Genomic DNA, 55,141 nt, shown 5'->3' with positions numbered 1-55,141 from the left:
TGAACGTTTTATATCTCGCCTCGTATGCGACAGTATGGCCACAAATACGGATACAAACACCGTCGTCGCGTTCGTCCGCGGACGACCGGTCGTCGTCGCTTTCGGGCTCTTCGTCGCGCTCCTCTTTGCGGATTTGCTCCGCAAACTCGGGACGGGCGCGCTCACGACGGCGAGCCTCGCGGGATTCCTCAAGGACGGGACGGTGCTCGGACTGTCGCTCGGCCTCGCAGGCATCGGGCTGGCGATGACCTACAGCATCCTCAATTTCGCCAATTTCGCGCACGGCGACTACATCACCGTCGGCGGGGTGGTCGGGTGGATCACCGCGTTCCTCGTCACCGGGCTGGGGTCGACCGAACTGGAATCGCTCGCGCTGTTGACGGCGTCGTCCCGGACGCTCGGAATCAGCGTCACGACCGCACCGGTCGCCATCACCCTCGGATTGCTCGTCTCGGTGGTGGTGACGGCCGGGCTCGCGCTCCTGATCGACCGGATCGTCTTCCGACCGATGCGCGGCCAGCGCGGGATCGCCCTGCTGATCGCGAGCGTCGGGGTCGCGCTCGCGGTCCGCTACCTGCTGGTGTTCACGCTCCGGACCGGCCCCCGCGGGCTGACCGCGGGGCAGGCCACGCCCTCGTGGACGCTCGCGGTCGGGAGCGGGACGGTGACGGTCACCGCACACGAGGCCACGCTGGCCGTGCTGGCGGTCGCGCTGATGCTCGGGACGCACGTCCTCCTGCGGTACACCACGTTCGGCACCGCCATGCGCGCCATGGCTGACAACGAGGACCTCGCGCAGGTCAGTGGTATCCCGACCGAGCGTGTGATCCGAACCACCTGGTTGCTCGGTGCCGGGCTGACTGGCGCGGCCGGGTTCCTGATCGCGCTCGAACGAGGGGCGCTCACGATGAGCTTCGGCTGGCAACTGCTCTTGCTCGTGTTCGCGGCGGTCATCCTCGGTGGAATCGGTTCCGTCTACGGCGCGATGGTCGGCGGGCTCGTCATCGGGCTCGCGAGTCGGCTCTCGCTCGTGTGGCTCCCCGAGAGCTTCATCATCGCGGCGGCGTTCGTCGTGATGATCGTCATGTTGCTGGTGCGGCCGAAGGGCCTGCTCGGGGGGGTGACGACCGTATGAGCGCGCTCGGCGACCGCGCAGCCGCCGTCTCCGAGTGGTTCGACGGCCGGAGCGACGCCGCACTCCTGCTGGCACTCGCCGCCGGGCTGTACGCGCTCTTTACCGGCGTCTCGCTCGTGCTGGGATACGATCTCGGTGGGATCGTCAACACGCTCCGCCGCATCACGTTCCTCTCGGCGATCTACGCGATGCTCGTGCTGGCGCTGAACCTCCAGTGGGGGTACACCGGGCTGTTCAACCTCGGCGTCGCCGGGTTCATGGCCGTCGGTGTCTACACGATGGGGATGCTCAGCACCGCACCGACCACCAACCCGCCGGGGCTGGGTCTTCCCCTCCCCATCGGGATCGCCGGGGGCGTCGTCGCTGCCGCACTGGTCGGGGCCGTCGCGTCGCTGCCGGCCCTGCGCCTGCGCGGTGACTATCTGGCGATCGTCACGCTCGCCTTCTCCGAGATCGTCCGACTGACCTATCGCTCGCCGGTGTTCGAGACGTTCTCGGTCGGCGGTGTGGCGCTCGGGACCGGCGGCTCGACGGGGATGTCACTCCCCACCAACCCGATCCGGATCCTGTTCTACGAGAACCCTCAGGAGGTCACGTCGCCGCCGTCGGCCTTCGGCGAGGCGGTGTTCGGGGCCTTCGAGGGGCTGGGTGTTCGCGCCCCGGTCGTCGAAGGGACGGCGTACGCTCTCGTCCTCCTGCTGTTCGTCGCGGGCGTGTACGTCCTGTTGCGCCGGGTCGGCAACTCGCCGTTCGGGCGCGTGCTGAAAGCCATCCGCGAGGACGAGACCGTCGCCGGCGCACTCGGGAAGGACACCCGCCTGTTCAAGGTGAAGGTGTTCGCACTCGGCTGTGCGCTGATGGGGCTGGCGGCCATCCTCTGGCGGATCGGCGGGATCGCCTCGACGGAAGACTTCCGCCCGATCACGACCTTCTACGTGTTCGTCGCGCTCATCATCGGCGGCGCCGGCTCCAACACGGGGAGCGTGGTGGGCGGTGCGGTGTTCGCGAGCCTGCTGTTCGAGGGGCCGAACTTCGTCCGCCGGGTCGTCACGCAGTACTTCGAAGTGGGCATCGGTCAGACGCCCAACACCATCTTCGAGGCCGTCGGGCCGCTGGCGTCGCTGGACGTGACGCCGCTGCTCGCGTACACGCTCTCGGACGTGAACGTCTCGGCGTTGCGCCTCGTCTTGCTCGGCATCGTCCTGATATATCTCATCCAGAACCGGCCGGAGGGCCTGCTGGGCCACCGGACGGAGACGGCCGCGAGTGTCGATCTCGGCGAGCGCCCGGGAGGTGAGAACCGATGACGACCACGTCCCCCGACACCGACGGCGCGGCCGCCGACGGGTCGGCCGCGGCCACCGACGAGAGTACCGGCGACCCGCTCTTGCAGGTCCGGGACCTGCAGAAGTCCTTCGGCGGGATCACGGCCGTCGACGGCGCGACCTTCGACGTCGAACGCGGGACGATCACCGGCCTGATCGGCCCCAACGGCGCGGGCAAATCCACCACCTTCGACCTCGTCACGGGCGTGCAGACGCCCGACAGCGGACAGGTGGTGTTCGACGGCACCGACATCACGGGCTGGCGACCACACCGGGCGGCCAACCGCGGCCTGGTCCGGACCTTCCAGATCGCCCGCGAACTCGACGAGATGACGGTCCTGGAGAACGCGATGCTCGCGCCGCGCGGCCAGGTCGGCGAGAAACTCTGGCGGGCGGTCCTCCCCGGCGCACGGAGCGAGGTCGTCCGGCAGGAGGAGCAACTGCGCGAGCAGGCCTGGGAGACCCTGGAGTTCCTCGAACTCGATCACCTCGCCGAGGAGTACGCCGGCGGCCTCTCGGGCGGCCAGCGCAAACTCCTGGAGCTGGCCCGGGTCCTGATGATCGAACCGGAGATGATCCTGCTCGACGAGCCACTGGCCGGGGTCAACCCGACGCTCGAAGAGAAACTCCTCGACCGGCTCCGCGCCCTGCGCGAGGACGGGTACACCTTCCTGCTCGTCGAACACGACATGGACGTCATCATGAACCACTGCGAGCCGGTGATCGTCCTCCACCAGGGCGAGGTGCTGATCGAGGGCTCGCCCGAGGAGGTCAAAAACGACGACCGCGTGCTTGAGGCGTACCTCGGAGGTGAGGTCTGATGGCGCTGCTGGAGATCCGGGATCTGGACGCCGGGTACGGCGACCTGCAGATCCTCGACGGCGTCGACATGGACGTGGGCGGCGAGGAGTACGTCTCCATCGTCGGCCCGAACGGGGCCGGCAAATCGACCGTTATGAAGTCCGTCTTCGGGCTGACCACCTACATGGGGGGCTCGATCGAGTTCGGCGGCGAGGAGATCAGCGGGCTGGGTCCCTCCGAGATCATCACCCGCGGGCTGAGTTACGTCCCCCAGACCGACAACGTGTTCGCGGGGCTCACAGTCAAAGAGAACCTCGAGATGGGGGCGTACACGCTGGACGGCGTCCCCGAACCACGGGTCGAGGCGGTGTTCGAGCGCTTCCCTATCCTCGAAGAGCGCCAGGGCCAGCGGGCCGGGTCGCTCTCGGGTGGCCAGCAACAGATGCTCGCCATGGGGCGGGCGCTGATGCTCGACCCCGACCTGCTCTTGCTCGACGAACCCAGCGCGGGACTGGCTCCGGATCTGGTCGAGGAGATGTTCGACCGGATCGACGAGATCAACGAGGCGGGCACTGCCGTGCTGATCGTCGAGCAGAACGCGAAGGAGGCCCTCCGTCGGTGTGATCGCGGGTACGTCCTGGTGCAGGGACAGAATCGCCACGAGGACACCGGCAGGGCCCTGCTCGACGACGAGCAGGTCCGTGCTGACTTCCTCGGCGGGTAGTCAGGGCGTGATCGTCTCGACCGTCTCCACGCCGGAGTCGGTGAACTCGAAGTACTCGTAGGTGGCCGCCGCCAGGTCACCGTTGTCGTCGAACGCCACCGGCCCGGAGACGCCCTGGTAGTTGATGGCGTCGCCGCTGGCGGCCATCTCGATCCCGTCGACGAGGTTGCTCGGCGTGATCTCCTCCCCGTCGCCCTGTGCGACCGTGCGCACGTTGTCCCGGACCGCAGCGCCCGAGTTCTCGCCGGCGGCGGCGTTGGCCAGCACCAGCACGGCCGCGGCGTCGTAGGACTGCCGCGTGAACGGCTGTCCCGCCGGGTCCGAGTCGTAGGTGTTCTGGAACTGCTCGGAGAAGAAGTCGACACCGGGGCCCTCGCCGAGCGGCGCGGTCCCGGTGACGTTGCGCATGCTCCGCCCGACGTTGCCCGGGAGATCGGCCGACTGGAGCCCGTCCGAGACGAGGATGTCCCGGTCGGCGCCGTAGTCGTTGTAGTAGTCCCGGAAGATCGTGACGCCGCTCCCGGGATAGCCGACGACCACCAGCACGTCGGGATCGTCGCCCAGCGCCTGGCTCAACTGCGAACTGTAGGAGTTCTGCCCCTCCGAGAACGACACCGACGCGGTGACGCTTCCGCCGTACTCGTTCTCGAAGGCGTCGGCGAACCCGGCCGAGAGGCCGTTCCCGTACGCGTTGTTGAGATACAGCGTCGCCGCGCTGCTGTGGCCCTGCCGCTCCGAGGCGATCTGGGCCAGCACCTGCCCCTGGAGGGCGTCGGTCGGCGGCGTCCGGAAGAAGTAGTCGTTGTCGTCCAGTGTGGTGAAGTCCGGCGCAGTGCTCGCCGGCGAACACATCGTCACGCCGTTGGGGATCGCGACCTGGTTCGCCACCTGCAGGCTGACCTCGGAGCTGAGCGCCCCGCAGATCATCGGGTAGCCGCCGTTGACGAGCGCGTTCCCACCGCTGACGCCCTGACTCGCCGCCGTGGCAGTGTCCTCGAACTGCACGTCGACCTCGAAGTCCGAGTCGGCGTCGTTGACCTGCTGGGGCACCAGCTGGGCCGCGTTGCGGATCGGCGGCCCCAGGTCGCTCAGCCCGCCGGTGACGCCCATCAACAGGCCCATCTTGATCGTGCGGCCGCTCCCACCGCCGTTGCCGCCTGTACACCCAGCCAGGCCGGCGGCACCGGCCCCTGCGATTCCTCCGAGTACCTCACGTCTCCGTAGCCGTCTCGTCATGCGTGGGTGTGGTTATCTCTCATAATATATATACTGTTGTGTTATCGGACGTATCTCACACCAATTGGGGCCGCCGTTCAGCCTGTCACCGGGACCGGAGTCGCGTCGGCCAGGTCGGCCAGTCGGCCGGGATCGACGGGGAACACCGTCTGTGGTGTCCCGGCGGCCGCCCACACCTCGTCGTGGTCGAGCAGTGTCTCGTCGATGTAGGTCCGAACGTCCGAGTCGTGACAGAACGGCGGGACACCCCCGATGCCGTAGCCCGTCGCCGCCCGGACGCGGTCGGGGTCGGCCATCGCTACCTCCTCGGCACCGACCTCGTCGGCCAGGTGGGCCTCGTCCACGCGGTTGGCCCCGCTAGTGACGACCATGATCGGCTCGTCGTCGGCGGTGAACACCAACCCGCTGGCGATCTGTGCCACGTCACACCCGACCACTTCGGCCGCGTCCGCGGCCGTCTTGGTCCCCTCGTCGAACTCGTGCACGTCGATCTCGATACCGTAGCGGTCGGCGGCCGTCTCGGCGAACTCCTCGGCTCGGGGATGCATACGCCCGCTGAGGTGTGGGTGGAACAAAAGTATCCGGGACTGTGCGACTGCAGACGCCGACTCTCACCCGCCGGAGACGTCCTTCGCAACGGAGTACACCACAGCGGAATACAAACAGTAGATTTAGACTGTGGGTGAATAAACCAGGCATCTGATGGCTCTCTCGCTGGTAACGGGGCTTCGCCTGTTCGGTGGCGTCGCGCCCTTGCTGGGCAACGGCTTTTTCGTCACGACCGAGTTCGCGATGACCCGCGTCCGGCAGTTCGATGAGTCGGAATTTCAGGGCAACGGGCGGGGTCTCGAACGCGCCTGGAACATGACCGAGCGACTGGAAATTTTCCTCACGGGCTGTCAGGTCGGGATCACCATCTGCAGTGTCGGACTCGGGGTCGTCGCGGAACCCGCCGTCACAGCGGTGATGGGCCCGCTGCTGAGTGCCGTCGGCGTCACCGGTGGGCACACGACGCTGTCGGTGATCCTCGCACTGGCGGTGGTCAACCTCATGCACGTCATCATCGGCGAGCAGGCACCGACGTATCTCGGTATCGAGCGTGCCAAGTTCGTCGCCGGCTACGGCTCGGGGCCGCTGTACGCCTGGACGAAGCTGATGTACCCGGTTATCGTCGCGGCCGACTGGGTGGCCAAAGCGTTGCTCGGCCTGTTCGGCGTCGACATCTCCCGGTCGTGGACCGAAGCGGACGCCGACGACGGTGTCGCGACCACTCGGGCCGAACTGCGAAGCACGATGGGCGAGTCGCTCAATCAGCTCGGAGTCCCCGAGGAACGCCGGACCGAAGTGATCAACGCGCTCGACATCGGTCAACTGTCGGTCGGCGAGATCGTGGTAGATCGCAGTGACATCGTCGCGCTCTCGACGACCGACGACTTCCAGACCAACCTGGACCGGATCGACGGGACGCCACACGTCCGCTTCCCGCTCCTGAACGGCTCGCTGGACTCGTTCGTGGGCGTCGTCTATGCCCCGACGGTGTTGCACAACTACGAGGCGCTGAACGCCGGGACCACCTCGCTCGAAGACCTGGCGACCCCGCCGCTGACCGTCCCCGCCGAGACGACCGTCAGCGACTTCATCGACCGATGCCAGGCCGAAAATCAGGAACTCGCACTGGTGACCGAGGACGACGACATCGTCGGTCTCCTCACCGCGACGGACGCCTTCGAGCAGATCACCGGCGAACTCGAAGATCCGATGGATCTCGCCGTCGAGTGACTGCCGACGCTGTCTGTCCGGACGTGCCGCGCGCAGCACGGATCGAACGCGCGGTCGTCGAACGGTCCCGCGGAGTAATCGGTGTCGACGACGGTTCGATGTTCGACGTCGGGACGACGAGGACACCGTGATCCTGCTGTCCGGGTTTCCCAAAGTCACTGGTCGAAAGACCTGGTGAGTGGACAGCTGCCGGTGGTTCGCCGTCCGCTTCGTACCGTAACGACCGGGAGATCGAACTGTATTCTGCCTGCATCAAATGTGTAATCATGGCTGGGGGTGACCAAACTGGCAACTACAGGAAGACTGACGACCGATACTGTACGAATTGCCAGCAGGTCGTGTCCCCGAAACGACGGCTCAGCTACTTCGGGCTGTTCGGGACGGTGATCGTGTCGATGATGTTTTTCACGTTCGTGAGTGCCAGCCTGCTTTTCGGATTTATGCTGGGGGGTCTGTGTGGATACCTGGGATACAATGGATATCCCCGCTCGATGGATGAGCCCACCTGCCCGCTCTGTAATGCCCAGGACCTCGAACACCCCGAAACCCAAAATAGCGTTACCGGACGCCGGCAACAGCACAGCGACGAGGAGTGGAACTGGACGGAGTGACGCAACTGCGACACGTGGCCGTGTCGCTCGGCGCGGTGTACGCCTCGCGGGTCGTCCCTCCCCGCTCGGACGTGCCGAGATGCTCACTACGTTCGCATCTCGCGCCTCGCAGAAGCGGGCACGGTGGGATTTGAACCCACGACCGTCGGATGGCCTCCGTCGGCACCAGTCGGTACCGTCGATAGAAGTCCGACGCTCTAGTCCGGACTGAGCTACGTGCCCTCGCTTTCGACTGTACCGTGAGAGACAAAAAGAACCTCGGTTTCGGGGATCCGTTTCGACCGCCACGGCCAGTCACAGCCCTTAAGCGCGCCTCGGGACTACCGACTGGCAATGACCGTTATCGGGACAGTCGGCCTCCCGGGCAGTGGGAAAGGCGAGGCGGCGGAAGTCGCCCGCGAGCTGGGCGTGCCGGTCGTGACGATGGGCGACGTGATCCGCCGGGAGTGCCGGGACCGCGGGCTGGACCCGGCCAGTCACCACGGCGAGATCGCACAGGCGCTCCGCGAGGAGGACGGGCCCGCGGCCATCGCCGAGCGGTCCCTGCCGTTGATCGAGGAGCGACTGGCCGACGAAGGCACCGACACCGTCCTCGTGGACGGCCTCCGGTCGGACGTGGAGCTCGACGCCTTCCGCGACCGGTTCGGGGACGACTTCCATCTCCTCAGCATCGAAGCCCCCTTCGAGGTGCGCCGCGAGCGGATCACCGACCGTGGCCGGGACGACACCGAGGACGGCGAGAGTCTCCGGGAACGCGACGAGCGGGAACTCGGGTTCGGGATGGGCGAGGCCATGGAGCGGGCCGACGTGACCATCGAGAACACCGACACGCTCGAACGGTTCCGCAGGCGGATTCGGACGGTCTTCGACGAGGGTCCGGAGGCGGTGCGATGATCTACAGCGTCGACGTCCAGATCACCGCGCCGGTCAACGACACGGAGGTGACCGACCGGGTGGCCGACGCGATCCACAACGTCTTCCCGGACGCCGAGATCGAGGCGCGACCGGGCGAGTTGCTGGCCGAGACCCACAGTCTGGAGGCACTCTCGGAGGCGCTACACCGCCAGGAGATCCTCGACGCGGCCCGGAAGGTCTTCTTCGAGAACCGCCAGGGCGACACCTTCAGCTTCGACCTGAAGAAACAGCCGGCCTTCGAGGGTGTGGTCACCTTCGCGGTCGGGAACCCGAGCGAACTCGGCGATCTCCACGTCCGGGTGCGGGTCGAGGAGCCGTCCGTCGAGGAGTACGTCGACCACGTCGCGCCGCCGACCGAGGAGGGGCGACCGGTCCAGCCCGACGACCGATGACGGCGGCCATCTTCTTCGCGGTCGAGGGCACGCTCCTCGAACGGACCGAGAGCCCCGAGACCGTCGCCGAGCGCGGGCTCGAAACGGTCCTGGGGGAGGCCGGCCCGGCGCTGGTCGAGACCTACCTCGACACGGTCGACCAGCGACCCGCGACCGATCCCGCGGCCGAGCGGGCGGGCGCGGCGGCGGTCGCGGACGCGGTCGACGGTGACCCCGATCCGGACGCGCTGGTCGAAGCCGTCCGCGAGGCCGAAATCGAGGCGACGACGGTGCCCGAGGCCGCGCGGTCGGGGCTGTCGGCGCTCGCCGAGTCCGACCACCTCGGCGTCCTCACCAATCGGAGCCGAGACTGGCAGGCCGCCGTGCTGGCGGCCCACGACCTCGATGGACTCTTCGAGACGGTCGTGACCGCGCCGGAGGCCGGCGCGGCGAAACCCGACCCGGCGATCTACGAGCACGCCTGCGAGCAGGTCGACGCCGACGAGTACGTGATGGTCGGCGACGACTACGAGGCTGACGTGGAGGCCGCACGCGAGGCGGGGTTCGTCCCGATCCACTACGAGGACGACGGCCCCAGTCTCTGGGGGGCGCTGGACGCGTTAGTCTAGGCCGCTGACGAAGATGGCGACCCACTGGCCCAGATCCTGGCGATGGGTGACCTCGACGGCGTCGACCCACTTGACCCACTGGAAGCCGCGGCGTCCGGGGGCGACCAGCCGGAGCGGGAAGCCGTGGCCGTGTGCGAGCGGGTCGCCGTCGACGCGGGTCGCCAGCAGGGCGTCGCGAGCCTCCTCGATGGGCAGACTCCAGTAGTAGCCCGTGACGGAGCGAAAGCGGACCCACGCGGCGTCGTCGGCCGGGCCGACTCGATCCAGCAGGTCGCCGACGCGGACGCCCGCCCAGTCGTGTTCGGAGTACCAGCCGCTGGTGCAGTCCAGGACGGCCCGCTCGCTGGTTTCGCCGACGGGTTCATCTGCCGCCGATCCGTCGTGTCGCCGCGGTGCCGACCCGGACCCGGGCGGGAGGGCGTCGAAATCGAGTTCGAGGGGGGTGTCCACCGCACCGGCGACGGTCAGGGTCCAGGCGTCGGGGTCGACGGGATCGGGGTCGTCGGCCACCCAGCTGGTGACCGGGAAGGCGTTGCCGTCGTCGCTCCCGTCCTCCTTGGAGCCGGTGAACCGCCGGTCCCGGCCGGGGAGCGAGAGGGCGTCGCCGGCGACCTGCTGGGCCTTCCAGGAGAGCGCGCCGAAGCCGAGCAGGGCCCCGTACTGGAGCGTGGTGCGGCGGCGGTCCATCCCCGCAGTGGAGGGGCGCCGGAAGCGGTGGCGCAGGTGCCACAGCAGGACGGGGGCGACGAGCGTGCCCAGAACCATGTGGAGAAAGAGGAGCGGCCAGCCGGCGAGCCGGACGGGACCCGACAGCGCCCAGTAGATTCCGGTCCCCAGGGTTGCGAGTGCGATGGTTCCGAGCAGGATCGAGACGGGGGTGCCGCCGTCCCACAGGTCCCGATCGGTGACGCGGTGGCGAACGCGGCGGAACTTCCAGCCCAGCAGGGCGACCAGCGTGAAGCCGGCCAGCGCGTGGAGGGTGAACAGCCACGCACCCGAGGGCTGGCCGACGGTGAGACTCACCAGTCCGGAGCCGACCTCGAACGCGACGAGCGCGAGAATCGACCAGTCGACCAGGCTCGGCGGCGGTGCCAGGCGGGCGAGGACACCCATACCCCTTCTCGGGGCTGGACGGGCTTGGATGCTCGGGCGGCTAATAGCCTCGGCGGGCCATCACCGTCCCGTTCTCGGCCCGCACGGTCACCGTGTCGCCGTCGTTGTTCCAGACCGGCGTACCCTGCCCCCAGTACAGCGTGGTCGCCGAGTCCGTCCCGCTCCCGGTCCGGAGGGTGAGGGCAGCGCCGGGGTCGAGCGTCGTCCCCTCGGGGAACCGATAACTGTGGTCGGCCTCGTCGGAGACCGTCCACTCCGAGAGATCGAGTGCCGTCTCGCCGCGGTTCTCGACGATCACGTACTCGTCGTTCAGGTTCTCGCGGTCGTCGCCGGCGGCGTCTTCGTGGATGTCGGCGATCGCGAGCGGGCCCGTGACCGTGCCGCCGTCCGCGGCGACGGGTTCGTCGCCGGCTTCGGTCCCTGTCGGCGGGTTCTCGGTCGCGCAGGCCCAGAGTCCGGTGCCGTTTGCCCGGGCCCGCTGTTCGGCGGCGTCGAACGCCTCCCGTTCGGTGAACTGGCTGTCGTAGACGCGGGCGTGGCCCGCCGTGAGCAGCCAGTAGTTGACGTTCTCGCCGTCCTGGTAGACGTAGCCCAGCAGGCGGCCGTAGTAGCCCCGGCGGTCGCTCTCGGCGTCGACGCCGATGGTGACGGTCTCGCCGAGTAGACGCTGAGTCATCGCGCGGGTCGCGTCGTGGCCGGCCTCACCGAGACAGTCGCGACCGGCCGCGGTCTCGGGGACGCCCTCGAACTCCGTGGGGTCGTTCTCGCCGCTGGTTTCGGGTGTGTCGACGCCGAGCAGGCGGAGGGTGTCCTGTGTGCCGTTGCGATAGCGGAACTTCACGGTGTCGCCGTCGACGACCGCCGTGACGGTCACGGCGTAGCTGTTCGCGAGGTCGGCGTCCGCGGGCGGTTGGGGGGTCCCCGGTGCGGACGATCCGCCCGGTGAGAGCCCGAGACAACCGCTGGCGGCGACGAGGACGACCAGAGCGACGACGGCACGGTCCATACGCCGCCTGTGGGGGCCAGCCACTTGAGCGGCGAGGCCGACCGGTCACTGCGCTGACCCAAAGGCATAGGGAGAGTGGCACCGGAGTGCCGACAGATGCTCGTCCCCGTCACCATCCGCGAAGTGATGAACCCGACAGTCGAGACGATCGGTCCCGACCTCGACGCCGCCGCAGTCGCCGAGTTACTCCACGGGAGGGATATCGGCTCCGTCGTCGTCGTCGAGAGCGGCGATCCCGTCGGCATCGTCACCGAGTCGGACGTGGTCGGCCTCGTCGCCGAGGGGTACGACGCCGACGCGGTGACCGCCGCCGACTGCATGTCCGCCCCAGTCGTCACCGTCGACGCCGACGACCCCATCGAGACGGCCGTCGAACTCTTTCGCGAGCACACCATCAAGAAACTCCCGGTGACCGACGACAGCGAGGCGCGAAGCGCCTCTGACAGCCGGACGCAGTCCGGCGACGGCGACCTCGTCGGCATCGTCACCACGACCGACCTCTCCCACTACCTCCCCCATCTCACTCGGGAGACGGCTGCCAGCGGTGGCTCGACCGCCGATCACCACCACCGCGAGCGCGTCGACACCGCCTACGAGCGCGACGAGTGGGACTTCGAGAGCCTCGGCCCCCACGACGACCGCATCGAGACCGGCGACGTGGTGAAGTTCACCAAGACGCTCTCCCAGGAGGACATCGAATCGTTCGCCGAGGCCAGCGGCGACACCAACCGCCTCCACCTCGACGCCGACTACGCAGAGGGCACCCGCTTCGGCCGCCCCATCGCCCACGGGACGCTCGTCGTCGGCGTCGTCAGCGCCGCGCTGGCCCGCCTGCCCGGCCTCATCGTCTACCTCTCACAGGACACCTCCTTCCTGGGCCCCGTCGACATTGGGAGCGAGGTCACCGCCGAGTGCGAGGTGGTCGAGGACCTCGGCAACGGCCGCTATCGGCTGACGACCCGCGCCCACACCGACGGCGACGAGGTCGTCGACGGCGAAGCCGTCGTCATCGCCGACCCCATCCCCGACACGGCCTGACCGTCCCTGGCCGAGGGTCCCTCTCGCAACTCTTCGGCCGATCCGGCTCCGGGCGGCCGGAAACACTTCTTGCGTTTCTTTAGATTTGCCAGTCGATGGCGTGGGACAGTTCACCACACCTATCAGATGCAAAGAATTAAGGTCACCAGTAGCCCTTATACAATCATAATGTATTGCCCACAGTGCGGGACGCGGATGGCTCTGAACGACGAGACGACGAAGTTGAACGAGTACACCTGCAACACCTGCTACAACACCGAGATCGAGGCCAAGCAGCCGGTCGCCGGGCACTGCCTCTGAGGGCGACGTTTCTACCGATTTCTCCGCTTCCGAGCGGCCGCGCCGCGCGTGGCCGTCAGATCGCCGTGGGTGCGAGCAAGACCACCAGCGCCACGGCGATGAACACGACCTTGAGGACCGTGTTGACGACGATCACCTTCGAGCCGAACTCGCGGCCCCAGATGCCGTACTGGAAGGGGATCGACCGCTTGAACGTCGAGACGGCGAAGGAGACGATCCCGCCCACGAGCATCGTCGCGACGGCCGCCCGCGCGGTGAACGTCCCGTTCTCGATCAGCGGCGCGATGAAGATCGCGCCGTTGGTCGTGTCGACCGCGAACACCGCGATGGTCGGGATCGCTGCGCTCGGCAGGCCGAGCGCGCCCGTGATGGGTGCGACCGCGCCGGCGATACCGACCGCGTCCGGACTGCCGAAGAGAACGGTGACGATCTCCTCGTAGTAGGCCACCAGCGTCGCGACGAGCAGGTAGACGACCAGCAGGCGCGGCACGATGTCCCGGATCTTCTCGACGGTACTCTCGGCGGCGGCGCGGAGTTTGGCGCGGCGGTCACGCGCCCCGCCGCTTCCGTCGGCTTCGACGGCCGCATTCTCGTCCACGTCGGTCTCCACTGTCGTGTCGACGTTCCGCTCCGAGAGCAGGAGGGCCCCCGCGAGTACGCCGGTCGCGGTGATCGCGAGCGAGATCAGCGCCCGCGCGCCGACGTACATGAGGCCGACTTTCAGGCCGAGGATGGGGATCAACACGGGGCCGTAGAACGTGAAGATGTGCTGGGCGAAGCCGAAGAACGTGTTCATCGTCACCGCGACGAGCGTCGCGCGGTCGTCGAGGAGGCCGGCCTCTCGGTACTCGGCGAGCATGCCGTACCCGGCGGTGGGGGAAGCCGTCGTCGCCAGAATCGCCGTGCCCACTTCCGGCGGGAGGTTCGCCGGCTCCGTCAGCGGTCGCGCCAGGCCCGCGACGTACTCGACCGCGCCGAACTCGACGGCGACGCTGGCCAGGCCGACCCCCAGGGCGATGAACACCGTGATCGACGCCACGCGGACCAGCACCTCCACCAGCAACGCCGTCGGCTCCGGTGCCATTGACCGGCCATTGGAATCTGTCGGTCAAAGCCCTGACTATCCCGTCCGCCCTCCTCACACCACCAGCCGGACCACCAGAAAGAGGACCACCACGCCCAGCACGTCACAGACGTTCGTGACGACGGGGATCACCACGTCGTCGGGGTCCAGCCCGAACCGGTAGGCCGCGTAGGTCGTCACCAGCGTCACGACGACCGCAAGCACCGCCAGCACCGCGCCGCTCCCGAACGCCACCAGCACGACGGTCCCGACGCCCAGCCGAGAGCCACTCACGAGCGTCTGACAGACCCACGCGCCGGCCCCGACCAGCGGGAACAGCGTCAGCGCCAGCCCGACCGTCGCGACGGCGTTGCCCAGCAGGTACTCGTCGTCGGGGTCGAAAGAGAGCAGGCCCAGATGGACCACCGTCGAGAGCCGCGCAGCGAGGATACTCCCGAGGTTGCCCGCCATCCCGATGGTGACGGGGACGAGGACGAGCAGGGAGGGGTACCGGAGCAAGGTACCTTCGAAGGTATCGAGCACGAAACCACTGGCGAGTTCGATGCCCGTCAGGACGACGAGGATCGGGAGCATCGTCCGCATGATCGCTGCGGGGGACCAGCGGGTCTCCATCAGAGGCCCCCTGCGGCGAGGACGATTCGCGTGGCGAGCAAGAGCGTGGCGACGCCGACCACGTCGCCCGTGGTCGTGACGACCGGCCCCGCGAGCGTGTCGGGGTTGTAGCCGCGCCGATACCCGAGGAAGACGACGCCGACGACCGCCGCCGTGAGCAGGAGACCGGAGATCAGGCCGGCGATGGCGGCGATGCCGAAGAGCGTGGTGACGGGCGCGACCCGCCGCCCCAGCACTGCGAGGACGACGAACGCGAGGACGGCCGCGAAACAGCTGACGAGAACGCCGTTTGCCAGCGCCGCCGCGACCGCACCCCGCAACCGCTCGTCGTCCAGATTCAGGGTCGGCTCGATCAGCCCTTGGTGGAGCGCGGAGGCGAGCCGCGCACCCAGCGATCCGTAGACGTTCCCGCGGGTCGCCAGCAGGGCGGGGACGAGCATCAGGAGGCCCGGGACCGCTTCGAGTTCCGCGTCCATCCCGCCGAGGACGACGCCGGCGAACAGGCCACCCACCGCGCTCACGGCGAGCACCGGGAGCGCCTCGCGGTAGGCCTCGGCGGCGACCTCGCGGACGGTCATTGGCCGGCCCAACGAACCCCCGAAATAAAAACCCCGGTAGCCCGGCCGACCGCCGTGGTGCGTGTGTGCAGGGGTCACGACAGGCCCGAAAGACTGACGCGTCGGGGCCCCAACCACCGACCGTGACTGCCCCCCACGTGCTGTTGACGAACGACGACGGCATCGACGCCCCCGGGCTGGCGGCGCTGTACGAGGAACTGACGGGGGTGGCCGAGGTGACCGTCGTCGCCCCGACGGACAACCAGAGCGGGACGGGACGGACCCGGACCCACCGCACCACCCGCGAGGACCACCCCTGGGGCTACGCTATCGACGGCACACCCGCCGACTGTGTGGCCTACGGCGTCGGCGGCCTCGACGCCGACTTCGACCTCGTCGTCGCCGGTTGTAACCACGGCCCCAACGCGGGCAACTACGTCGTCGGCCGCTCCGGAACCGTCGGTGCCTGCATCGAAGCCGCCTTCCTCGACACCCCTGGTATCGCCATCTCCGCCTACCACGCACAGGACTTCTTCGTCCATCCCCCCGAGGAGTACGACTTCGGTCGCCCCGCGAAGGTCGCCCGGGAACTGCTCGTCCGCAGCCGGAGTACGGTAGTGTTCGAGGACGCCGACGTGCTGAACGTCAACGCGCCGGTCGACGTGCCCGAGTCCCCGATGCGCCTGACCGAACCCCACCACGACTACGCGGTCGACGTGGAACACGAGGCCACCGAGCGCGACGAGGTCGACATCGGCAAACCGCGCGAGGGCGACATCGCGCTCCGGGACGTGGTCTGGCCCGGCACCGTCGGCTGGGAGAGCCCCTTCCCCGCCGACGAGGCCCTCCGTGAGCGGTATCCGGAAGGGTCGGACCGCCGCGCCCTCGTCGAGGGGGAAGTCAGCGTCTCACCCCTGACCGCGCCCGCCCTGTCCGTCGAGACCGGCTCGCTCCAGCAGGTCGTCGACGGGTACAACGGCAGCGAGCGCGCCCGGGAACGCGCCCACGAAGAACAGCGCCGCGACGACGAGACCTGAGTCGCGCGTTCCAGTTCCTCTTATACTGCCCGCCTCACGAGGGGGTTCCTTTACCGGACCGGAGCCGTTCCTGTCCGATAGCATGAGACGACGGGTCGCAGGGGCTAGTACAGAGTCACGACCGACCGCCACGGAGGGGCGCTGACCGTGCGCGCCGCGCGCTTCCACGGCCCCGACGAGGGGCTGGTCGTCGAGGAAGTCCCCCGGCCGGAACCGGGACCCGGCGAGGTTCTGATCGACGTCTCGGCCTGCGGGCTCTGTCACTCCGACCTCCACCTGATGCACGGCGACCTGCCGATCCCGACGCCGCGGACGCTGGGCCACGAGGCCGCCGGCGAGGTCGCGGCCACCGGCCCCGGCGTCGACCACCTCGATCCCGGGACGAGCGTCGTCGTCTTCGGCGGCTGGGGCTGTGGCCACTGCGAGGTCTGCACCCGCGGCGACGACCAGCTCTGTAACGTGCTGGAGTGGGCCGGTATCGGCCAGGACGGTGCGCTGGCGGACTTCGTCGTCGTCCCGGACGCCAAGTACGTCCTCCCGACGGAGATCGACCCCGTCGAGGCCGCGCCGCTGACCGACGCCGCGCTGACCCCCTACCGCGCGGTCCAGCGCGCCCGCGAACACCTCTCGCCGACCGATACCCTCCTGACCGTCGGGGTCGGTGGCCTCGGCCAGTTCGGCGTCCAGTTCGCCGCCATGACCGGCGCGCAGGTCGTCGCCGCCGACCAGGACGCCGAGAAACTCGCGCTCGCCGAGGACCTCGGCGCGGACGTGACCATCGACGTAACGCAGGAGTCCATCCAGAGCGCGATCCGACGCGTCACCGACGACGGGGCCGACGCCGCCATCGACTTCGTCGGCAAGGACGAGACCCTGCAGGCCTGCGGGAACGCGCTCGGCACACAGGGCCGGCTCTACATCGTCGGCATCGGCGGCGGCTCCTTCGAGCTCTCCTTCAACCCCCTCGTTGGCAGTGAACTCGTCTGTACGAACGTGTTCTGGGGCAGTGTCGACCAGCTCCGGGACGTGCTGGACCTGGCCGAGGCCGGCCGACTCGACGTGGGCGTCGAGCCGGTCGGCTTCGAGGATCTGGGCGCGACCTACGACCGGCTCGAGGACGGCGACGTGGACCGGCGGGCTGTCCTCGTTCCAGAGTGACTGAAATTAAGTCCCCGGCGGCCGAAGGGTGAATATGGTCGACACGAACGTCGGCGGCATCGACCGGACGGGCCGCGCAGTGCTGGCGGTCGTCCTGACGGTCGTCGCCGTCGCCACGCTTCGAGAGGGGAACCGGACGACTGGATTGCTCGCGGGAATCGGCGCGCTCGCGTTCGGATTCAACGCCACGACCTGTTTCTGTGGCCTGAACGCGGCACTCGGCATCGACACCACCGAGGAGTAGGGAAGAGGAGAGGTCGGTACATTCTTCCCCGTCGGTCCCGCACGTCCCGAACATGACCGAGTTTACCGTGAGTGGTCGATGGCAGGCCCGAGATGGGTGGCAATCGTTCGAGAAGACGATCGAAGCCGAAAACGAGGACGTCGCGGTCGAACACACCTACGCCGAGTTCGGCTCCAAGCACGGCCTGAAGCGCACGCAGGTCGAAGTCGGTGAGGTGGCCCAATGAGCCTCGGTGGTGGCGGTGGCGGCGGCCAGCTCCAGCAGCTCGCCGAAGAGATCCAGGCCCTCGAAGAGGAGAAGGAAGCCCTCGAAGGCGAGATCGAGGACTTGCAGGCCGAACAGACCGAGATCGACGAGGCCATCGAGGCCATCGAGACGCTCGACACGGGCGAGACGGTGCAGGTGCCCCTGGGCGGCGACGCGTACGTCCGCGCGGAGATTCAGGACATCGACGAGATCATCGTCTCGCTGGGCGGTGGGTACGCGGCCGAGCGCGATCAGGGCGACGCCGTCGACACCCTGGAGAACAAGCAGGACACCCTCGACGACCGGATCGAGGACATCCGCGACGAGATCAGCGAGATCGAGTCCGAGAGCGACGAACTCGAGGAGAAGGCCCAGCAGATGCAACAGCAGCAGATGCAACAGCAGATGGCCCAGATGCAACAGCAGGAACAGGGCGACGACGAGTAAGGGGCCATGTTCGACGGACTGAAAGACAAGCTCAACAGCTTCAAAGAGAACGTCGAGGAGGAGGCCGAACCGGTCGAGGCGGCAGAAGACGCCGACGCCGAGACCGAACCCGTGGACGCCGAGGCAGTGTCCGGGGACGCCGAATCGGCCGAGTCCGAGGCGGAGCCTGAACCCGAACCCGAACCCGAATCCGACGAAGACGACGGGGGCAGCGACCGCGGGCTGATGGAGCGGGCGAAACTCGCAGCCACGGGCAAAGAGGTCATCGAGGAGGACGACCTCGAAGGGCCGCTCGAAGAGCTGGAGCTGGCCCTGCTCTCCTCCGACGTGGAGATGAGCGTCGCCCAGGAGATTCTCCGGGGCATCCGCGAGAACCTGATCGGCGAGACGCGCTCGAAAGTCAAGACCACGGGTCTGGTCGTCGAGGAGGCACTGCGTGACGCTCTGATCGACGTGATCAGCGTCGGGCAGTTCGACTTCGAACAGCGGATCGCCGAGGCCGACAAGCCCGTCTCGATCATCTTCACGGGCGTCAACGGCGTCGGGAAGACGACGACCATCGCCAAGCTCTCCCAGTGGCTCGACGATCGGGGCTACTCGACGGTGCTGGCCAACGGCGACACCTACCGTGCGGGCGCGAACGAACAGCTCCAGCAACACGCCGACACGCTGGACGAGCGCCTGATCTCACACGAACAGGGGTCGGACCCGGCGGCGGTCATCTACGACGCCGTCGAGTACGCCGAGGCCAACGACGTGGACGTCGTGCTGGGCGACACGGCCGGCCGGCTCCACACCAGCAACGACCTGATGGACCAGCTGGAGAAGATCGACCGCGTGATCGAGCCAGACATGACGATCTTCGTCGACGAGGCAGTGGCGGGCCAGGACGCGGTCAACCGCGCCCGGGAGTTCGACGACGCCGCGGCCATCGACGGCGCCGTCCTCACCAAGGCCGACGCCGACCCGCAGGGCGGTGCGGCCATCTCCATCGCCCAGGTCACGGGCAAACCGATCCTCTTTCTGGGGACCGGCCAGGACTACGACGACCTCGAACCGTTCGACCCCGAGGTCATCGTCGACCGCCTGCTGGGCTACGACGACGAGGACGCGGACGCCGGCGAAGCCGCGGCCTGATTGCCGATCTTTTCACCCGCCGACAGCGGACGCCGATCCGGAGCCATCCCGCCAGTACGACAGGAGCGCGTACGCGCCGGCCGAGAGCAAGAGGAGGCCGCCGAGACCGAGGACCGCTAGCCCGGGCTCCAGTTCGACGGTCACGGCGTCACTCCCCACTTCGCCCGTCTCGGCGACGCGCTGCTGGATTCGGCTTTGCGTGGCCCGGAACTCGCGGTAGTCGACGATCGCGACGACGGTGACGAGCGTCCCGGTGAGCGCGGTGAGGGCGGCCGTCTTCGGCCCGGGTCGGGACCCGACGACGGCCGCGGCCAGGACCGCGAGCGTCACCGCGGCGAGAACGAGCGTGATCGTCCCGTCGCCGTCGAGGCCGCTGACCGTCTGTGTCTCCGGAACGGTCGCCAGCTCAGCGAGCGTCGCGTCGAAGCGAACCGTCGCCCACGGGAGGAGGGAGCCGACCGCCGCGACGACGGCTCCGACGCCAGCCAGCAGTGCCCACCCCGGTAGCGATACGTCGGGATTCATACGCGGTCATCGTGTCGCCGCTGGGTAAAACCGGTTCCGGAACGGCGGGTCACGGTCAGATCAACGTCCGTCGACGCCGGTGACCGGTCGTCCGGCGCCGGGCCGGTCGTGGGTGTGTCCGGGTTCGGTTCAGTGTCCCCGGCACCCCGGCGGTCACGGGAGGACGGCGGCCAGCGCGCCGACGAACGCACGGTGGTTCACGCTCTCTCCGAGCAGTGGTGTAAAAACCCGTGTCGGTGGCTCGAACAGTCCTTCGCCTCTCTCGCGGTCGACGAGCCCGTTACGGCCACGCGGCGTCGCCGGTCCCCGACAGAAAAAGCCTTTACCGCTTGGATAGCGTACCTCGGGTAACTAACCATGGTACTCGATGATCTGGGGAGTTCGCTTCGGGGGACACTGGACGACCTCCGGGGGAAATCCCGCATCGACGAGGACGACGTGGCGGACGTCGTCAAGGAGATCCAGCGCTCGCTGTTGCAGGCCGACGTGGACACGAGCCTGGTGATGGAGCTGTCGGACAACATCGAACAGCGGGCGCTCGAAGAGGAACCGCCGAGCAGCACCTCCGCCCGCGACTGGGTGCTCCGGGTCGTCTACGAGGAGATGGTCGACCTCGTGGGCGAGTCGACCGACCTGCCCCTGGAGAACCAGACCATCCTGCTCGCCGGTCTCTACGGGTCCGGGAAGACGACCACCGCCGCCAAGATGGCGTGGTGGTTCTCGAAGAAGGGCCTGCGTCCCGCGGTCATCCAGACCGACACCGACCGCCCCGGCGCGTACGACCAGGCCAAGCAGATGGCCGGCAACGCCGAGGTCGACTTCTACGGCGACCCCGACGCGGACGATCCCGTCGCAATCGCCCAGGACGGCCTGGAGGAAACCCAGGAGGCCGACGTGCGCATCGTCGACACCGCGGGTCGTGACGGTCTGAACCAGGAACTCATCGATCAGATCGAGCGCATCGACGACGCGGTGAACCCGGACCGGAACCTGCTCGTCATCGACGCCGCGATGGGCCAGTCCGCCAAGGACCAGGCCCGCGAGTTCGAGGAGGCCATCGGCATCGACGGCGTCGCCATCACGAAACTCGACGGGACGGCGAAAGGTGGGGGCGCGCTGGCGGCGGTCAACGAGACCGGCTCCTCGATCGCCTTCCTGGGGACCGGCGAGACCGTGCAGGACATCGAGCGGTTCGAGCCCTCGGGGTTCATCTCCCGCCTGCTCGGGATGGGCGACCTGAAGCAGTTGACCGAGCGCGTCGAGCGCGCGATGGAGGAGACCCAGGACGAGGAGGACTGGGACCCCGAGGACCTGATGGAGGGGGAGTTCACCCTCCGGGACATGCGCCACCAGATGAAGGCCATGGACAACATGGGGCCGCTCGATCAGGTCATGGACATGATCCCCGGCCTCGGCGGCGGGCTGATGGACCAGTTGCCCGACAACGCCATGGACGTGACCAAGGATCGGATGCGCTCTTTCGAGGTCATCATGGACTCGATGACCGACGACGAACTCGAATACCCCCGCGCCATCGGGCAGAGTCAGATCAAACGTATCGCCAAGGGCTCGGGGACCAGCGAGGACCGCGTCCGGGAACTGCTCGAACAGCACAAGATGATGGCCAAGACCTTGAACCAGTTCCAGGGCATGGGCGACGCCGACATGGAGCGGATGATGAAACAGATGCAACAGGGCGGCGGCGGCCCCGGCGGCCCCGGCGGCGGCATGGGCGGTATGGGCGGTGGTGGCGGCCCGTTCGGCGACTAAATTTTTACTGCGGGGAGTTTCCTCGCTCGCGTCGCTCGCTGCGGGAACCCCCCTTGCAAAAATTTAGTACAAAAACCGCCGGACGCGAGCCGCCGGCTCGCGTCCGGTGAACCGCGGCGTCGTCCGAGAGAGCAACGCTCTCTCGGGATCACGAAAGGCGCTCCGCGCCTTTCGAACGACTCCGCGCCGCGGATGCTCGGTTCTCCGCTATTCCTCGAACCCGTCCGGCGCGGCTCGTCCCTCGCCGCGCCGGTTTGAGGCGCTCACTGCGTTCGCGCCTCCCTACTCCTCGCGGGTCACTCCGTTCCCCGCTCGGATTTCCGGAGACACTCCCTGGTCGTGTCTCCCTACTCCTCGAACCGGAACACACCGTCCTCCTGCACGACTTCGCCGTCGACCTCGATCCGGGAGTCCTCGCTCATGTCGACGATCATGTCGACGTGCTGGGCGCTCTGGTTTTGCGTGTTGTCCTCGCCGACGGTCTCCTCGTAGGCGCGGCCGACGGCCATGTGGACGGTGTCGCCCATCTTCTCGTCGAACAGCATGTTGTAGGTGAACCGGTCGATGTCGCGGTTCATGCCGATGCCGAGTTCGCCGAGTCGCTTCGCGCCGGGATCGGTTTCGAGGATGGATTCCAGCACTTCGCCGTTCTTCTCGGCGTCGTACTCGACGACCTCGCCGTCCTCGAAGACCAGTCGCGCCCCGAGGACTTCCCGGCCGTTCTGGTAGACCGGTTTGTCGAACAGGACCTCGCCCTCCACGGAGTCGGCGACGGGCGCGGTGAACACCTCGCCGCCGGGGATGTTGTGGACGTTCGTGTCGTTGAGGGCGTGGTTACCAGCGATGGACATGGTCACGTCGGTCGTCTCGCCGGAGACGATGCGGACTTCCTCGCCGTCCTGGAGGATCTCGACCATGTGTTCCTGGAACTCACGCTGTTCGTCCCAGTCTTTCAGGATGGCGTCGTAGACGAAGTTCTCGTAGGCTTCGGTGCTCATCTCGGCCAACTGGGCGTTGGCGGGCGTGGGGTGCTGGGTGAGCGTCCAGCGGTCTGAGAGCCGTTCGTTCAGGATCGGGCTGTGAGCCTGCTGGTACTCGGCGGTGGTGTCGCTGTCCACGTCGTCCATCTCGGTGACGTTCTCGTTGGCCCGGATGACGACGTGGCAGTCGGCTTCCTCCACGAGTGCCTGCTCGTGGTCGGGGGTCTCGAACTCGACGCCGGCCTGGTCGGCCGAGCGGAGGTAGCCACGGATGGCGCGGCCGCTCCGGTTGGTCCGAAGCGTGACGGGGTGGGCACCGCGGTCGCCGGCGAGTTCGTACAGCGCGACGACCAGGTCGTCGGCGGCCGGTTCGGCCTTGATGACGAGGTTGTCGCCGGCGTCCAGGTCGATGGCGTCTGCGAGCACCTGCGCGTGTTCGCGGATGCGTGGGTCCATGTCACAGGAGAGGAACGGTCGCCGGTAATCGGTTTCGAAAGGGGCGGTTGTGGTCGCGTGTCCGGCTACCGTCTCCCTTTCCCTTCGTTCATGCCCTCTCTGAGCGCCGTGGCGGTGCGGCGGAAAAAGAGGTACACGAGGAAGACGAAGCCCAGCATGACGGCGACCATCCCCCAGAGTACGAGGTCTGCCATGTCCCGGGGTAGCCCACGCGACGGCAAAGCCCTTTTCCTCGGCCAGCAGCGCGAAGACGTAACAAAGTTGATGCCGATTGCTGTCATAGCCGGTGAACGATGTCGCTGCTGCCCTCCGAACCCGACACGTCCGCGGCCGAGGAGGCCGAGCCGCGCGTCATCGGCGTCGACTCCGAGGACGCCGACGACGTGCTCTCCGCCCTGACCTCCGAGACGGCCCGCTCGGTCCTGTCGGAACTCCACGACGAACCCGCCCCGCCCGCCGCCCTCGCAGAGCGGGTCGACACCTCACTCCAGAACGTCCAGTACCACCTCAACAAGCTGGAGGACGCCGGTGCGATCGAGGTGATCGACACGATCTACTCGGAGAAGGGCCGCGAGATGAACGTCTACGCTCCCGCCGACCGCCCGCTGGTCATCATGGCCGGCGGCGACGACGACGACAAGTCAACCCTGCGGAGCGCTCTCTCGCGCTTTCTCGGCAGTCTCGGGATCATCGGGATCGCCAGCCTCGCGATCCAGGCGGCCGTCGGCAACGGCGGCTTCCTCACCCCGACGAGCAGTCGGGAGTCCGGTGGCTCCGGATCGGGAGCCGCCCCGCCCGCCGGCAACGATACCGGGACCGCGACGGAGACGCCGGGCGCGCAGTACCGCTCGACCGAGGGCGACGGCGGTGGCATGGAGATCGCCGACGTGGGCGGTAGCAATGCCACTGAAACGCCCGTCCCCGACGCACCCGCTCCCGGGACTCCCGAGAGCGAGACAGTCGAAACCGCCACCGAGGCCGCGCGGACGGCGACCGAGACGGCAGCGTCGGGGACCAGCGACGCCGTGGCCGGTGCCCTCTCGCTCCCGCCGGGGTTGCTCTTCTTCCTCGGCGGCGTGACTGCGCTGGCCGTCGTCGCGGGCGTCTGGTACCTCACGGACTGATCCCGTCGCGTCGTCGGTTCGGTTGGTGACCCGACCGTCCTATCTCGCCTTCGCCCGTAGCTAAAACGACCGTTTGACCTTACGCTGGTTACTTTCAAGTGGGGTCTGTAGCGTACGGTGCGCCCGCTCGCTTCGGCCCTCCCCACGAGACCTGACTCGTCTCCGAAGCCCTCCAACCCGTCTCGGGCGCGCCCGCCCTTTCAGACCGTGAACTCCTCGAAGACGGTGCCGTCCGGGTCGACCAGTCGGCCCTCGACTGCGTCGTCGCCCGGCACCAGTTCCGCGTGAGCCGGTCGGTACCGGCGTGGCTGGGCGTGACTGCCGGGATTCAGGAGTGTCACGCCGTCGCCCTCGTGGACGCCGGGCCGGTGGGAGTGGCCGAAGACCACGAGGTCGGCGGCTTCCTGCCGACCCAACAGCGAGAGGGCGGTGTCCGTGTGTTCGTGGCCGTGGACGACGACCAGTCGGACCCCCTCGTGCTCGACGACGCGCTGGTCGGGCAGGCGGTCGCGGACACCCGGCGGGTCGTTGTTGCCGACGACGCCGTACAGCCGGTCGGCTTCGGTCTGGAAGGCGTCCAGGACCGATTCGGTCATGAAGTCGCCGGCGTGGACGACGGCGTCGGCCTCGCGGACGGCCTCGCGGGTTCGGCCCGCCAGCCGATGGCCCTCGCGGCTGTGCGTGTCGGAGACGACAGTGAGCATGGTCGCGGGTACGACGGGGCCGGGTAAACCTCCGACGGATCGCGGTGGCGGGCGAACTGGTCGGTTCCAGAACAGCTTTGGGTCTGCCGGGGGAGCCACCTCCTAATGGCAGGCAACAGCAAGGGGGTCGTCGTCGCCGCGCTGATCGCCAACGGGGCGATCGCGATACTGAAATTCCTCGGGTATCTGCTGACGCTCAGTCCGGCGATGCTGTCGGAGACGTATCACTCCATCTCGGACACGGGTAACCAGGTGTTCCTGCTGATCGGCATTCGCTACGGCGCACAGGACGCCGACCGTCGCCACCCCTTCGGCTACGGGAAGGCACAGTTTTTCTACAGCTTCCTCGTCTCCGTCCTCCTCTTCGGCATCGCGGGCTGGGAGTCGGCCAAACACGGCTACGACGCCCTGGTACACGGGACTCACGAGGCGGCCCGCCAGCCGACGATCCCGTTCACCGACATCACGCTCTCCTTTCCGCCGGTCTACGTCAACTACGCCGTCCTGATCGGGGCCATCGTCTTCGAGACCTACGCGTTCGTCAAGGCCCGCAAGGAACTCAAACGACAGATCGACGTCCACGACTGGAGCGGCTACCGCGAAGCGTTCCGGAAGACCTCCGACGTGACGACCCTCACGGCGTTCACCGAGGACTTCATCGCGCTCGCGGGCGCGGGCATCGCGCTGTTCGGCATCTACCTCTCCAGAGTCACCGACAATCCGGTCTTCGACGCGGCTTCGGCGCTCGTCATCGGGCTCATGCTGATGGGCTTCGCCATCGCGCTGGCCTGGGAGAACAAACGGCTCCTGCTCGGCGAGAGCATGCCCAAAGACGAGGAGCAGAAGCTCCGCGACCTCGTCGCCGGCTGGGAGGGCGTCGACGAGATCGTCGACCTTCGAACCGTGTACTTCGGCCCGGGTGAGGTGATGGTCGCCACCGAGGTGGCCTTCGCCGACTCGCTCACCGCCGACGTGCGCCCCGACGTGATCGACGACATCGAGGCCGCCATCCGGGAGGCCGAACCCCACGCCAACCGGATCTACGTCGAACCGGTCGACTGAGCTACCGGAACGCCGAGTACCACGTTTCCGCGTGCATCACCGTGACCACGAGCCGGTCGGCCGTCGGATCGGAGAGCGTCGGCCGGAGCGTCTGTTCCGGCCCGCCGCCGGAGCTGTACCTGACCACTGGGCCCCGACTGGCGACCGCGACGCTCGCGTCCGCGTCCAGCGAGGTGTTCAGCGGCAGGTACGTCTGCAGTGACTCGTTGTAGACGAACACGGCGAGGCCCCCTTCCTCGGCCCCGTCGGGAAGTCCGGCGGGGTCGTAGCCGACCCTGACGGTCGCGTTCGTGACCGGCCCCTCGATATCCAGGTCGATCAGCGGCGACGCCCGCGACTCGTCGACGTGGTCGCTCCCGACGACCGCGTCGTCGCGGAGGCGTTCGACGCTCGCCTCCACGTCGGTGCCCGTCACGCGAAAGCGCGTGTCGAGGTCCGCGTGGTCGACCACGGTCGTCTCCGGGCCGTCCGATTCGGTCGTCCGGAGGGCGGTCACCCAGTCGGGCTCGTCGACCGTCGTCGCCCCGACGTCCGAGAGGTCGAACCAGCGCGAGACGAGCAGGCCCTCGCTGGGGCGGTCGCTCTCGGGCGGGACGTACTCCCCGCTCGTGTAGTTGTGGATCAGGCCGCGCTCGTCCACGACTGCCCGGCGATAGGGGAGCGCCCGGTCCGCGCTCTCGTGCTCGAGTCCGGTGGTGAGCACGTACCGCCGCTCGCCGTCCTGCTGGATCGTTTCCGTGACCGTCAGCGATTCGACGCCGACCAGCGCCTGCCGGCCCGTGGGCACCGCGGTCCGGTTGGGCTGGGCGACCGTCTTCGTCACCGGACCGGTCTCGAACCGGGCGTATTCACGGCCCTCACGGGCGTACAGCGCCGCGGCCTCGCCGCGGAGCGGGTGATACTGGAAGCGTTCGATCTCGAACAGGCCCTCGTCGGCCCTGACGACCGTCGAGGCCCGCTCGCGTGCGCCGGACGGCAGTCCGAACCCCGATCTGAAGACGTAGCTCTCGTTCGCCAGCGCGGTCTCGTGGGCCCGCACCAGCGCGGACGCCTCGATTTCCGCGCCGACCGAGAGGTCCAAACCCGCCGTCTCGGTCGGTTCGCCCGCACCGGCCGTGGGTGTCGCCGTCGGGGTCGCGTCGTCGACCGTCGGTGTCGGGCCGCCCGCGCCACCGGAACAGCCCGCCAGCGCGACCAGCGACAGACAGCACGCGACCAGCAGTCTCCGGTCCATGGACTGTCACAACGAGCACAGGAAAATCAGTGCTGTGGACGGCGAGACTTTTTGTCCGGGAACGAACAAGGGGGCAGTGTGTCGAGCGACGGAGACGAAGCCGGCTACGTCCGGTTTTTCCCCTACGACGAGCCCTACGACCACCAGCGCGACGCGATGGACCGCATCTACGACGCGCTGGGCGAGGGATCGGACGTGCTCTTCGAGGGGGCGACCGGGACGGGCAAGACCCTGGCCGCGCTGGTGCCGGCCCTGGAGTACGCCCGCGAGGAAGACAAGACGGTCGTCATCACGACGAACGTCCACCAGCAGATGCGCCAGTTCGTCCACGAGGCCCGCGCCATCACCGAGCAGGAGCCGATCCGCGCGGTCGTCTTCCGCGGGAAGGGGTCGATGTGTCACATCGACGTTGGCTACGAGGAGTGTCAGGCCCTGCGAGACGCCACCCGCGAGATCGTCGAGAAAGAGCAGGACCTCGCGGAGTTGAACGAACGCGAGTCGACGCTCCTCGAGGACAGTCAGGCCGGCAGCGACGAGGCCGCCGAGGCCCGCGGGGCGGTGCTGGAGGAACTCGAAGGGATCGAGGACGACCTCGAAGACCTGCGGGAGAACGGGAACACCTGCGACTACTTCTACCAGAACCTGCGGGGCAACACGGACGAGTTCTACCAGTGGCTGTTCGCGGACGTGCGCGACCCCGACGATATCTACGAGTACGCCGAGATGGAGGGCTTTTGCGGGTACGAACTCCTCAAAGAGGGGATGGAGGGCGTCGATCTGGTGGTCTGTAACTACCACCACCTGCTCGATCCGGGCATCCGCGAGCACTTCTTCAGGTGGCTGGGTCGGGACCCCGAGGACGTGATCACGGTCTTCGACGAGGCCCACAACGTCGAGGACGCGGCCCGGGACCACGCGACCCGCACGCTGACGGAGAACACGCTGGACAGCGCGCTGGACGAACTCGCCGAACAGGACGACCCCGCGGCCGAGGCCGCGATGAACGTCGTCCGGGCGTTCCGGTCGGCGCTGATCGAGACCTACGACGACGCGCTGGGCTTCGGCGACCGCGAGCGGATCGAGGGCAACTGGGAGGACTGTTCGATCGCCAACGAGGACGGTCGCGACGACCTGACGATCAACTTCCTGCAGGCCTACACCGGCCCGGGCTACGACGTGGACCTCCAGGCCGCGCTGAAGTTCGGCCGCGCCCTGGACGAGAAGTACGAGGAGGCCTACAAGAACGGCGAGGCCAGCACGCGCCAGGAGTGTCAGACCCTCCAGGCTGTCCAGTTCGTCACCGCCTGGATGGACGAGGGGACCGAGCAGGGCCACTACCCGGTCGTGAGCGTCCGTCGGGACGAGGCCGGCGGCGACGTCTACGGTCGGGCCGAACTCTACCGGTGTATTCCACAGGAGGTGACCCGCTCGCTGTTCGACGAACTCCACGCCAGCGTCCTGATGAGCGCGACCTTGCGTCCCTTCGAGGTCACCGAGGACGTGCTGGGACTCGACGACCCCGAGACGATGGCCTACGGCGCGCAGTTCCCCGAGGAGCGCCGGCGAACCTACGCCGTCGAAGCGCCCGCGCTGTTCTCCAGTGAGCGCGACGACCCCGCAGTGCAGGCCACCGTGACGGACGCGCTGGAGGATGCCATCAGGTTCACGCCGGGCAACACGCTCGCGTTCTTCCCCAGCTACAGCGAGGCCGAGCGCTACTACGACCGGGTCCAGGCCGACGGCGAGTGGTTCCTCGACAAGCCCGCGACCAGCGCCACGGAACTCCGCGAGGCGTTCACCGACAGCGAGAACGGCGTCCTGTTCACCTCGCTGTGGGGTACGCTCACGGAAGGCGTGAGTTTCGACGACGGCGACGCCCGGACGGTGGTCGTCGTGGGCGTGCCCTACCCGCACCTGGACGACCGGATGGACGCCGTGCAGGAGGCCTACGACGAGACGTTCGGCGACGGCGGCGGCGAGTGGATGGGCACGGAGGACGCGGGGTGGGCGTACGCCGTCGAGATTCCGACCGTTCGCAAGACCCGCCAGGCGCTGGGGCGAGTGGTGCGCTCGCCCACGGACTTCGGCGCGCGCGTGCTGGTCGACAAACGCTACACCCAGGTCGGAGAGCGGGAACTGGGCAATTATACTGTGCGGGAGACGTTCCCGCCGGAGGAACGGGCGGAGATGATCGACATCGCTCCCGAGAAGCTGAAGTTCGCGATGCTGAACTTCTACGGTGACATGGACGCCTGGGACGGGCCGCCGCCGAAGCCGTAGCCCGACGACGAATACGTCCGGTTTAACTGGTTCTAGCGCCAAGCGCGCGCCAGCAAATGCCGAGGGAACGTGGATACGGCCGGAGACTCCTCGAAGACGCGCCCGACGGGATGGCGCTCGTCGACCCGGAGACCGGGCACATTCGCGACGTGAACGAACGACTGTCTGCGATGCACGGCTACTCGCGGTCGACGTTGCTCGGCCTCCCTGTCGGGACGCTCACCGCGGACGAGTGGACGGCGGACGTGCCGTTACTGGAGCGCATCAGGCGGACGGCCGACGGCGAACGGTTCACGTGGGGCACCGAACACGAAACCGGGGACCGGCTTCGGGTCGAGATGGCCGTCGCCCACGTCGAGCGGGACGGTGCGGCACGACTCGTCAGGGTGACCGAACGCGACGAGACCACCGACCGAACGGAGGATGCGACACTGCAAACGCGGGCGATGGACGAGGCACCGGTCGGCATCTCCATCGCGGACGCCACACAGGACGACACGCCGCTGATCTACGCCAACGAACAGTTCCAGCGGCTCACGGGCTACTCCGAATCGGACGTTCTGGGCCGGAACTGTCGGTTTCTGCAGGGCGACGGGACCGACGACGACACGACCGCACGACTGCGGGCGGCCATCGACGCCGCGGAGCCGGTGACCGTCGAACTCCGCAACTACCGGAAAGACGGAACGCCGTTCTGGAACCGCGTGACAGTCTCGCCAGTGCGGGACGACGACGGGCGGGTCAGCAACTACGTCGGGTTCCAGCGCGACGTTACCGACCGGAAACGACAGGCACAGGAGCTGAAGCGGTTCCGACAGCTCTTCGACCGACTGCCGGTCGGGGCCTTCCGCGTGACCGACGGCGGCGACGGCGAGTTCGTCGACGTCAACCAGGCGCTGGTGTCGATGTTCCGTGCCGAGTCCGAAGCGGCACTGCTGGGCCGGGACGCGTCCGAACTGTGTCGAGCCTCGGACGAGCGGTCGGCTATCGCCGATCGCCTCGACGCCGACGGGGAAGTGATCGAACAGGAACTCCGTCTCCGTCGCCTCGACGGGGACTCGTTCTGGGGTTCGGTCAGCGCGGTGCTCGTCGAGGAGGCGGGCGAGGTGTACCTCGATGGCGTGGTCCACGACGTCACGACGCGGAAACAGTACCAGCAACGCCTCGAAGCGCAGCGTGATGGGCTCGAAATCCTGAACCGGGTCGTCCGGCACGACATCCGCAACGACCTGCAACTGCTCGTCGCCTACGGCGACCTCCTGGCCGGCCACGTCACCGACGAGGGCGCGTCGTACCTGTCGTCGATGAGCGATAGCATCGACAACGCCATCGACCTCACGCGGACCGCACGCGACATCGCCGAGACGATGCTCCGGACCGACGCCGACCCGGAAGCCGTCGCGCTCGGCCCCGTACTCGACGAGCAGGTCGACGCGGCCGACTCGGCCCACGACACGACGGTCACCGTCGAGGGATCGGTTCCGACGGTGCAGGTGCTCGCCGACGAGATGCTGGGATCCGTCTTCCGGAACCTGCTGAACAACGCGGTCCAGCACAACGACACCGACGACCCGACGGTGCGGGTGTCGGTGACCGAGCGAGACGACCGGGTCCGCGTCCGCGTCGCGGACGACGGGCCGGGGATCCCCGACGAGCGCAAGGAGGGCGTCTTCGGGAAAGGACAGAAGGGACTCGACAGCGACGGCACCGGGATCGGCCTGTACCTCGTCCACACGCTGGTCGAGCAGTACGGCGGCGAGGTCTGGATCGACGACGCGGAGCCACGGGGTGCAGTGGTCACCGTCGAGCTCCCGACGGCGGAGTCACGCCGGCAGTGAGACGCCGCTGACCTGCTCGATACGCTCGGAGTCCCAGAAGATGAGTTCGTCGACGGTCCACTCTATCGAGTCGATCTCCCGGGCTTGCAGCTGCTCGGCGGCGGCCGGATCACCGCCCCGGGCGATGGTGACGTGGGGGCTGTAGCCGTCGCCTTCGATGTCGTCGACGGGCTCGAACACCGTACAGAGGTCGTCGTGGAGCGCCCGGAGGCCGGGGCTCTCGACGTCCAGGTAGACGACGGGAGAACTGCCGACGGGGGCCTCCTCGAAGATCTCGATCCCGGTGATCCGGGCGTCGAACGGGGCCGTACCGGCCAGCGCTTCCCGGGTGCGGGCCTCGAGGCGGGCGTATTCGCTCGGACCGTCGCCGCCGAGTCGCTTGACGCCCAGCGTGTGACGACCGCGGTCGCGGGTGTGTGCGGCCGGGAGTTCCGTCGATAGCTCGCTCGCGAGAGCGGCGACGGACGACGGGACTGGAACGTTCAGACTGTACACGCGTGTCTCTATCGAGGGCCCAGGCGGTCAAAGGACTGCTGGTCGCGTCCGCTCAGAAGTTCGCGATGAACAACAGTCCCGCTGCGACGAACCCCAACAGGATGAACAGGAGTGGGAACATCGGAATCGTGATCCCCCAGTACTGGGCCAGTCCCTCGAAGATGACGATCAACTGGAGTAACCCAAGCCCCAGGAAGACAAAGAGGTTTCTGACCTTCGTCGCCGTGACTCGGCCCTCGCTGGCCGTCGTAACTTGCCCCTCGCCCATATCGGTGATATCTACCGATTTCAGCTTAAATCCCATGGTCCGACAGGCGACAGGCGTGGCTGGTCAGATGCGGTCGAGAAAGTAGAGGACGATGAGGGCGACGACCACCAGCGCGAGGACGGGGCCGGCCAGGCCGACGACGAAGCCGACCAACTCCTCGATCACTTCGACGACGAGCAGGACGATCACCAGCACCAGAACGATCTTGAGCAGGTCGTCGGTGTCGAGTGCGGCGCGGAGATTCATGTCGAGTGCTGGGAGCGACGGCGGCAAAGGGATTGTGGCCGGTGGGTGTCGTGGTCGGGGAGGGCCGCTGTGTCGGGCACTCGCGGTGTGTCACCGCGCGCCACGGGGCCGGAATCTCGGAAGGTTTTAATACGAATCACCGGTAGTGGCGAGTACATGACACGGATCCACGGAACCGGCTCGCTGGCGAGCGAGACCGGCGGGTCCGTCCACCTTTTCCCGCGACCGCCGCGATTCCGACGACGGGCCCGTTAGGCCCACCTCATCCCACTTCACCCCACGGTCGTCTCGTCTCGAACCGCCCACTGACTGGTGCCGGGCGGTCCGCACTACACCCCGACTCACCACACCACACACATGACAGAACCCGACGACATCGAAGGAACGGTCGCGCTCGCCTTTTCGGGCGGGCTCGACACGACAGTCTGCGTACCGCTACTGAAAGAAGAATACGGCTACGACGACGTGATCGGCGTCACCGTCGACGTCGGCCAGCCCGAAGCGGAGTTCGAGGAGGCCGAGGAGACCGCCGAGGCGCTGGGTCTCGATCACTACGTGGTCGACGCGAAAACCGAGTTCGCCGACCTCTGTATGGACGCGGTCAAGGCCAACGCCACCTACCAGGGCTATCCCCTGGGGACCGCGCTGGCCCGCCCGGTCATCGCCACGGCCATCCTCGAGGTCGCCGAGGAACAGGGTTGTACCGCCCTCGCCCACGGCTGTACCGGGAAGGGCAACGACCAGCTCCGCTTCGAGACGGTCTGGCGCGACTCCGAACTGAACGTCCACGCGCCCGTCCGCGAACTCGGCCTGACCCGCGAGTGGGAACAGGAGTACGCCGAGGAGAAAGACCTGCCCGTCGAGGGCGGCGACGGCGGCCGTTGGAGCATCGACACGAACCTCTGGAGCCGCTCGGTCGAGGGCTCGGAACTGGAAGACCCCAGTCACGTCCCCGGCGACGAGATCTACGACTGGACGGACAGTCCCAGCGGCGAGGACGCCGAACTGGTCGACGTCGAGTTCGAGCAGGGCGAGGTCGTCGCCGTCGACGGCGAGGAACTGCGTCCCGTCGAGATCATCGAACAGCTGAACGAGCAGGCCGGCGCCCACGGCATCGGCCGCACGGACACGATGGAAGACCGGATGCTCGGGCTGAAAGTGCGCGAGAACTACGAACACCCCGCGGCCACCGTCCTGCTGGCGGCTCACGAGGCCCTCGAAGGGCTCGTCCTCACGAAGGAAGAGCGCAGTTTCAAGACCCAGATCGACCAGGAGTGGGCCGAGAAGGGCTACCAGGGTCTGGTCAAGGCACCCCTCTTCCGCGCGCTGGAAGGCTTCATCGAGGAGACCCAGACACGCGTCACCGGCACCGTCACGGTGAAACTCGAAGGCGGGCAGGCCCGGCCGGTCGCCCGCGAGAGCGAGTACGCCTGCTACGCGGAGGGGCAGGCCTCGTTCAACACGGAAGCGGTCACGGACGACATCGAACAGGCCGATGCCACCGGCGTCGCGAAGTACCACGGCTTCCAGGAGCGCCTGGCCAACAAGGTCAGCGAGGCCGTCGACAGTGCGGCCGCCGAGGCCGTGACCGACGGGGGTCCCGCGAGCGCCGCGAGCGGGACGTCGTCGGACGGAGCGTCCGACGGAAGTAACGACGAATCCGAGGAATAGATCCATGAGCGAGGAACCCACGGAGGATGGGCGTGCGGACGACGACAGCTACGGCGACACCGTCGGAGCGAGCTCCGACGAGCCCCCCGTCGCTGACGCTCCCGGGGACGTGGTCCGTCGGGACCGCTTTTCCGGCGGCCCCGCCCGTGGGTTCCTCTCCTCGCTCGCGGCCGACGAGCGCATCTTCGCCGCCGACCTGGCCGTGGACCGCGCCCACGTCGTGATGCTGGCCGAGCAGGGCATCGTCGACGCCGAGGACGCCGGCGCGATCCTCGCGGCACTGGACGAGATCGAGGACGCGGGCCACGGCGCACTACCCGACGGCGAGGACGTCCACGCGGCCATCGAGACGGCGGTCATCGAGCGCGTCGGCCCCGAAGGTGGACGGATGCACACCGCCCGCTCGCGCAACGACGAGGTGGCGGCCTGTATCCGCTATCGCCTGCGCGAGGACCTGCTCGACGCCGCCGAGACGGTCGTCGGGGCGCGCGAGCAACTGCTCGACGCGGCCGACGAACACGCGGAGACGCTGATGCCCGGGTTCACCCACCTCCAGTACGCCCAGCCGACGACGGTGGGCCACTACCTGCTCTCCTACGAGCGGGCGCTGGCCCGCGACACCGAGCGGTTGCTCGATGCGTACGCGCGAACCAATCGCTCGCCGCTGGGCGGCGCGGCCTTCGCCGGAACGCCGTTCGACATCGACCGCGAGCGGACCGCGGACCTGCTCGGGTTCGACTCGGTCCTCGGGAACTCGATGGACGCGGCGTCGGCGCGGGACTTCCTGCTGGAGGCGACGACGGCATTCGCCAACCTGGCGACGACGCTCTCGGGGCTCTCTGAGGACATCGTGATCTTCGCGAACGACGGGTACGTCGACCTCTCTGACGATTATTCCTCGACCTCCTCGATCATGCCCCAGAAGAAGAACCCGGACACGCTGGAACTGGTGCGGGCCCGCGCGGGCGACGCCCACAGCGCGGTCTCGGGCCTGTTGACGACGCTGAAGGGGCTCCCTCGTGCCTACAACCGCGACCTCCAGCGTGCGGGGCAGTACGGCTGGGATGCCGTCGACGCGGTGATCGAGGCCACCGAGGTCGCCGCGGGCGCGGTCGCCACGGCGGCGTGGAACGCCGACCTGCTGGCCGCGGAGGCGGGCGCCGGGTTCTCGACGGCGACGGGCGTCGCGGACCTGCTGGCGATGGAGGGGTTGCCCTTCCGGACGGCCCACGAGCTGGTCGCACGGGCGGCCGAGCAGTCGGCCGATCCCGACTACGAGACGCTTGACGCGGCGGCTAGCGAGGTGCTGGACGAGTCGCTGTCGGCGCTGGTCGACCGCGAGGCCGTCGAGGCGGCGTTGGATCCTGCCGCCAGCGTGGCGAGTCGGGACTCGACCGGCGGCCCCGCGCCCGACGCGGTGGCCGAGCAGTCGTCCACGGCGCGGGCGGACTGCGACGCCGACCGCGAGGGCCTGGCCGACGAGCGGGCCGCGCTGGCCGACGCCGAGGACGCACTCCGCGAGGAGGTGGCCGCCTATGTCTGAGTCCCGACCCGTTCGGCTGCGACGCGAACACCCGCGAGGTCGGGGCGCAGCGGCCCCCGCACCGCGACCACGAACCCCGCGAGGGGATGAAATACCAAAATCATGATACAGGATTCATGAAATGCCGTCAGAGTCGCTATTTCTACGGTTAGACGGTAGTTTGCGTCGTTAATTCTTACCGACAAGTCCGAAGGGTTTAAGTGGTAACGAGCGTGACTTTGGGGTACCAATGACCGAATGCATCGAGTGTGGGGCCGAGGTTACCCTGCACGACGACCTGGAAGCCGGAGAGATCGTCGACTGTTCGACCTGCGGTGCGGAGCTGGAAGTCGTCGACACCGACCCCGTCGAGCTGGACTCGGCACCCGAGCTCGAAGAGGACTGGGGGGAGTGAGCGTGAGGACGGCCGCGCGGTACGGTCGCCGCCGGCCGGTGATACCATGAATTTCGGCATACTCTACTCGCGCATCCGCAAGGACGAGAAGCTCCTCCTCTCGGAGCTTCGTGACCGGGGTCACGAGGTCACGAAGATCGACGTTCGCAAACAGCAGTTCGGACTCTCCGAGCCGCCTGCTGACTTCGAGGACGTCGACCTCGTGGTCGACCGGTGTCTCGCGACCAGCCGGAGCGTCTACGCCACGCAGTTCGTCGACGCCTACGACGTCCCCGTCGTCAACCACCCCGACACCGCCGGGGTGTGTGCCGACAAGGCCAAAAACAGTCTCGCGCTGGTCGAGGGAGCGGTCCCCACACCCGAGACGACCGTCGCGTTCACCAAGGACGCGGCCATGGACGCCATCGAGGAGTTCGGCTATCCCTGCGTCCTCAAGCCCGTCGTGGGCTCGTGGGGCCGCCTGATGGCCAAGATCGACAGCCGGACGGCCGCCGAGGCCATCCTCGAACACAAGGAGACGCTGGGCCACTACGAGCACAAGGTGTTCTACGTCCAGGAGTACGTCGACAAGGGCGGCGAGGACATCCGCGTCCTCGCGACCGACGGCGAGCCCGTCGCCGCGATGGTCCGCTCCTCGGATCACTGGATCACCAACGCTGCCAAGGGGGCCGAGACCGACGCGTTCGGCCTCGACGACGAGGCACTCGACCTGGTCGAACGCGCCTCCGAGGCCGTCGGCGGCGGTCTGCTCGGTGTCGACCTCATGGGTACAGCGGATGGATACACGGTCCACGAGGTCAACCACAACGTCGAGTTCAAGGCGCTGAACGAGGCGACCGACGTGGACGTGCCCGCTCGCGTCGTGGACTGGCTCGAAACCAGAGCCGAGCAGGAGCAGGAGGTGAGTGCCTGATGTCGGCGGACGGCGAGCCCTCGTCGACCGCATCCGTCGTGGGCGGCACCGGCTTCACCGGTGGCGAACTCCTGCGTCTCCTGGCTGGGCACCCCGAGTTCGAGATCGTCCAGGCCACGAGTCGCTCGAAGGCCAACAAGACGGTCGGGCACCAGCACCCCAACCTGCGGAACCTGGATCTGCGCTTCTCGGACCCCGAGGAACTCGAATCGGTCGACGTGCTGTTCGCCGCGACGCCCCACGGCGTCACGATGGAGCAGATCGACCAGTTCCGTGAGGCCGCCGGAACCGTCGTCGACCTGTCGGCGGACTTCCGCCTCGACACCGAGGCACAGTACGACGAGTGGTACGACGGCCACAGTCGGCCCGAACTGCTGGAGAAAGCCGAGTACGCACTGCCCGAACTGAACCGGGAGAACCTCGAAGGGGCCGATATCGTCGCCTCGGGCGGCTGCAACGCTACCGCGACGATCATGGGGCTCCTGCCCCTGTTCGAGGCGGGCGTCCTCGACGGGGACGAACGGATCGTCGTCGACGTGAAGGTCGGGTCTTCGGAGGGCGGTGCCGGCGGCGGGGAGGCCTCCAGCCACCCCGAGCGCTCCGGCGTCGTCCGGCCGTACGCGCCGACGGGCCACCGTCACGAGGCCGAGATCGAGCAGTTCCTCGGCGTCGACGTGTCCTTCACCGTCCACGCGGTGGAGATGATCCGCGGTGCGAGCGCGACCTGTCACGTCTTCCCGAACGGTCCCGTCTCGAAGGGCGACCTCTGGTCGGCCTATCGGGGCCAGTACGAGGACGAACCGTTCGTCGAACTCGTCGCGGGCGGCGGTGGCGTCTACCGCTACCCCGAGCCCAAGGCCGTCGCGGGGACCAACAGGGCTGAAGTCGGCTTCGAACTCGACCCCGGTAACGAGCGCCTGGTCGTGTTCTCGGCTATCGACAACATGATGAAGGGCTCGGCCGGTCAGGCCGTCCACGCCGCCAACGTCGCACTCGGGTTGGAGGAGACGGCGGGCCTTTCGTTCCAGGGTCTGCACCCCGTGGGCTCCCCGTAGCCCGGAGGTTGACTTTTCATGACAACAGTAATCAAAGTCGGTGGCGCTCGCGCGGTCGATCCAGCGGGTGCCCTTTCGGATGTCGCAGCACTGGACGACGACGGCGAGGACGTGGCGGTCGTCCACGGTGGATCGACCGCCGTCGACGACACGCTGGAGCGACTCGGCATCGAACCGGAGTACGTCGAAACGCCGAGCGGCGTCGTCGGTCGGTTCACCGACGCCGAGACGATGGAGGTGTTCGAGATGGTCTTTGGCCACCTCAACACCCAGCTCGTCGCGGGCCTGCAGAGCCTCGACGTCGACGCCGTCGGACTCAACGGCGTCGACGGGAAACTCCTCCACGGCCCCCGGAAGTCGGCGGTCCGGGTCGTCGAGGACGGAAAGAAGAAGATCAAGCGGGGTGACCACTCCGGGACGATCAAGCAGGTCAACGGCGACCTGCTGGAGTCGCTGCTCTCGGACGGCTACGTCCCGGTCGCCGCGCCCCCGATGGCCGGGGCCGACGAGGGGCGCGAGACGCGGAGCGCCTCGGACAGCGCGAGCGGCGACGAGCCGCGAGCGGAGATCGTGCCCGTCAACACGGACGCCGACCGGTCGGCGGCGGCGATTTCGGGTGAACTCGGTGGCACCCTCGTGTTGCTGACCGACGTGGAAGGCGTCTACGCGGACCCCGACGATCCCGACACGCTGATCGAGAGCGTCGAGACCAGCGAGGAGTGGGCGGCGCTGGAAGACGCCGCCGAGGGTTTCATGAGCCGGAAGATCATGGCGGCCGAGGAGGCCCTGGACGCGGGGGCCGACGAGGTCGTGATCGCGGACGCCAACGCCGACGAGCCGATTCTCTCGGCACTCGACGGTGGCGGCACACACCTGTACGCGAGCGCACTGGAGGACACAGCATGACCGGATTCGTCTTCAACGAGAAACCGATTCAGATCGAACGCGGCGAGGGAGCGTACCTCTACGGGTCGGACGGCACCGAGTACCTCGACATGGGGGCCAGTTACGCCTGCGTCCCGCTGGGGCACAACCATCCCGCGGTCAACGAGGCCGTCCGCGAGCAGTTCGGGGACCTGACCTACGTGCAGGCGTCTTACCCCGTCGAGACCCGGACCCGGCTGTACGACCTGCTGGCCGACACCGCGCCGGCCGATATCGACTACACGTGGCTCTGTAACTCCGGGACGGAGGCCAACGAGGCGGCGCTGAAGTTCGCCCGCTCGGCCACGGGCAACTCGAAGATCGTCGCGACGATGCAGGGCTTCCACGGTCGGACGATGGGTGCGCTCGCTACGACCTGGAAGAACAAGTACAAGAAGCCCTACGAGCCGCTGATCGGCGACGTGGAGTTCGTCCCCTACGACGATCCCGAGGCGATGGCCGAGGCCATCGACGACGAGACCGCGGCGGTCATCGTCGAACCCGTGCAGGGCGAGGGCGGCATCAATCCCGCGAGTCAGGAGTTCCTCCAGACGGCGCGGGTCGAGACCGCACAGCACGGCGCGGCGCTGATCTTCGACGAGGTCCAGACCGGTATGGGTCGCACGGGCAGTCTCTGGGCCTCGGAGTGGGCGGACGCGGTGCCCGACATGATCACGAGCGCCAAGGGCCTGGGCAACGGCCTCCCCATCGGTGCGACGCTGTGCCGGGAGTGGATCGCCGAGAACTACGGCTCGCACGCCTCGACGTTCTCCGGCGGCCCCGTCGTCTCGGCCGCCTCGGAGGCGACCGTCGAGACGATCCTCGACGAGGAGATCACCGAGAACGCGGCCCACATGGGGTCGTACATCCAGGAGCGCCTCCACGTCGAACTCGACGAGCACGTCCGTGAAGTGCGGGGTGAGGGCCTGATGATCGGCGTCGAGGTCGGCCGCGGGGCCAACCGCGTGCTGAAGGAACTGGCGCTGAACCACGGTGTGCTGGCGCTGCCGGCCGGCCGGACGGTGGTCCGGCTGTTGCCGCCGCTGACGATCACCGAGGATCACGCCGACGAGGTCGTCGACGCGCTCATTGCCACCATCGCGGAGGGCGACGCATGAGCGGGACCCAGTTCACCAGTCAGAGCAGTATCGACGTGGACGGGGAGGCCCGCCAGTTGCTCGTCGATCTCGTCTCGACACCCTCGGTGTCGGGCGAGGAGCGCCGCTGTGCAGAAGTGCTGGTCTCGTACTTCGAGGAACACGACCGCGAGGTCTGGATCGACCAGGCCGGCAACGTCCGCGCGCCCGCCGACGACGGCGTCCTGCTGACGTCCCACATCGACACCGTGCCCGGGAACATCCCCGTCGAGATCCGCGACGCCGAGGACGGCGACGACGCCCTCTGGGGCCGCGGGAGCGTCGACGCGAAGGGGCCGCTGGCGGCGATGGCCGTCGCCGCGGTCGAGACGGGCGGCTCCTTCGTCGGCGTCGTCGGCGAGGAAGTCGACTCACGGGGCAGTCGCTATCTGATCGACGACCGCGACGCCGAACCCGACGCGGTGATCAACGGTGAACCCTCCGGCTGGGAAGGAATCACGCTCGGCTACCGCGGGCTGGTGGCTGGCACCTACGTCGCAACCAGCGAGTCGGGCCACACTTCCCGCCCGGAGAACAACGCCGTGCAGGACGCCATCGCCTGGTGGTCCAGCGTCGAAGCGGAGTTCTCGACCGACGAGTGGGAGGCCGTCTTCGAGCGCGTGACGCCCAAACCCACGAAGATCGAGGGTGGGCTCACCGACGACGGCCTCTCCGTCGAGGCGACGATGGAGATCCAGTTGCGCGTGCCCCCGAGCATGAACACCGAGGAGGTCATCGAGATCACCGAGGGGTATCTGGACGTGGCCGACCGGGTCCACTGGAAGGACAAGGTCGAACCCGTGATGATGTCGCCCCGGACCGACGTGGCGCGGGCGTTCCGCGCGGCGATCCGTCAGACGGGGGGCGATCCCCGTCTGCTCCGGAAGACCGGCACAAGCGATATGAACGTGTACGCACAGGCGTGGGACTGTCCCATGGTCACTTACGGTCCCGGCGACTCCGACCTCGACCACGCGCCAAACGAACACCTCGAACTCGCAGAGTACGACCGTTCCGTCGAGGTGCTGAAGACGGTCGCTCGGCGGCTCATGGGGGAGTAGACATGGCGCGCGCACTCCTAGACGTCGACGACCTGACCGGCGACGAACTGACGACGGTCCTCGACCGGGCCGCCGACCTGAAAGCCGACGACGACGGCCAGCAACCCCTCGTGGACCAGACGCTGGGTATGATATTCGAGAAACCGTCGACCCGGACCCGCGTCTCCTTCGAGACTGGGATGACCCAGCTCGGCGGACACGCCATCTTCCTGGGCCCGGACGACATCCACCTCGGCCACGGCGAGCCGATCAAGGACACGGCCCGTGCGGTCTCGCGGTACGTCGACTTCATCATGGCTCGCGTGTTCGACCACGCGGACGTGGTGGAACTGGGCGAGTACGCGACCGTTCCGGTGATCAACGGGCTGACCGACGACGCCCACCCCTGTCAGACGCTGGCGGATCTGCTGACTATTCGCGAACGGTTCGGCGGGTTCGACGTGGACGTCGCCTGGGTCGGTGACGGCAACAACGTCGCCCAGTCGTTCGTCCTCGGCGCGGCGATGGCCGGCATCGACCTCACCGTCGCGACGCCGGAGGGGTACGGCATCGACGACGACGTGCGCAAGCGGGCGGCCGGGCTCGGCGGCGAACCCGAGACCACCCACGATCCGGAGGCGGCCGTCGCGGACGCCGACGTAGTGTACACGGACGTGTGGGTCAGCATGGGCCAGGAGGACCAGCGCGAGCAGAAACTCGCCGACTTCGACGGTTTCCAGGTCACGACGGACCTGCTCGGCGACCGGCCGTTGATGCACTGTCTCCCCGCGCACCGTGGCGAGGAGGTGACCGACGAGGCTCTGGAGAGTGAGAACGCCATCGTCTGGGACCAGGCGGAGAATCGGATGCACGCCCAGAACGGGTTGCTGGTTTGGTTGTCCGAGCAGTAGTCCCGGCCACGAACGGAGTGAGTGGCCGCTTTTTCGCCCACGTTTTTCGACGAGCGGTGCGCGTAGCGCACCCGAGGAGAAAAAGGTGGAGGCGGAGAATCGGATGCACGCCCAGAACGGGCTGTTGGTGTGGCTGTCCGAGCAGTAGTAACGGCGAGCGGAGCGAGCCGTTTTTTCGGCCACGGGAACTCTGCTTTTCGGCGAAAGCAAACGCTCGGCGCACCCGAAGCGAAAGTCGAACTTATACTGCTGGCGACACGACTGGCCGGGTAGATGACAGCCGACTCGGGGCGGCGCGTAGCATCTGACCGGGCTAGGCGGATACAGCAGGTGGCGATCTACATCGGGTCGATCGTCTTCGCGCTCACCATCTTCGGCGGTGCGTTCGTGCTCACACCGGGACTGCCGGACTGTCCACCGTACGGTCGGTTCAGTTGTCTGTTCGAGCCGTGGTTTTACCGGTTCGCGATCAACGGACTCCTGATATTCGGAGTCTTCGTGATCGTGTTGCTCCCGGTCCGGTTCGCCATCAGTCTCCTGCAGGCGGCCCGCGAGCAGTGAGGCACAAACGAGCCTTTGACTCTCCGGTACCACTGTTATCCCACCGGATCAAGAGACGAGTGGGTGGCCCACCACCCGCACACCACCCTGCCCGCCGCCCGCTGTCGCCCCGCTGCCCTCCAGCCCTCGTCTCTCGTGGAGGTGTTCCGGGGGCTCGTCCTCCGTTTTCTCACTCGTGATCGCTCGCGGTCGTCTCTACGTCCACCTCGGGGTGGAACACGTCCTCGACGGGACACTCGAAGAAGGCGGCCAGCTTGAACACGAGTTCCACGGAGGGATCGTATCGGTTGCCCTCGACGGCATTTATTGTCTGACGTGTTACACCGACGTGTTCGGCCAACTCTCGCTGGCTCAGTCCGTAGCGGTCCCGGTACTCCTGCAGGGAGTTGTTCATGCTGATCGCTGCCGTCCCAGCGCGAACGTGAGCGCGCCGTAGGTCAGGTACACCACCGCCACGAACAGCGCGATGGCGACGCTCCAGGGTTGCCACTCGAACATCCCGAGGCCCCACGCGACGGTCAGGGCGGGGAAGACGCCCGCGGAGGCCCACCCGAAGATGGTGAGCGTCCAGCGCGCGGCGTCACGGGAGATGTCGGCGTCCCGTTCGTCGAACACCGGCATATCGGCGGTCGCCTGCAGTCCAACCGCGCCCGCCAGCGCGACGGCGTAGACGCCGACGGCGACGAACGGGCGGTTCAGGACGGTAAACGCCGCGAGACCGAGTCCGGAGATGGCTGCCAGCCCCGCGACAGCCGACCGAATCCGACCCGCTCGGCCCAGTAGTTCTGTCACGCCTCGTCACCCCGGACTGGGCGTCGGAACCAGGTTGAGACGGCGCTGAATCGGCGGCCAGCGCCGAGCTGTGCGCTCGCGTCGCGGGGTCGCTGTGTCCTCATCATGGAAGCCACCTCGTCAAACGCTCTTGTCGTAAAGAGCGTTTTACAGTAAAACGTCTTTGACGTAGTAAAATAAGTTTTACGTCTGGTGGTGTGATGTCGAGACCGTAGGCTGTAGCACCTCAGGACTGCGTTTTGCGATGAGCGGCCGAAAAATTGGTGTGCGGGCGCGGTGCGGATGCGGTGCAGGTGCGGTCCGCGCACCGTGTCGTACCGAGCGCGAACGCAGTGAGCGCTCGGCCTTTTTCGCCCACGTTTTTGCCCCGAGTGGTGGCCGCAGGCCACCGAGCGGGAAAAAGGTGGGGGCGGTTATTCGTCCATCAGGCCACCTTCCTCGACGCGCATGACGCCCTCGCCGTCGGGGAGGTTGGGGGCGTCGACGAGCTTGACGATCCGCTTGTCACCTTTGGATTTCCGGAGGTAGATGCGGAACGTGGAGGTGTGACCCAGGATGTTCCCGCCGATGGGCTGGGTGGGGTCGCCGAAGAAGGAATCGGGGTTGGAGGCGACCTGGTTGGTGACGACGACGGCGGTGTTGTTGAGGTCGCCCACGCGCATCAGGTCGTGGAGATGTTTGTTGAGCTTCTGCTGACGTTCGGCGAGTTCGCCACGGCCGACGTACTCGGCGCGGAAGTGCGCGGTCAGGGAGTCCACACAGAGCAGGCGGACGGGGAACTCGCCGTCCTGGCTCTCGCTGGCGATCTCCTTTGCTTTCTCCGCGAGCAGGATCTGGTGGTTGGAGTTGAACGCCTTCGCGACGTGGATGTTGTCGAGGAAGGCCTCGACGAGGGCCTCCAGGTCCTCCTCGTTGTCGACGCTGGCGTCCTCCATGCCGAAGAACTCCATCGTGTCCTGGAGCACGTCGTCGTCGTGTCCGCGGACCATCTGGTCGATTCGCTCGGGGCGGAAGGTGTCCTCGGAGTCGACGAAGATGGCGCTCCCTTCGAGCCCGCCGTGTTCCTTGGGCAGTTGAACGTTGACCGCGAGCTGGTGGGTGACCTGTGACTTGCCGGCCCCGAACTCGCCGTACACTTCGGTGATTGACTGGGTCTCGACGCCGCCGCCGAGCAACTCGTCGACCTCCTCGACGCCCCAGGTCAGCTTCCCGATCTGTTCGCGCCGTTCCAGCACCTGCGCGCCGGACTCGAAGCCGCCGATGTCGGCGGCCTCGCGGGCGGCCTGGATGATGTCCGCGGCGCTCGACTCCCCGATGTCCGCGGTGTTGGACAGTTCGCCCGGGCTGGCGACCGCGATGCCCTGATAGCCGTCGAACCCGTTCTCTTTCAGCTTCTCCGCCGTCGCCGGTCCCACACCCGGCAGCTCTTCGAGGTCTTCGCTCGTTGCCATACGCCGACCTTCTGCCCCCTCACACATAAACCCTCGTTAACACCGTGGTGAAAGTGAAACTGGCCGCCAGCGGCCGGCCGGCGCCCGTGGCCGTCCGTACCTTGAGATGTCAAGAAACGTGTGAGAGGTTCGCATGGCAATTGCAATATTTATATGCATGAATACTGATTATTGGGATTGGGGGATTCGGTGTGGCAATTGCACTAACACCATACACGATACCGCTGTGGGTCGTCGCCATCGTGGGGAGCGGGCTCGCAGCACTGACCGCGTATTATCACGAACAGAAAGGCGCGTACGCGCTGTTCGCCGTGTTCATCGGCGCCGTCCTCTGGGCGGGCGGGTACGCTATGGAGATGAGTTCGGCGCCGTCACAGATGGCGATCTTCTGGTACAAGATCCACTTCATCGGGAGCGCCATCGTGCCGACGGCGATTTTCGTCATGGCCCTGCGATTCACCGGCCGGGACGACCTGATCCGGGCCCGGAACATCGCACTGCTGGCCGCGATGCCCGTCGTGACGACCGTGTTGATCGTCACGAGCCACGACATCTGGATCCAGGGACACATCGCGAACACCGGTCCGGATGCGGTGTTGCCGCTGACCTACCAGTTCGGGCCGTGGTTCCCGATCTACGCGTACTACTCGCTGGCCATCGCGGTGGTCGCTATCGGGATGTTCGTGCAGGCGGCGCTGGAACGTAGCGACGAATCGTGGGTCAACGCGACCACCGCGTTCCTGGTCGCCACGGTCCTGCCGACGGTCGGGACCGGCATCTACGTGATCGGGAACACGACCATCGACTACGGCCCCTTCGCGTTCCTGATCTCCGGCGTGTGTATCATGGCCGCGATGTTCTACCTCTAATCCCAGGGATGGCCCTGGGGTGATTCGGGCCAGAGCGGGTACCAGTAGCGCTCGTCGTCTTCCACGTCGAGTTCGCCGTCGAGGACGCTCGCGAGTTTGAACTCGGTGGTGTCGTCGCGCTCGTGGTCGCCCGCCGGCGCGAAGGGGTAGTACGCGCCGCGCCGGAACGAGTACACCCAGTACAGCGGGCGGTCGGCGGTGTCGCCGGTGAGCGCACGTTCGGTCCGCTGGAAGGCAAACAGGGCCGCGAGCAACCGGGAGCCGTAGCCCCGTTCGACGAGGGTGTCGGCGGCGAAGTGGAGGCTCGTCAGGAGGTCCTCGACGTCGTCGTCGTGGAGAACGACCCAGTCGTATCCGTGCCGGTCCGCACGGAACGTCGCGGCGGTGCCGGTCTCGGCTTCGCCGGCGTCGAGGATGGCCGCGACCTCGTCGACGGCGTCGCCGAAGTCCGCGCTGTCGACGCTCGCGAAACAGAGCGCGGCGACGCCGGCGGACTCGAAGCCCAGGTCGGCCGCCATCGTGACGTAGGCGGTGCTCATCCCGAACAGGTCCTCGGGATCGGCCGGCCGGGTGGCGGCGGCCTCGGCCTCGAACCCGAGGACCCGCCGAAGCTGATCGAACAGTCCCATACGCACACCGTGGGAGCGGACGCTCTTGGCTCTGCTCACTACCGTTTCGACTATCGTTTCTCGACCCGGATTTAAGCCCCGTCAGTTCCGGAGTGTTGACATCATGGCTGTCCAGGGCGTGCCGGCAGTGACGGCACTGTCCGTGTGCAGTGCCGTCGCGTTCGCGGCCGTCGCGGTCTGGGTCACCCGCCGCCGCCCCGGGGCCGGGGCACGGTGGTTCGCGGCGACCATCGGGTTGCTGGCCGTCGGGGCCGCCGGTTCCGGCGTGGCCTATCACCTGACAGGGACGGTCAGCCTGGCCACTGGCATCTACCCCCTGATCGTCGTCGTGATGCCGGTCGTGTGGGCCCGCTTCGCCTTCGAGTACTACGGTCTCTTCGAGTTCACGTCCCGGCGGCGAACGGTGGCGCTGATCGCGCCGGCCGTCGTCGCCGCCTTGGCCGGCACGTGGGTCGGCCTCGTGGAGGTCGGCCTGTTCCCCACGGTCTCCGAGACGTTCGTTCTCGGCGTGTACAGCGGCTACGTGGCGATGCACTTCTACTCGGCGACCGTCCTACTCGTGGCGGTCGGCCTGCTCGTCCGCACGGGACTGCGCCGGGATCATCTCGGCCTGTCGCTGGGGGCCGCGCTGGCGCTGATCGTCGTCGCGCCCTGGGTCGGGAACTTCATTCACGGGGCGCTCCGGGTCACCGACACGTCCCTGCCGGGCGTGGCCGACGAGGTGGTCCGTGCCGGCGCCATCTCGATCGGTGCCGTCGCCGCCGTCGCCGCCGTCTCCCGCTACCGCCTGTTCCAGGGGTTGCCCGCCGCCGGAACCATCGGCCCGGAGACGGTCCTCGAAGAGATGGACGACCTCGTGATCGTCACCGACAGCGCCGGACGGGTCGTCCGACTCAACGAGCGAGCGCGCCTGGCGTTCGCCGCCGACGGCGAACCCGCCGACCGGCTCGTCGAGGACGTGTTGGGCACCTCTATCGGTGCCCTGGCCGACCGAGACGGCGTGCGTCTCGACACCGCCACCGGTCCCCGTCAGTACGATCCCTCGGTGTCCGAACTCACGAACGAACAGGGTCGCTGCATCGGGCACACGCTGGTCCTCCGGGACGTGACCGAGCGGTACACCCGCCGCCAGCGGCTCTCGGTCCTCAACCGTGTCCTGCGGCACAACCTCCGAAACGAGACCGCGACCATCGTCACCCGCGCGGAGATGATCGCCGAGCAGGTCGACGCCGACGCCGCCGCGCTCGCCGACGATGTCGTCGACACCGCGCTGTCGATCGCAGAGACCGGCGACAAGGCCCGCCGGATCGAGCGGATGATGGCCGTCCCGGTGACGCCCGATCCCCGGACCGACGTGACCAGCGTCGTCCGCGACGTCGTCGAGACGGTCCGGGAAGACACGGACTGTGCCGTCTCCTGGTCGGCCCCCGACACCGTCGTCGCCCGGGCCGACCACCGCGTCCTCCACCCCGTGCTCGAAGACCTCGTCGAGAACGCCGTCGAACACAACGATTCGGCCGACCCGACCGTCGACGTGACCGTCACCGTCGATCCCGAGGCTGCCCGCCCCGTCCAGATCACCGTCGCCGACGACGGCCCCGGCATCCCCGAGTCCGAGCGCTCCCCTGTCGTCGCCGGCGACGAGGCGCCGCTCGAACACGGGAGCGGCCTTGGGCTCTGGGGTGTGAAGTGGGGTGTCACCCGGATGGGCGGGTCGCTCAGCTTCGAGGAGAACGAGCCACGCGGGACGGTCGTCCGGGTCGCGCTCCCGACGCCCGCCGACGGGGCCGACGCGGCGGTCGTCGACGAGGCGGTCGCACGGACGGAGGTCCCGCCACGGACGCCGCCGGCGGTCCCGCCCGGCACCATCCGGGAACTGGACGCGTCGAACGACCGGTCCTCGTGACCGGTCACTCGCCCTTCCAGTCGCCTTCCTTCCCGCGGTCCTGCAGTTCGCCCTTGGCGTGTCGTTTCCGGGGCCAGAACGCGATCACGAGGAGCGCGACGGAGAAGGCGGCGACACTCGTGACGACGAGCCAGCCCGGCACGCCGAAGACGTCGGCGGCCGCGAGCGGGTCGCCGCCCGGCGCGACCACGAGGATCTGGACGACCCACGCCGCGAGCAAGACGAGAAAGAGGGGCAGGTAGACCCGTCGCAGTCGGCGCGTGTAGGCCTCGACGAACGGGGTCTTGATCGCCGGCTGGCGCAGGTCCGCGGCCAGCTCCGCCCGCCAGTCGGGGTGTTCGACGCCACCGGCCGGGTCGAGCGTCGGTGCCAGCAGGTCCTCCTCGATCAGTCGCACCCGGGACCGCCAGGTGTCGTAGGCCCGATAGCGCCGTGTCTCGACGAGGTGGAACAATCCCAGCGCGAGAATGCCAACGAGCAAGACGTAGTGTGGCCGGTCGCCACTGGAGAAAGCGAACGCCAGGATGGCCGCGATGAGCGTGATCGCCCAGTTGGTCGTCCGGTCGATCCGGCCGTGTTCGGTGTTCATCCGGTTCAACTCGCCGCGGTAGTAGTGACCGAGGAGTGAGGCGGCCGTCTCCACGTCCTCGCTCACCCGCTCGCCCACGTCGGTCGGATCGGTGTCCTCGTCCATACGGTGCCGTCGACGGCCGGCGCACTGCCGTTTGTGCCGGCACGTGCAACCGCGGAACGCGTCACCGGGTGCTCCGCCCCGTTCACCGCCCCGCCAGTTCGCGTTCGAGGTCCTGCAGCCGCTCGATCCGGCGCTCGGTCCCGGGGTGGGTCCGGGCGAGTCGCCCGATGAACCCCCGGCTGATCGGGATCACGAAGAAAGCGTTCATCTCCGCCTGTTCGCGCAGGTCTTCCTTCGGAACCCGGTCCATCCGGCCGTCGATGGTCGCCAGTGCCGAGGCCAGCGCGGCGGGGTTGCCCGTGATGAGCGCGCCACCGCGGTCGGCCGCGAACTCCCGATACCGCGAGAGGGCGCGGATCAACAGGAACGAGACGACCCACACGACCAGCGAGATCAGGATGGCGACGACGACGCCACCGCCGCGGCGGTCACGCCCGCCGAACAGCCACCCCCACCGGACGATCAGGAAGGCGATGGTCGAGAGGAAGGATGCGATCGTCATCACCGCCACGTCCCGGTTCTTGATGTGGGCGAGTTCGTGGGCCAGCACGCCGTCGAGTTCGTCCGCGTCGAGCGTCGCCAGCAGACCGGTCGTCACGCAGACCGTGGCGTTCTGCTGGGATCGGCCGGTCGCGAAGGCGTTGGGCACGCTCGACTCGGCGACGGCCACCGTCGGCATCGGCAGGTCCGCCTGCTGGGAGAGCCGCCGGACCGACCGGTAGAGGTCGGGGTACTCCGACTCCTCGACCTCGCTCGCGCCCATACTCCGGAGCGCCAGCTTGTCGCTGAAGAAAAACTGTGCGAGCATGAATCCGCCCATCACGAGCAGTATCGGCAGGATGCCCTGGAAGTACAGCGAGAGGACGCCGATGAACAGGACGTAGAGACCGCCGAGCAAGAGCATGGTCAGCACCATGCGGCCCCGGAGTCCCCAGTCTGTCTGCCACTCCATGGAAGGAGTACGTGCCGAGCGCAATTAAACACCGCGTGGCCAGGGGTAGCCCAGGTGACGGTGCGACCGAGAGCGCGAGGCTTAACCGGTCGAATCGAGTACCAGGGGCCAATGAGCGAGTCACGCGAGTTCTGTCCGCGCTGCGGGGAGACCATCCCGGAGCGGCCGGAACCCCGCCCCGGCGAACCCAGAGACCCCGATCGCGTGCTCTGTAACGACTGTTACTTCGAGGAGTTCGACCTCGTGGACGCCCCGGATCGCATCGAGATCCGGGTCTGTGCCCAGTGTGGCGCGGTCCACCGGGGGAACCGCTGGGTGGACGTGGGGGCCGACGACTACGTCGACGTGGCCGTCGAGGAGGTCAGCGAGGCCCTGGCGGTCCACATGGAGGCCGAGGCCGTCGACTGGGAGGTCGCGCCCGAACAGGTCGACGCGACGACGATCAAGATGCACTGCCGGTTCTCGGGGATCGTCCGGGATTCGCCAATCGTCGAGGACGTGCTGGTCCCGGTGAAGATTTCCCGCGAGACCTGCAAGCGCTGTGGCCGCATCGCCGGTGGCTCCTACGCCGCCATCGTGCAGGTGCGAGCCGACGAGCGCGACCCCAGCGACGGGGAACTCGAGCAGGCCGAGCGCATCGCAGAGGAGTACATCGCCGACCGCGAGGAGAAAGGCGACCGCAACGCCTACATCACCGAGGTCAGCCACGTCGAGGGCGGTCTCGACATGAAGATCTCGACCACGCAGATGGGTGGCGGCATCGCCGAGCGGATCGTCCGCCAGCTCGGGGGCGCCTACACGTCCAACGAGACGCTCGTGACCGAGGACAGCGACGGCAACGAGGTCTACCGGGTGACCTACGCCATCCGCCTGCCCCGGTACCGCCCCGGTGAAGTGATCGATCCCGACGACGACGACGGTCCCGTCCTCGTCCGGAGCGTGCAGGGCAACCTGAAGGGGCGACGCGTCACGACCGGCGAGGCCTTCGAGGCCAGTTTCGAGGACGAGAACGCCCCGGAGGCCCGGCGGCTTGGCACCCGCGAGGAGGCCGACGAGACGACGCTGGTCGCCGTCGAGGACGAAAACGCCGTGCAGGTACTGGACCCCGAGACCTACGAGGCGAAGACGGTCGCCCGGCCGGACTACCTCGACCCCGACGCCGACACCGTGCCCGTCATCAAGAGTCGCGCCGGCCTGCACGTCCTGCCCGAGGGTGAGGACGAACCCGCCGACGGGGACGGAACCGAGGACGCATGACGGGAGACGCCGACCCTCTCGCCGCGGTCGTCGCGAGGGGTCGCGCCGAGACCGCGGCCGACGCGCTCCGCGAGGAAGGGATCTACGACGACGACCGCAGTATCAGGCCGTTCGGCGAGGACGCCGTCGCGCTCCCGGTGACGGCCCCGCCCGAGCAGACGGCGGTCCGGGAGATCGTCCGGCAGGAGGCCGAGCCACGCCTGCGGAACCTGGACGATCACCTCCGCGAGCGGGGCTGGACCGAGGCCGAACGCGAGCGAGCGCCGGGGTCGTGGGCCGTCATCGGCACCGTCGTCCTCGTGGACGTCGGAGACGCCCCCCGGACCGGGGAGGTGGGGGAAGCACTGCTGGACCTGCACGCAAACGCCGACACCGTGCTGGCGCGTCACGGGATCGACGGCACCCAGCGCGAACCCGACGTGGAAGTGATCGCCGGTGCGGGCGACACCGAGACGATCCACACCGAACACGGGACGAAGTACGCGCTCGACCTCGCGGAAGTCATGTTCTCGCCCGGGAACAAGGCCGAGCGCAAGCGGATGGGCGACGTAGTGCGTGGCGACGAACGGAACGAGGGACCCGAGCGGGTCTTCGACATGTTCGCCGGCGTCGGCTACTTCACGCTCCCGATGGCCCGGGCCGGCGCACGGGTCACCGCGGCCGAGATCAACCCCGCCTCCTTCCGCTACCTGCTGGAGAACGCCAAACTCAACGAGGTTCACGAGCGGGTCGACCTCTACCGGGCGGACTGCCGGGACGTGGCCGAAGGTGTCGAGGCCGACCGGGTGGTGATGGGCTACTACGAGGCCCACGAGTACCTCGACGCCGCACTGGACGCCCTCGAACCCGGTGGCGTCGTCCACATGCACGAGGCCACGCCCGAGTCGCTGGTGTACGACCGGCCCGTCGAGCGCTTGACCGAGGCCGCCGCCGAGCGCGGTCGTGCGGTCGAAATCCTCGACCGACGCAAAGTCAAGGGGTACAGCGAGGGCGTCGCCCACGTCGTCGTGGACGCGCGGGTCGAGTGACCTGCGAGTGCGAAAACTCTAATTCCTGTGGTCACGAACGACCGGGTATGGATCGAAAACAGATCATCGCGATCATCTTCGTGATCCTGATGATCGGCTCACCGATCGCGTACGCGACGGTGTCGTTCTTCTAGCTGTCCCAGACGTCCGACAGGGGGTGGGAGCCGTCGGAGTCACGGGTCGTCGAGCGACGCGAGCGTGACCGCGACCGACTCCGGGAGCTCGTCTCGCCGACGGCCGCGCCCGAATCGAGCGCCGGCAGGTCGGGTTTCGACATCCGGTCGACCTGTTCGGCGAACCAGTCGGGCATGTCCGTGCGAGCGCGCTCGAAGAGGTCGAGCAGGGAGGAATCGCCCAGATACGTCGCCCCGTGGTCGTCCGGGGCCCGGACCACGCGGCCACAGGCCTGGATGACCGTTCGCAGCGCCGCCCGGTAGTACCAGCCCCACTGGCCGTCTTCGAGTCGCTGGGCCACCCGCGAGTCCCGCGTGTTGGGGTAGGGTGCCTTACAGAGTAGTTGCCAGCGCGCCAGGTCGCCCTCCAGGTCCAGCGCCTCCTCCATCTTGACCGAGCAGAAGACCTCGTTGCCGTCGCTTCGCTTCCACGTCGAGAGGACGGCGTCGCGGTTCTCGCGGTCGTGGACCCGAATCCGCTCGTCGACGCCGTACTCGCGCAACAGGTCGACCAGCCGCTCCTGGATCCCGTAGGAGTGGCAGTGGACCAGCCCCTTCTCCGACGGGTGGGCCTGCATGATTCGCACCAGCACCTCCGCCATGCGCGGGAGGGTCCGATCCCGTTTCTCGTAGGTCATCTTCCCCTGTGTCACGTCGTACAGCGGCCGGTTCTCGACGGGGAAGGTGTGGTCGACCTCCACGAGCGCCACCCGCGAGGGGTCGAGTCCCGCACCGGCACAGAAGGCGTCTTTGCTGAGGATGGTCGCCGACAGCAGGGCGAACTTCTGACCGCGGTCCCAGACCGTGTGCTTGAGGTAGCGCTCGGGGTTCATCGGCTTGATCGTCACGGCCGTCCCCGCGCCGTCGGGCTGGTCGACGACCCACGTCGTGGCGCTGTCGGGATTCCGGTAGTCCTCGAGGAACCACTGGAGTTCCGAGACGAGTTCGGTGAGTCGGTCGCGCTCGGCCACCTCGTCGGGGTCGAGTTCGGCGTTGCCGCGCAACTCCTCCTGGCGACGCGAGGCGATCCGCGTGACCTTCTCGGCGTACCCCTCGGCGTCGTCGGGCCCGTCGATCTCGGGAGGGTGCACGTCGTTCCAGACTGGTACTCTGCGGGGCGAGAGGTCGATGGTCGCGTACATCTCGGCCCACTCGGCCAGCCCGTGAGCCTCGTCGACGACGACCACGTCGCGCTGGCCGAACACGTCGGAGCCGGCGGTCTGCATGAAGTAGGCCAGCGTCATCGCCGCGATGGGGCGGTTGGCGGCGATGGAGCGGTCCGAGAAGTACGGACAGCGGTGTTTGACCTGGCAGTCGAACATCCGCTCGCGGTTGCAGGGAGCCTGATCCACAGGGGTATCGGTCTCGCCCGGCAGGATACACGAGTAGTTGTTCTTCCCGCGGATGATCTCCAAGTCTTCGAGCAGGTCGTCCGAGGCCACGTCGTCGAGCTGGGAGACCTGGGGCGTGGTGTAGTACGCACCGATGGGCTCGTTGGCCTCGGCTTCCCCGGCGGTGCGGGCCGACCCCGCGATGGCTCGGGCGAGCAGGGACTTGCCGCTCCCGGTCGGGGCGCGCACCAGCACCACGTCGTTGCCGGCCTCGAACGCGGCGCGGATGTCCGCGAGCGCCTGCTCCTGATTCCCACGGTAGGCGGGCGCGGGGAACTCCGTCTCGATCCGGGCGGGCTTCACGTCACCTGATGGATACCTGCGGAGGCTAAAGTCGTTCGGCTCGACCTACCCGGTGGAATTAAGTCTCCGCTCACGTTCACGTCAAATACTATGCACGATGCCCCGCGCCGTCGCGTCCTCCGGACGGGCGGCACCCTCCTCGCCGGCGGCCTCACAGTGGGCCTCGGCGGCTGTCTGCAGAGTGACGGCACCGACACGCCGACCGACGACAGTGACGACGACGGCGACGACGGTGGCGGCGGTGGCGGATCGCTCCCTGCCTTCGCCGACTGGCTGCCCGCGCCGGCCGCGATGGGCACCGACCACTACGAGTTCACCGCGGCCGATCCCAGCGCGATCTTCGAGCACGAGTCGGCCGTGGAAGGGAGCGCGTTCGGCGGGCTGACGGGCGCGACGGAACAACTGGACGGGATCACGCTGTCCGATCTCTCCGGGCTGTACCTGATCGGCGGCGGGATGGTGCTGACTGGCGACGTCGACGCCGACGCGTTCCGCTCGTTCCTCGCGGCGACCGGCTACGCCGAGGGCGAGACGTACCACGGCTACACGTTCTACACGGGCGGACCGGGCGGAACCGCCGCCGTCTCGTCGGACACGGCGATCCGGGCCGGGACGCTCGGCGACGCCCGCGAAAAGATCGAAGCGATAATCGACGCCAAGCAGGGGACGGCCGACCGCTACACCGACGCGAACCCCGACTGCCGGACGCTCCTGTCCCGACTTGGCTCGGGAGCCGTCGCCGGCGGCCGGACCCACGAGGAGGCCGCGTTCCTCGACGGCGTGGTCGCCGACGGCTTCCGCTGGCGGCTCGACGGGACTACCGCGTCGTTCACCGGTGCGTTCGTGTTCGAGAGCCAGTCGGCGGTCGACACCGCGGCGGTCGAGAGCCTGGTAGCCGAACGGGCCGTGTTCGACCCGCTCTCCTCGCCGTCGGTCAGCGCGGCCGGCCGGACCGCCGTCGTCGACGGCACGGCCGACACCGGCTCGGTCAGCCGACTCGGCCCCCGGTACGGGGCCGCGGGTGGTCCGGGCGGCAGGGGCGACCGCCCGCCACAGGTGTC

At 68.0% G+C, this 55,141-nt stretch carries 58 protein-coding genes and 1 tRNA gene (1 of these 59 only partly in view); 36 read left to right on the top strand and 23 right to left on the bottom strand.

The window, feature by feature from the left end; all coding sequences use genetic code 11:
* The first annotated feature begins 34 nt into the window (after positions 1-34).
* The 4 genes from EAF64_RS06680 to EAF64_RS06665 are packed head-to-tail and all read left to right on the top strand — an operon-like array spanning position 35 to position 3,985.
* On the top strand, positions 35-1,135 hold the full coding sequence (locus EAF64_RS06680; protein ID WP_129068205.1) for a branched-chain amino acid ABC transporter permease: 1,101 nt from the start codon (positions 35-37) through the stop codon (positions 1,133-1,135).
* Complete coding sequence (locus EAF64_RS06675) at positions 1,132-2,442, top strand: branched-chain amino acid ABC transporter permease (protein ID WP_129068204.1); 1,311 nt, start codon at positions 1,132-1,134, stop codon at positions 2,440-2,442. The genes EAF64_RS06680 and EAF64_RS06675 overlap by 4 nt, the downstream gene beginning before the upstream one ends.
* Positions 2,439-3,281, top strand: a complete 843-nt coding sequence (locus EAF64_RS06670; RefSeq protein ID WP_129068203.1) for an ABC transporter ATP-binding protein — start codon at positions 2,439-2,441, stop codon at positions 3,279-3,281. Before EAF64_RS06675 ends, EAF64_RS06670 begins: the two co-directional genes overlap by 4 nt.
* Positions 3,281-3,985 carry an ABC transporter ATP-binding protein gene (locus EAF64_RS06665; protein ID WP_129068202.1) on the top strand — a complete coding sequence of 235 codons (705 nt, stop codon included), beginning with the start codon at positions 3,281-3,283 and terminating at the stop codon, positions 3,983-3,985. Before EAF64_RS06670 ends, EAF64_RS06665 begins: the two co-directional genes overlap by 1 nt.
* Here EAF64_RS06665 and EAF64_RS06660 read toward each other — a convergent pair whose 3' ends face one another.
* Positions 3,986-5,221 carry an ABC transporter substrate-binding protein gene (locus EAF64_RS06660; RefSeq protein WP_129068201.1) on the bottom strand — a complete coding sequence of 412 codons (1,236 nt, stop codon included), beginning with the start codon at positions 5,219-5,221 and terminating at the stop codon, positions 3,986-3,988. It lies immediately after the preceding gene.
* Between the two features lie 77 nt (positions 5,222-5,298).
* A complete protein-coding gene (locus EAF64_RS06655) occupies positions 5,299-5,769 on the bottom strand; it encodes a YbaK/EbsC family protein (RefSeq protein WP_129068200.1) in 471 nt (156 codons plus the stop codon).
* A gap of 154 nt (positions 5,770-5,923) precedes the next feature.
* On the opposite strand from EAF64_RS06655, the gene EAF64_RS06650 reads away from it, so the two are divergent.
* Both EAF64_RS06650 and EAF64_RS06645 read left to right on the top strand, forming a co-directional pair.
* Positions 5,924-7,000 carry a CNNM domain-containing protein gene (locus EAF64_RS06650; protein WP_129068199.1) on the top strand — a complete coding sequence of 359 codons (1,077 nt, stop codon included), beginning with the start codon at positions 5,924-5,926 and terminating at the stop codon, positions 6,998-7,000.
* A 266-nt stretch (positions 7,001-7,266) separates the two neighbouring features.
* The gene (locus EAF64_RS06645) at positions 7,267-7,611 is read left to right on the top strand and encodes a hypothetical protein (protein ID WP_129068198.1); all 345 of its coding nucleotides are present in this window, start codon (positions 7,267-7,269) and stop codon (positions 7,609-7,611) included.
* A 115-nt stretch (positions 7,612-7,726) separates the two neighbouring features.
* Here the strand turns inward: EAF64_RS06645 and EAF64_RS06640 are convergent.
* Positions 7,727-7,833, bottom strand: a tRNA-Arg gene (locus tag EAF64_RS06640).
* Between the two features lie 111 nt (positions 7,834-7,944).
* Here EAF64_RS06640 and EAF64_RS06635 point away from each other — a divergent pair.
* Genes EAF64_RS06635 through EAF64_RS06625 form a run of 3 tightly spaced genes read left to right on the top strand, consistent with a single transcriptional unit; the run spans position 7,945 to position 9,526 of the window.
* Entirely contained in the window at positions 7,945-8,505 is a 561-nt protein-coding gene (locus EAF64_RS06635) for an AAA family ATPase (RefSeq protein WP_129068197.1), read from the top strand.
* Positions 8,502-8,918: an RNA-binding domain-containing protein gene (locus tag EAF64_RS06630; protein WP_129068196.1), complete on the top strand. Its 417-nt coding sequence runs from the start codon at positions 8,502-8,504 to the stop codon at positions 8,916-8,918. The genes EAF64_RS06635 and EAF64_RS06630 overlap by 4 nt, the downstream gene beginning before the upstream one ends.
* Entirely contained in the window at positions 8,915-9,526 is a 612-nt protein-coding gene (locus EAF64_RS06625) for an HAD family hydrolase (RefSeq protein WP_129068195.1), read from the top strand. The genes EAF64_RS06630 and EAF64_RS06625 overlap by 4 nt, the downstream gene beginning before the upstream one ends.
* On the opposite strand, the gene EAF64_RS06620 is transcribed toward EAF64_RS06625, so the two are convergent.
* Together EAF64_RS06620 and EAF64_RS06615 are read right to left on the bottom strand one after the other, a co-directional pair.
* Positions 9,518-10,639: a molybdopterin-dependent oxidoreductase gene (locus EAF64_RS06620; RefSeq protein WP_129068194.1), complete on the bottom strand. Its 1,122-nt coding sequence runs from the start codon at positions 10,637-10,639 to the stop codon at positions 9,518-9,520. The two genes, EAF64_RS06625 and EAF64_RS06620, sit on opposite strands and share 9 nt — an antisense overlap.
* A 40-nt stretch (positions 10,640-10,679) precedes the next feature.
* Positions 10,680-11,645 (bottom strand): lamin tail domain-containing protein, encoded by a 966-nt coding sequence (locus tag EAF64_RS06615; protein ID WP_129068193.1) that lies wholly within the window; start codon positions 11,643-11,645, stop codon positions 10,680-10,682.
* A gap of 96 nt (positions 11,646-11,741) precedes the next feature.
* Between EAF64_RS06615 and EAF64_RS06610 the strand changes: the two genes are divergently transcribed.
* Positions 11,742-12,683, top strand: a complete 942-nt coding sequence (locus EAF64_RS06610; protein WP_129068192.1) for a CBS domain-containing protein — start codon at positions 11,742-11,744, stop codon at positions 12,681-12,683.
* A gap of 355 nt (positions 12,684-13,038) precedes the next feature.
* On the opposite strand, the gene EAF64_RS06605 is transcribed toward EAF64_RS06610, so the two are convergent.
* Genes EAF64_RS06605 through EAF64_RS06595 form a run of 3 tightly spaced genes read right to left on the bottom strand, consistent with a single transcriptional unit; the run spans position 13,039 to position 15,257 of the window.
* Complete coding sequence (locus EAF64_RS06605) at positions 13,039-14,067, bottom strand: nucleoside recognition protein (RefSeq protein WP_129068191.1); 1,029 nt, start codon at positions 14,065-14,067, stop codon at positions 13,039-13,041.
* 54 nt (positions 14,068-14,121) lie between these two features.
* Positions 14,122-14,679 (bottom strand): magnesium transporter, encoded by a 558-nt coding sequence (locus tag EAF64_RS06600; RefSeq protein ID WP_129068190.1) that lies wholly within the window; start codon positions 14,677-14,679, stop codon positions 14,122-14,124.
* Positions 14,679-15,257 carry a magnesium transporter gene (locus EAF64_RS06595; protein ID WP_129068189.1) on the bottom strand — a complete coding sequence of 193 codons (579 nt, stop codon included), beginning with the start codon at positions 15,255-15,257 and terminating at the stop codon, positions 14,679-14,681. Before EAF64_RS06595 ends, EAF64_RS06600 begins: the two co-directional genes overlap by 1 nt.
* A 122-nt stretch (positions 15,258-15,379) precedes the next feature.
* On the opposite strand from EAF64_RS06595, the gene surE reads away from it, so the two are divergent.
* The 6 genes from surE (at position 15,380) to ftsY (ending at position 19,505) form a co-directional block, all read left to right on the top strand.
* Positions 15,380-16,273: a 5'/3'-nucleotidase SurE gene (gene surE, locus EAF64_RS06590; protein ID WP_129068188.1), complete on the top strand. Its 894-nt coding sequence runs from the start codon at positions 15,380-15,382 to the stop codon at positions 16,271-16,273.
* Positions 16,274-16,420: 147 nt separating this feature from the next.
* On the top strand, positions 16,421-17,431 hold the full coding sequence (locus EAF64_RS06585; protein WP_129068187.1) for an NAD(P)-dependent alcohol dehydrogenase: 1,011 nt from the start codon (positions 16,421-16,423) through the stop codon (positions 17,429-17,431).
* A gap of 34 nt (positions 17,432-17,465) precedes the next feature.
* Positions 17,466-17,675, top strand: coding sequence for a YgaP-like transmembrane domain (locus EAF64_RS06580; protein ID WP_129068186.1), 210 nt, complete (start codon positions 17,466-17,468; stop codon positions 17,673-17,675).
* Positions 17,676-17,727: 52 nt separating this feature from the next.
* Complete coding sequence (gene rpl18a / locus EAF64_RS06575; RefSeq protein WP_129068185.1) at positions 17,728-17,901, top strand: 50S ribosomal protein L18Ae; 174 nt, start codon at positions 17,728-17,730, stop codon at positions 17,899-17,901.
* On the top strand, positions 17,898-18,368 hold the full coding sequence (gene pfdA / locus EAF64_RS06570) for a prefoldin subunit alpha (protein WP_129068184.1): 471 nt from the start codon (positions 17,898-17,900) through the stop codon (positions 18,366-18,368). Before rpl18a ends, pfdA begins: the two co-directional genes overlap by 4 nt.
* Before the next feature lie 6 nt (positions 18,369-18,374).
* Positions 18,375-19,505 (top strand): signal recognition particle-docking protein FtsY, encoded by a 1,131-nt coding sequence (gene ftsY / locus EAF64_RS06565; RefSeq protein WP_129068183.1) that lies wholly within the window; start codon positions 18,375-18,377, stop codon positions 19,503-19,505.
* Between the two features lie 12 nt (positions 19,506-19,517).
* Here ftsY and EAF64_RS06560 read toward each other — a convergent pair whose 3' ends face one another.
* Positions 19,518-20,030, bottom strand: a complete 513-nt coding sequence (locus EAF64_RS06560) for a Trp biosynthesis-associated membrane protein (RefSeq protein ID WP_129068182.1) — start codon at positions 20,028-20,030, stop codon at positions 19,518-19,520.
* Positions 20,031-20,387: 357 nt separating this feature from the next.
* Between EAF64_RS06560 and EAF64_RS06555 the strand changes: the two genes are divergently transcribed.
* On the top strand, positions 20,388-21,800 hold the full coding sequence (locus EAF64_RS06555) for a signal recognition particle protein Srp54 (protein ID WP_129068181.1): 1,413 nt from the start codon (positions 20,388-20,390) through the stop codon (positions 21,798-21,800).
* Between the two features lie 347 nt (positions 21,801-22,147).
* Here EAF64_RS06555 and EAF64_RS06550 read toward each other — a convergent pair whose 3' ends face one another.
* Positions 22,148-23,236, bottom strand: coding sequence for an aminopeptidase (locus EAF64_RS06550; RefSeq protein ID WP_129068180.1), 1,089 nt, complete (start codon positions 23,234-23,236; stop codon positions 22,148-22,150).
* Between the two features lie 65 nt (positions 23,237-23,301).
* On the bottom strand, positions 23,302-23,430 hold the full coding sequence (locus EAF64_RS21595) for a DUF7859 family protein (protein WP_267899426.1): 129 nt from the start codon (positions 23,428-23,430) through the stop codon (positions 23,302-23,304).
* A gap of 99 nt (positions 23,431-23,529) precedes the next feature.
* On the opposite strand from EAF64_RS21595, the gene EAF64_RS06545 reads away from it, so the two are divergent.
* Entirely contained in the window at positions 23,530-24,360 is an 831-nt protein-coding gene (locus EAF64_RS06545) for an ArsR/SmtB family transcription factor (RefSeq protein WP_129068179.1), read from the top strand.
* 200 nt (positions 24,361-24,560) lie between these two features.
* Here the strand turns inward: EAF64_RS06545 and EAF64_RS06540 are convergent, their stop codons facing one another.
* Entirely contained in the window at positions 24,561-25,064 is a 504-nt protein-coding gene (locus EAF64_RS06540) for a metallophosphoesterase (RefSeq protein ID WP_129068178.1), read from the bottom strand.
* A 105-nt stretch (positions 25,065-25,169) separates the two neighbouring features.
* Here EAF64_RS06540 and EAF64_RS06535 point away from each other — a divergent pair, with 105 nt between their 5' ends.
* Entirely contained in the window at positions 25,170-26,126 is a 957-nt protein-coding gene (locus EAF64_RS06535; protein WP_129068177.1) for a cation diffusion facilitator family transporter, read from the top strand.
* 1 nt (position 26,127) lies between these two features.
* Here the strand turns inward: EAF64_RS06535 and EAF64_RS06530 are convergent, their stop codons facing one another.
* Positions 26,128-27,360 (bottom strand): hypothetical protein, encoded by a 1,233-nt coding sequence (locus EAF64_RS06530; protein WP_129068176.1) that lies wholly within the window; start codon positions 27,358-27,360, stop codon positions 26,128-26,130.
* Between the two features lie 78 nt (positions 27,361-27,438).
* Between EAF64_RS06530 and EAF64_RS06525 the strand changes: the two genes are divergently transcribed.
* Together EAF64_RS06525 and EAF64_RS06520 are read left to right on the top strand one after the other, a co-directional pair.
* Positions 27,439-29,640, top strand: coding sequence for an ATP-dependent DNA helicase (locus EAF64_RS06525; protein WP_129068175.1), 2,202 nt, complete (start codon positions 27,439-27,441; stop codon positions 29,638-29,640).
* 56 nt (positions 29,641-29,696) lie between these two features.
* On the top strand, positions 29,697-31,478 hold the full coding sequence (locus EAF64_RS06520; RefSeq protein ID WP_129068174.1) for a PAS domain S-box protein: 1,782 nt from the start codon (positions 29,697-29,699) through the stop codon (positions 31,476-31,478).
* Here the strand turns inward: EAF64_RS06520 and EAF64_RS06515 are convergent.
* The 3 genes from EAF64_RS06515 to EAF64_RS06505 form a co-directional block, all read right to left on the bottom strand.
* Positions 31,464-31,973, bottom strand: coding sequence for a 2'-5' RNA ligase family protein (locus EAF64_RS06515; protein WP_129068173.1), 510 nt, complete (start codon positions 31,971-31,973; stop codon positions 31,464-31,466). The genes EAF64_RS06520 and EAF64_RS06515 overlap by 15 nt on opposite strands.
* A 52-nt stretch (positions 31,974-32,025) precedes the next feature.
* Positions 32,026-32,241, bottom strand: coding sequence for a hypothetical protein (locus EAF64_RS06510; RefSeq protein WP_129068172.1), 216 nt, complete (start codon positions 32,239-32,241; stop codon positions 32,026-32,028).
* A 63-nt stretch (positions 32,242-32,304) separates the two neighbouring features.
* Positions 32,305-32,487, bottom strand: coding sequence for a DUF7554 family protein (locus EAF64_RS06505; protein WP_129068171.1), 183 nt, complete (start codon positions 32,485-32,487; stop codon positions 32,305-32,307).
* A gap of 357 nt (positions 32,488-32,844) precedes the next feature.
* On the opposite strand from EAF64_RS06505, the gene EAF64_RS06500 reads away from it, so the two are divergent.
* From EAF64_RS06500 to EAF64_RS06450, 10 genes are all read left to right on the top strand, one after another.
* On the top strand, positions 32,845-34,158 hold the full coding sequence (locus tag EAF64_RS06500; RefSeq protein WP_129068170.1) for an argininosuccinate synthase: 1,314 nt from the start codon (positions 32,845-32,847) through the stop codon (positions 34,156-34,158).
* A gap of 4 nt (positions 34,159-34,162) precedes the next feature.
* Positions 34,163-35,701: an argininosuccinate lyase gene (argH, locus tag EAF64_RS06495; RefSeq protein WP_129068169.1), complete on the top strand. Its 1,539-nt coding sequence runs from the start codon at positions 34,163-34,165 to the stop codon at positions 35,699-35,701.
* Between the two features lie 229 nt (positions 35,702-35,930).
* Entirely contained in the window at positions 35,931-36,095 is a 165-nt protein-coding gene (lysW, locus tag EAF64_RS06490) for a lysine biosynthesis protein LysW (protein ID WP_129068168.1), read from the top strand.
* Positions 36,096-36,141: 46 nt separating this feature from the next.
* Positions 36,142-37,008, top strand: coding sequence for a lysine biosynthesis protein LysX (gene lysX / locus EAF64_RS06485; RefSeq protein WP_129068167.1), 867 nt, complete (start codon positions 36,142-36,144; stop codon positions 37,006-37,008).
* Positions 37,008-38,063, top strand: a complete 1,056-nt coding sequence (argC, locus tag EAF64_RS06480) for an N-acetyl-gamma-glutamyl-phosphate reductase (protein ID WP_129068166.1) — start codon at positions 37,008-37,010, stop codon at positions 38,061-38,063. Before lysX ends, argC begins: the two co-directional genes overlap by 1 nt.
* 18 nt (positions 38,064-38,081) lie before the next feature.
* On the top strand, positions 38,082-38,969 hold the full coding sequence (locus EAF64_RS06475; protein WP_129068165.1) for an acetylglutamate/acetylaminoadipate kinase: 888 nt from the start codon (positions 38,082-38,084) through the stop codon (positions 38,967-38,969).
* A complete protein-coding gene (locus EAF64_RS06470; RefSeq protein WP_129068164.1) occupies positions 38,966-40,105 on the top strand; it encodes an aspartate aminotransferase family protein in 1,140 nt (379 codons plus the stop codon). Before EAF64_RS06475 ends, EAF64_RS06470 begins: the two co-directional genes overlap by 4 nt.
* A complete protein-coding gene (locus EAF64_RS06465; protein WP_129068163.1) occupies positions 40,102-41,184 on the top strand; it encodes a [LysW]-lysine hydrolase in 1,083 nt (360 codons plus the stop codon). Before EAF64_RS06470 ends, EAF64_RS06465 begins: the two co-directional genes overlap by 4 nt.
* A 2-nt stretch (positions 41,185-41,186) precedes the next feature.
* Complete coding sequence (gene argF / locus EAF64_RS06460; RefSeq protein ID WP_129068162.1) at positions 41,187-42,074, top strand: ornithine carbamoyltransferase; 888 nt, start codon at positions 41,187-41,189, stop codon at positions 42,072-42,074.
* Positions 42,075-42,347: 273 nt separating this feature from the next.
* Positions 42,348-42,635 carry a hypothetical protein gene (locus EAF64_RS06450; protein ID WP_129068160.1) on the top strand — a complete coding sequence of 96 codons (288 nt, stop codon included), beginning with the start codon at positions 42,348-42,350 and terminating at the stop codon, positions 42,633-42,635.
* 169 nt (positions 42,636-42,804) lie between these two features.
* On the opposite strand, the gene EAF64_RS06445 is transcribed toward EAF64_RS06450, so the two are convergent.
* The 3 genes from EAF64_RS06445 to radA all read right to left on the bottom strand — a co-directional run bounded on the left by EAF64_RS06445 (position 42,805) and on the right by radA (position 44,878).
* Positions 42,805-43,029, bottom strand: coding sequence for a helix-turn-helix transcriptional regulator (locus tag EAF64_RS06445; RefSeq protein ID WP_129068159.1), 225 nt, complete (start codon positions 43,027-43,029; stop codon positions 42,805-42,807).
* Positions 43,026-43,427: a DUF2178 domain-containing protein gene (locus EAF64_RS06440; RefSeq protein ID WP_129068158.1), complete on the bottom strand. Its 402-nt coding sequence runs from the start codon at positions 43,425-43,427 to the stop codon at positions 43,026-43,028. Before EAF64_RS06440 ends, EAF64_RS06445 begins: the two co-directional genes overlap by 4 nt.
* A 413-nt stretch (positions 43,428-43,840) precedes the next feature.
* Positions 43,841-44,878 (bottom strand): DNA repair and recombination protein RadA, encoded by a 1,038-nt coding sequence (gene radA / locus EAF64_RS06435; RefSeq protein WP_129068157.1) that lies wholly within the window; start codon positions 44,876-44,878, stop codon positions 43,841-43,843.
* Positions 44,879-45,069: 191 nt separating this feature from the next.
* On the opposite strand from radA, the gene EAF64_RS06430 reads away from it, so the two are divergent.
* Complete coding sequence (locus EAF64_RS06430) at positions 45,070-45,747, top strand: histidine kinase N-terminal 7TM domain-containing protein (protein ID WP_193767599.1); 678 nt, start codon at positions 45,070-45,072, stop codon at positions 45,745-45,747.
* Here EAF64_RS06430 and pspAB read toward each other — a convergent pair.
* Entirely contained in the window at positions 45,744-46,376 is a 633-nt protein-coding gene (gene pspAB, locus EAF64_RS06425; protein ID WP_129068155.1) for a PspA-associated protein PspAB, read from the bottom strand. The genes EAF64_RS06430 and pspAB overlap by 4 nt on opposite strands.
* A 103-nt stretch (positions 46,377-46,479) precedes the next feature.
* Here pspAB and EAF64_RS06420 point away from each other — a divergent pair, with 103 nt between their 5' ends.
* A complete protein-coding gene (locus EAF64_RS06420) occupies positions 46,480-48,282 on the top strand; it encodes an ATP-binding protein (protein WP_129068154.1) in 1,803 nt (600 codons plus the stop codon).
* Positions 48,283-48,286: 4 nt separating this feature from the next.
* Here EAF64_RS06420 and EAF64_RS06415 read toward each other — a convergent pair whose 3' ends face one another.
* Both EAF64_RS06415 and htpX read right to left on the bottom strand, forming a co-directional pair.
* The gene (locus EAF64_RS06415) at positions 48,287-48,976 is read right to left on the bottom strand and encodes a DUF2270 domain-containing protein (RefSeq protein ID WP_129068153.1); all 690 of its coding nucleotides are present in this window, start codon (positions 48,974-48,976) and stop codon (positions 48,287-48,289) included.
* A gap of 82 nt (positions 48,977-49,058) precedes the next feature.
* A complete protein-coding gene (htpX, locus tag EAF64_RS06410; RefSeq protein ID WP_129068152.1) occupies positions 49,059-49,928 on the bottom strand; it encodes a zinc metalloprotease HtpX in 870 nt (289 codons plus the stop codon).
* A gap of 111 nt (positions 49,929-50,039) precedes the next feature.
* Here htpX and EAF64_RS06405 point away from each other — a divergent pair, with 111 nt between their 5' ends.
* The gene (locus tag EAF64_RS06405; protein ID WP_129068151.1) at positions 50,040-51,185 is read left to right on the top strand and encodes a 60S ribosomal export protein NMD3; all 1,146 of its coding nucleotides are present in this window, start codon (positions 50,040-50,042) and stop codon (positions 51,183-51,185) included.
* Positions 51,182-52,213: a class I SAM-dependent methyltransferase gene (locus EAF64_RS06400; RefSeq protein ID WP_129068150.1), complete on the top strand. Its 1,032-nt coding sequence runs from the start codon at positions 51,182-51,184 to the stop codon at positions 52,211-52,213. Before EAF64_RS06405 ends, EAF64_RS06400 begins: the two co-directional genes overlap by 4 nt.
* A gap of 130 nt (positions 52,214-52,343) precedes the next feature.
* Here EAF64_RS06400 and EAF64_RS06395 read toward each other — a convergent pair whose 3' ends face one another.
* A complete protein-coding gene (locus tag EAF64_RS06395; RefSeq protein ID WP_129068149.1) occupies positions 52,344-54,080 on the bottom strand; it encodes an ATP-dependent DNA helicase in 1,737 nt (578 codons plus the stop codon).
* A gap of 90 nt (positions 54,081-54,170) precedes the next feature.
* Between EAF64_RS06395 and EAF64_RS06390 the strand changes: the two genes are divergently transcribed.
* Positions 54,171-55,141 carry the 5' portion of a hypothetical protein gene (locus tag EAF64_RS06390; RefSeq protein ID WP_129068148.1) on the top strand. It continues 346 nt past the right edge of the window, so 971 of the gene's 1,317 nt are visible here — the first part of the coding sequence; its start codon is at positions 54,171-54,173; its stop codon lies off the right edge, out of view.

Origin of the sequence: Halorientalis pallida (assembly GCF_004118325.1) — an archaeon.
Lineage (GTDB): Archaea > Halobacteriota > Halobacteria > Halobacteriales > Haloarculaceae > Halorientalis > Halorientalis pallida.
This window is presented reverse-complemented; position numbering and strand designations above follow the sequence as displayed.

Coding starts and splice junctions, on each gene's coding strand:
- EAF64_RS06680 (WP_129068205.1), top strand. CDS start 35: ATGGCCACAAATACGGATACAAACACCGTCGTCGCGTTCGTCCGCGGA.
- EAF64_RS06675 (WP_129068204.1), top strand. CDS start 1,132: ATGAGCGCGCTCGGCGACCGCGCAGCCGCCGTCTCCGAGTGGTTCGAC.
- EAF64_RS06670 (WP_129068203.1), top strand. CDS start 2,439: ATGACGACCACGTCCCCCGACACCGACGGCGCGGCCGCCGACGGGTCG.
- EAF64_RS06665 (WP_129068202.1), top strand. CDS start 3,281: ATGGCGCTGCTGGAGATCCGGGATCTGGACGCCGGGTACGGCGACCTG.
- EAF64_RS06660 (WP_129068201.1), bottom strand. CDS start 5,221: ATGACGAGACGGCTACGGAGACGTGAGGTACTCGGAGGAATCGCAGGG.
- EAF64_RS06655 (WP_129068200.1), bottom strand. CDS start 5,769: ATGCATCCCCGAGCCGAGGAGTTCGCCGAGACGGCCGCCGACCGCTAC.
- EAF64_RS06650 (WP_129068199.1), top strand. CDS start 5,924: ATGGCTCTCTCGCTGGTAACGGGGCTTCGCCTGTTCGGTGGCGTCGCG.
- EAF64_RS06645 (WP_129068198.1), top strand. CDS start 7,267: ATGGCTGGGGGTGACCAAACTGGCAACTACAGGAAGACTGACGACCGA.
- EAF64_RS06635 (WP_129068197.1), top strand. CDS start 7,945: ATGACCGTTATCGGGACAGTCGGCCTCCCGGGCAGTGGGAAAGGCGAG.
- EAF64_RS06630 (WP_129068196.1), top strand. CDS start 8,502: ATGATCTACAGCGTCGACGTCCAGATCACCGCGCCGGTCAACGACACG.
- EAF64_RS06625 (WP_129068195.1), top strand. CDS start 8,915: ATGACGGCGGCCATCTTCTTCGCGGTCGAGGGCACGCTCCTCGAACGG.
- EAF64_RS06620 (WP_129068194.1), bottom strand. CDS start 10,639: ATGGGTGTCCTCGCCCGCCTGGCACCGCCGCCGAGCCTGGTCGACTGG.
- EAF64_RS06615 (WP_129068193.1), bottom strand. CDS start 11,645: ATGGACCGTGCCGTCGTCGCTCTGGTCGTCCTCGTCGCCGCCAGCGGT.
- EAF64_RS06610 (WP_129068192.1), top strand. CDS start 11,742: ATGCTCGTCCCCGTCACCATCCGCGAAGTGATGAACCCGACAGTCGAG.
- EAF64_RS06605 (WP_129068191.1), bottom strand. CDS start 14,067: ATGGCACCGGAGCCGACGGCGTTGCTGGTGGAGGTGCTGGTCCGCGTG.
- EAF64_RS06600 (WP_129068190.1), bottom strand. CDS start 14,679: ATGGAGACCCGCTGGTCCCCCGCAGCGATCATGCGGACGATGCTCCCG.
- EAF64_RS06595 (WP_129068189.1), bottom strand. CDS start 15,257: ATGACCGTCCGCGAGGTCGCCGCCGAGGCCTACCGCGAGGCGCTCCCG.
- EAF64_RS06580 (WP_129068186.1), top strand. CDS start 17,466: ATGGTCGACACGAACGTCGGCGGCATCGACCGGACGGGCCGCGCAGTG.
- rpl18a (WP_129068185.1), top strand. CDS start 17,728: ATGACCGAGTTTACCGTGAGTGGTCGATGGCAGGCCCGAGATGGGTGG.
- pfdA (WP_129068184.1), top strand. CDS start 17,898: ATGAGCCTCGGTGGTGGCGGTGGCGGCGGCCAGCTCCAGCAGCTCGCC.
- ftsY (WP_129068183.1), top strand. CDS start 18,375: ATGTTCGACGGACTGAAAGACAAGCTCAACAGCTTCAAAGAGAACGTC.
- EAF64_RS06560 (WP_129068182.1), bottom strand. CDS start 20,030: ATGAATCCCGACGTATCGCTACCGGGGTGGGCACTGCTGGCTGGCGTC.
- EAF64_RS06555 (WP_129068181.1), top strand. CDS start 20,388: ATGGTACTCGATGATCTGGGGAGTTCGCTTCGGGGGACACTGGACGAC.
- EAF64_RS06550 (WP_129068180.1), bottom strand. CDS start 23,236: ATGGACCCACGCATCCGCGAACACGCGCAGGTGCTCGCAGACGCCATC.
- EAF64_RS21595 (WP_267899426.1), bottom strand. CDS start 23,430: ATGGCAGACCTCGTACTCTGGGGGATGGTCGCCGTCATGCTGGGCTTC.
- EAF64_RS06545 (WP_129068179.1), top strand. CDS start 23,530: ATGTCGCTGCTGCCCTCCGAACCCGACACGTCCGCGGCCGAGGAGGCC.
- EAF64_RS06540 (WP_129068178.1), bottom strand. CDS start 25,064: ATGCTCACTGTCGTCTCCGACACGCACAGCCGCGAGGGCCATCGGCTG.
- EAF64_RS06535 (WP_129068177.1), top strand. CDS start 25,170: ATGGCAGGCAACAGCAAGGGGGTCGTCGTCGCCGCGCTGATCGCCAAC.
- EAF64_RS06530 (WP_129068176.1), bottom strand. CDS start 27,360: ATGGACCGGAGACTGCTGGTCGCGTGCTGTCTGTCGCTGGTCGCGCTG.
- EAF64_RS06520 (WP_129068174.1), top strand. CDS start 29,697: ATGCCGAGGGAACGTGGATACGGCCGGAGACTCCTCGAAGACGCGCCC.
- EAF64_RS06510 (WP_129068172.1), bottom strand. CDS start 32,241: ATGGGCGAGGGGCAAGTTACGACGGCCAGCGAGGGCCGAGTCACGGCG.
- EAF64_RS06505 (WP_129068171.1), bottom strand. CDS start 32,487: ATGAATCTCCGCGCCGCACTCGACACCGACGACCTGCTCAAGATCGTT.
- EAF64_RS06500 (WP_129068170.1), top strand. CDS start 32,845: ATGACAGAACCCGACGACATCGAAGGAACGGTCGCGCTCGCCTTTTCG.
- argH (WP_129068169.1), top strand. CDS start 34,163: ATGAGCGAGGAACCCACGGAGGATGGGCGTGCGGACGACGACAGCTAC.
- lysW (WP_129068168.1), top strand. CDS start 35,931: ATGACCGAATGCATCGAGTGTGGGGCCGAGGTTACCCTGCACGACGAC.
- lysX (WP_129068167.1), top strand. CDS start 36,142: ATGAATTTCGGCATACTCTACTCGCGCATCCGCAAGGACGAGAAGCTC.
- argC (WP_129068166.1), top strand. CDS start 37,008: ATGTCGGCGGACGGCGAGCCCTCGTCGACCGCATCCGTCGTGGGCGGC.
- EAF64_RS06475 (WP_129068165.1), top strand. CDS start 38,082: ATGACAACAGTAATCAAAGTCGGTGGCGCTCGCGCGGTCGATCCAGCG.
- EAF64_RS06470 (WP_129068164.1), top strand. CDS start 38,966: ATGACCGGATTCGTCTTCAACGAGAAACCGATTCAGATCGAACGCGGC.
- EAF64_RS06465 (WP_129068163.1), top strand. CDS start 40,102: ATGAGCGGGACCCAGTTCACCAGTCAGAGCAGTATCGACGTGGACGGG.
- argF (WP_129068162.1), top strand. CDS start 41,187: ATGGCGCGCGCACTCCTAGACGTCGACGACCTGACCGGCGACGAACTG.
- EAF64_RS06450 (WP_129068160.1), top strand. CDS start 42,348: ATGACAGCCGACTCGGGGCGGCGCGTAGCATCTGACCGGGCTAGGCGG.
- EAF64_RS06445 (WP_129068159.1), bottom strand. CDS start 43,029: ATGAACAACTCCCTGCAGGAGTACCGGGACCGCTACGGACTGAGCCAG.
- radA (WP_129068157.1), bottom strand. CDS start 44,878: ATGGCAACGAGCGAAGACCTCGAAGAGCTGCCGGGTGTGGGACCGGCG.
- pspAB (WP_129068155.1), bottom strand. CDS start 46,376: ATGGGACTGTTCGATCAGCTTCGGCGGGTCCTCGGGTTCGAGGCCGAG.
- EAF64_RS06420 (WP_129068154.1), top strand. CDS start 46,480: ATGGCTGTCCAGGGCGTGCCGGCAGTGACGGCACTGTCCGTGTGCAGT.
- EAF64_RS06415 (WP_129068153.1), bottom strand. CDS start 48,976: ATGGACGAGGACACCGATCCGACCGACGTGGGCGAGCGGGTGAGCGAG.
- htpX (WP_129068152.1), bottom strand. CDS start 49,928: ATGGAGTGGCAGACAGACTGGGGACTCCGGGGCCGCATGGTGCTGACC.
- EAF64_RS06405 (WP_129068151.1), top strand. CDS start 50,040: ATGAGCGAGTCACGCGAGTTCTGTCCGCGCTGCGGGGAGACCATCCCG.
- EAF64_RS06400 (WP_129068150.1), top strand. CDS start 51,182: ATGACGGGAGACGCCGACCCTCTCGCCGCGGTCGTCGCGAGGGGTCGC.